Origin of the sequence: Dactylosporangium darangshiense (genome assembly GCF_039537565.1) — a bacterium.
Lineage (GTDB): Bacteria > Actinomycetota > Actinomycetes > Mycobacteriales > Micromonosporaceae > Dactylosporangium > Dactylosporangium darangshiense.
Genome location: NZ_BAABAT010000061.1, coordinates 1 through 51,902 on the forward strand (window position 1 = coordinate 1; position 51,902 = coordinate 51,902).

Genomic DNA, 51,902 nt, shown 5'->3' on the forward strand with positions numbered 1-51,902 from the left:
GGGGGGGGGGGGGCGCGGCGGGACCCCGGCCGTTTCCCGGCCCGGCGGGACAGGCGGCTCTGCCGCCCGGGACGCGGTGACGGCGAACCTGGTCGGCAGGAAGCCACCGACCGGGGAAGGAACGCCATGGACATCCGCACGATCTCGCGCTTCGGCGCCGTCGCGACGCTCGCCGTCGCCGGCGTCGCCGCCGCGATCCCGCTCGTCGTCACCGAGAACGACGATGCGCCCGCCGCGCAGCAGTTCGACGCCTACGCCGCCCACTCGGGCGTCGCCGCCGCCTCCAACACCATGCTCGTCGCGCTCATCGCGCTCGTGCCCGCGATGGTCTTCGCCGGCCGGGTCGCCCGCCGCGGCGCGCCGAGGCTCGGCTACATCGGCGGCGCGTTGAGCGCCCTGGCGTGGCTGGCCGGGCTGATGAGCCTCGGGGGGCAGGGCATCGGCCTCTACGAGGGGTCCCGGCTGCCGGACCGGGCCGGCGCCGCCGCGCTGCTGGACGCGATGGCCGCGAACCCGGTGTACAACACCCTGCTTCTGATCTTCGTCCTCGGACACGTCGTGGGGATGGTCGTGCTCGGCATCGGCCTGTGGCGCTCGGGCGCGGTCGGCTGGTGGGTGGGTGCGCTGTTCATCCTGTACGTCGTGCTGCACACCGTCGGGCACGCGCTCGCCGCCGCCGTGGACGTGGCGTCCGGCTTCGTCCTCGCGTTGGCGCTGCTCGCCGTGGCCGTGCGGGTGGCCCGCACCCCGGACGCGGAGTGGGACCTCCCGGCGGGGCCGAGCCGAACGGCCGCCCGCGAAGCGCTCCCAGTGTGATGTCGCTCGGGGCCGGCGGTGGCGCACAATCGGGCGTGATGCGTCCGACGGTGCGCCCCGCCATCCGGACCGCGGTCGGTGTGGCCGCGGCCGCCGCCGTCGTGGGCGTCGCACTCATCGGCACCGGCGACCTCGGCTGGCTGTCGGTGATGCTGGTGCTCACCGGCGTCGTGTACCTCGCCGTGGCGTTCGTCGGCGCCGCGATCCTGCGCGCGAACCCCGGCAGCCGCACCGGCCTGATCTTCCTCGTCTCCGGGGTCGGCGCGCCGGTCGCCGGCTGCCTGCAGGCGGCCGCCGACGCCGCCGTGCACCGCGGGCACACCGAGCTCGCCGGCTGGGTGTACGCGGCGACGACGCCGTTCGCGCTCGTGGCCGTGCCGCTCGTCGCGACGTACGGCATCCTGCTCTTCCCCGACCGCGGCCTGGGCACGCGCCGCCGCCGCGCCCTGGCGTGGGCCTACGCGGCCGAGCTCGCGGTGCTGGCCGTGTGGGCGCTGCTGGCCACCGACGCGACCGACGTGCCCGGCGTGTCCAACCCGATCGGCGTGCCGGCCGCCAACGGCCTCGTGGTCAGCATCCTGGTCCTCGGCCCGCTGAGCCTGCTCGCGTGCGTCTCGCTGCGGCGGCACGCCCGCCGCGACACCGGCCCCTACGCGCCGGCGCTGCGCACCGCGGCCCGGGTCGCGTTCGTCGTGCCGGGCAGCTACATCGCCTGCGTCGTGGCCGGCATGACGACCGGCGCGACCGCGCCCGTTGCGATCCTCGAGAACTGCGCGGCGCTCGCCCTCGGCGTCGCCGCGTGGGCCGGGATCGCGCGCTACGGGCTGTTCGACACCCGGGCCGTGCTCAGCCGCGCCCTCGTGTACGGCGCGCTCAGCGTCGCGCTCGTCGCCGTGTACCTGCTCGTGGTCGTCGCGCTCGGCCTCGCCTTCGACGGGCTCGTGCCGCAGGTCGCCGCCGCCGTCGCCGCGGCGCTCGCCGTCCTGCCGCTGCGCGACCTCGCCCAGCGGCGGATCAACCAGCTCGTGTACGGGCTGCGCGACGACCCGGCCGCGGCGTTCGCGAGGCTCGGCGAGCGCCTCGACGCCGTCGGCGCGCCGGAGGAGATCCTGCCGGCCGCCGCGCGCACCGTCGCCGAGGCGTTGCGGCTGCGGTACGTCGGGATCGAGGCCGGCGGCGAGGTCCTCTGCCGGCACGGCCGCCTCGTGCCCGGCCCCACCGAACGCCTCCCGCTGCCGTTCGCCGGGGAGACCGTCGGCCACCTGGTCCTGCAGACCCGCGACGACGCCGGCCCGACCCCCGACGAGCGGCGGCTGCTGTCCGGCCTGACGCGCCAGGTCGCCGTCGCGGCCCGCGCCGTGGCGCTCACCCAGGCGCTGCAGGCCTCCCGGCAGCGGCTCGTCGCCGCCCGCGAGGAGGAGCGCCGCCGGCTGCGCCGCGACCTGCACGACGGCCTCGGCCCGACGCTGGCCGGCATCGCGCTGGGCATCGACACGGCGCGCCGGGCGGCCGGCGAGGGCCCGTCCGCGGACCTGCTCGCCACGCTGCGCACCGCCACCGAGGAGGCGGTCGGCGACGTGCGGCGCATCGTGTACGACCTGCGCCCGCCCATCCTCGACGAGCTCGGCCTCGCCGGCGCCGTGCGCGAGCAGGCGATCCGCCTCGGCGCCGCGGACATCGACGTGCCGGACACGCTCCCGGCGCTGCCCGCCGCGGTGGAGGTGGCCGCGTACCGCATCGCGGTCGAGGCGCTGACGAACGCCGCCCGCCACGCCCCCGGCAGCGCTGTCTCGGTCTCCCTGCGCGTCGACGGCCGCCTCGAGCTGTCCGTCGCCGACGGCGGCGCCGGCCTGCCCGACGGCTACCGCGCCGGCGTCGGCCTGCACTCCATGCGCGAGCGCGCCGCGGAGCTCGGCGGCCGCTGCGACGTGACCCGCCGCAGCCCGACCGGCACCCTCGTGACCGCCCGCATCCCACTGCCGTCCCCGGAGGGCTCGCCGTGACCGTCCGCGTGCTCGTCGCCGACGACCACCCGCTGTTCCGCCAGGGCCTGCGCTCCCTCATCGACGACTCGCCCGAGACGGAGCTGGCCGGGGTGGCCGCCGACGGCGCCGAGGCCGTCGCGGCCGCCCTGGCCGAGCGCCCGGACGTGGTCATCATGGACCTGCGGATGCCCGGCCTCGACGGCGTGGAGGCGACCCGGCGGATCGTCGCCGCCCTCCCGGACGTGGCGGTCCTGGTGCTCACGATGGTCGAGGAGGACGCGTCCATCTTCGCCGCGATGCGCGCCGGCGCCCGCGGCTACGTGCTCAAGGGCGCCGGCCCGGACACGATCCTGCGCTCCATCCTCGTCGTCGCCGCGGGCGAGGCCATCTTCGGCTCGGCGGTCGCGGCCCGCCTGACCCAGTTCTTCGCCGCCGGCCCGTCCGCGGGCGTCGCACCGTTCCCGGAGCTGACCGCCCGCGAGCGCGAGGTCCTGACCCTGATGGCGTCGGGCGCGAACAACGCCGCGATCGCGGCCCGCCTCGGCCTGACGGAGAAGACGGTCCGCAACAACGTCTCGAACGTCTTCGCGAAGCTCCGCGTCGCCGACCGCGCCGCCGCGGTGGCCCGCGCCCGCGACGCCGGCCTCGGCGCTGTTTCATAGCTCGCTGCGCTCGCCCGGGGGAGCTTCGCTCCACCCGAACCCCCTCAACAGCCTGCGGCGGCGCGTCCGGACGGCGAGCAGGTTCGCGGCCTAATACTCCAGCCCGGGTTCCTGCGTAGACGATCTGCGATGGTGGGAGAGTTCCCATGAGCAAGTGGGTTGAGGGGATGGCAAGGTGATGGTGTGTCTGGGTACCCGAAGGTGGCGCTGCTCGGCTATGTCGACGACGAAGTAATGCCGGACACGGTGGCGGGGCTGGAGCGTTTGGCCGCTCAGTTGCTTCAGTCGCGGGAGTGGGCCGGCGCGCCACCTGAGTTCGTCGACAACATCGACTCCGCTGGGGTGCGCACGTGTGGAGTGCTCTTGTGGTTGACGGACGTGCGCGCGTCTGGGGAGGTGACGGTGTCGGCTGAGTTGGACCGGCGCGAGCTGGCGGATGCGAAGTCTGTGGTCGATGCCTTGGCCGCGTTCTCTGGTCGTACGGGCGTGACTGTGGGTATCGAGTATGGGGGCGATTCGGTCGGGTGGATCGAGGCCGGTCGGCCGGATGAGGGGATCCGTGAGGGTCTGATCGGCGAGTGGGAGCGGGGGGTCGCTGGCTGAGCCGACAGTCACAGCTGCTGAGCCGTGTTTCGTAAGTGGCGTGGGCGGGGGTTGGTGGTGGTTGCCGTTGGGTCCATAAAGTGCCGTTCGTGGCAGTAGTGGCCGGTGTTCGTCGGCGTGGTCCGAACCGGGCTGCCGCGTGGAGCTATGACGGTCCGGTGTCGGTGTTGCGGCTGCCGCTTGATGTACATGATCCGTAGACGCGGCGGCATGTGGAGCGGGGTGTTTTCGGCGGCGTTCGCGGTCCGTCGGGCGGTGCAGCGCGACGCCCAGGCGCGGCTGGCCGCCTATCGTGCCGCGCATCACGAACGCGCCGTAGCGGGCCCGGCGGCGGTCCGGGACCGGCTGGGGTTGACCCTGCCCGGGCTGGAGCGTGCGGCGCGGCGTGCCGCGGCCGCCGGGTTGTCGCGGCGGGGCGGGGTGGACGTCAACGTGTCCAACCTCGCCGTCGTCTCCATCCCCACCACCGGCGTAGCCGCCGACGGGTTGCGTGCCACGTGTGTGGCGAGGTCCGGCCCGGACGCTGATCGGCTGGCCGCCGAGCGGTTGCGGCAGCGGCGGCGGAACCGGGCGTTGCAGCGTTCCCGGCGGGCCGCCAACCCACACCAGTACCAGCTCTCGGCCCGGCAACAGCACAGGGCCGACCGCCGCCGCGCAGCAGGCCCGCCCCCGGTCACCGTGACCACACCGACCGGCCCGCGCATCGCCACCGCGGCGGGTGTGCCGGTGCAGGCCTACCGCCGCGACCAGCTGTCCGCCGGCTACCGGCGGCTGCGAGCCCAGACGGCCGCCGACGGCGCGGCCCGGACCCGGGCCGGCCGGACCCGCGCCCAGATCGTCGCCGCTACCATCGTCGCCACCCACGGCGCGGAGCTGGTTATCGAAGCCGCGGACCTGCGCGCATGGGCGGCGCGGTGGGGCCGCGGCCTGCACGCCTTCACCCCCGGCATGTTGGTGGCCGCGCTGCGCCACGAGACCAGCAAGGTCGCCGCGCTCGGCGGCGGAGCCGGCCTGGTCCGGGCCGGGACCCGGCACACCGCCTGGACCCAGCACTGCCTCTGCGGCACCCGGACCCCCAAACAGCTGCGCCACCGCCGGCACCACTGCACCACCTGCGGGCTGGCCGGGGGCCGCGACCTCATGGCCGCCCTCGTATGCCGCGTTGGCCTCACCGCGAACCTCGATGATGCCGTGAACAGGGCGCAGACATAGCGCTCGTTCGAGCGTTCCGTCCGCACCCAGACCGCGAAGCCGAGGAAGTCCGAGACGCCCGGCCAGGCACTATGCCGCGTTGCCTGCTGGGAGCGTCATCAGCAGGGTGCGGGCCCGTCGCCGCCTGCGACGCAGAGCGACGATCAGCGCAGCAGGGAACGCCAGGAAGAACCCGGCCAACAGCCAGCACCACGGGTTGTAGACGATGGCGAGGAACACCGACATGAGCGTGGACAAGCCGGCGACGACGGCGACCCGCCACGGGTTGGTTCTTCGGCCGAGCTGGTTGCGGGCGAACGCGAGGGCGACATCTCGTTTCCGTGGCTCGCTCGGCAGTTGCCCGGATCGCAGCGCCGCCAAGGCCGCCGTTCGCTCGTCATCGCTGGCCGGCCGGCCACCGGCCACGAAGGCCCGCCGGAACTGGTTCCTGCCCCACGCCGCCATGAAGGCGCCCATCAAGATGCCCTGGATCATCCCAGGCAGGACGGACCAGATGGCACGAGTGTGGAGGTACCAGAAGACCGACCAGACGACGCACCAGACCGACATGTTGACGACGGCCCGCGCCAGTTCCCGTCGGCGGATGTCCATGGCCCGAAGGTAGCCCGACGTCGCTCATCCACGCCGTGAACTTTCCGCGAACCATCGGCCGGCTGACGTGTCCCCCGTGCGAGCTACACGGGACTGTCCACCGTGCGGGGACGTTCGTGGTGGGGGTTCGGTCATAGCGTTCATGCATGACTTTCGTTGGATCGCCGTGGCGAGTCGGGACGCGGCTGCTCGTGATGGTTCCGGTGTTCTTCGTGGTGCTGATCGCCTCGGCGGGGCTGGCCTCGGTGGCGGGCTCGAACGCGCTCGCCGCGCTCCTCGTCGGGGTGGCTACGGCGGCGGGTGGGCTCATGGTGTACCGCATGATGGTCCGCCGGCTCGAGAAGCGCGACGCCGCCGAGGCCGACTGGGGCGGGCTCGTGCCGGGGGTGCTGCGCGGCGCCGGGCTCGGCGTCGGGCTGTTCGCGGTCACCATCGGGATCATCGCGCTGTTCGGGGGCTACCGGATCGACGGGTGGGGATCGTTCCTCGGTGCGCTCGCCACGCTCGGGACGATGACCGGGGCGGCCGTTGCCGAAGAGCTGCTGTTCCGCGGGGTGCTGTTCCGGCTGCTGCAGGAGTGGGCCGGCACCGCGGTCGCGCTCGTGCTCTCCGGCGCGCTGTTCGGGGCGCTGCATCTGCTCAATCCGGGTGCGACGCTGTGGGGGGCGCTCGCGATCGCGGCCGAGGCGGGGGTGCTGCTCGGCGCCGCGTATACCGTCACCCGGACGCTGTGGGTGCCGATCGGGCTGCATCTGGGGTGGAACTTCGCCGAGTCCGGTCTCTTCGGTACCGCGGTGTCGGGCTCCGGCGCCGAACCGCACGGGCTGCTGCGCGGGGCGAGCGAAGGGGCGGCGGCGATCAGCGGCGGGGCGTTCGGGCCCGAAGGGAGCGTGTTCGCCATCCTCGTCGGCGGGGTCGCGGCGGCGCTGCTGCTGCGGGTCGCGCAGCGGCGGGGGCGCATCGTGCGCTTCAGCGGCCGGTGACCGGCTACGCTGCGGGCGTGCTGCGGCTGCCGGTTCTCTCGTCGCGGGGCGCGATGGTCCGCGACGGGCTGCTCGGCGCCGCGCTCGCCGGCCTCGCGTTCCTGCCGCCGCTGGCCGGCAACGGCACGCGGCTCGGGGAGCTGCCGCACCGGCCCGCCGACGCGCTCGCCGTGCTCGCCGCGCTCGCGCAGACGCTGCCGCTGGTCTGGCGGCGGCGGTGGCCGGCCGCGTGCCTCGCTATCGTGGCGGGCGGGTTCGCGGTGCAGGAGCTGCGCGGGTACGCCACGTTCGCGAGTGTCGGGGTGCTCGTCGCGCTGTACAGCGCCGGCGCGCACCAGCGCGACCATCGGCGGGCGGTCGGTGCCGGTGCCGTAGTCGCCTACGCCGGTCTGGCGGTCGCGCTGCACGCCGCCGGGTCCGGCGCGCAGGTGGTCGACTTCGTCGTCTTCGGGCTGTGCCTGGCCGCGTGCTGGCTCGCCGGGGCGTGGATGCGCGGCTGGCGGGCCGCCGCCGCCGAGCGGCAGCGGGACGCCGCCGCGCATGAGCGGGCCCGGATCGCCCGGGAGCTGCACGACGTCATCACCCACCACGTCACCGCGATGGTGGTGCAGGCCGACGCCGCGCCCTACCTTGCGGCCGACCCCGAGCGGCTCGGCGAGAGCCTCACCGCGATCAGCGACACCGGGCGGCGGGCCCTCGGTGAGCTGCGCGACCTGCTCGGCGTCCTCGACCCGGACCGGGTCGCGCCCGAGGGAGACCGGCCCACCCTCGGCTCGCTCGGCGAGCTCGTCGCCCGGACCCGGGCCGCCGGCCAGCCGGTCGAGCTCGTCGAGCGGGGGCGGCCGCGCGGGCTCGGCTCCGGCCGCGAGCTGGCCGCCTACCGGGTGGTGCAGGAGGCGCTGACCAACGCGATGAAGTACGCCGCGGGCCGCCCCACCGTCGTCCGGCTCGAGCATCGCGACGACGGCGTGCACATCGACGTCACCTCCGCCGGCGGCGGGGGCACGGCCGCCGCGGTCGGCGGGTCCGGGCGCGGGCTGGCCGGGTTGCGCAACCGGGTCGAGGTCTTCGGCGGCGAGCTGTCCGCCGGGCCGGCGCCCGGCGGCGGGTTCACCGTCGCCGCGCGCATCCCGGCGGGAGACCCGGCGTGATCCGGGTGCTCGTCTGCGACGACCAGGCCCTGGTGCGCACCGGGTTCGTCACGATCCTCGACGCCCAGCCCGGCATCGAGGTCGCCGGCGAGGCGAGCGACGGGCGGGCCGCCGTCGACCTGGCCCGCCGGATACGGCCCGACGTCGTCGTCATGGACATCCGCATGCCTGTGCTCGACGGGATCGAGGCCACCCGCCTGCTGGCCGGGCCCGGCGTGCCCGACCCGGTGAAGACCCTCGTGGTCACCACGTTCAACCTCGACGAGTACGTGTACCGGGCCCTGCGCGCCGGTGCGAGCGGCTTCCTGCTCAAGGACGCCACCCCGGCCCAGCTCATCGCCGGCGTGCGCACCGTGGCCGCGGGCGAGGCGCTGCTCGCCCCCGAGGTCACGCGCCGGCTCATCGGCCGCTACGCCGCCCGCGTCCGCCCCGCCGCCGCACCGCCCGGCGCCGCGCCCCAGCTGGCGCCTCGAGAGCTGGAGGTGCTGCGGCTGATCGCCACCGGGCAGTCCAACGCCGAGATCGCCGCCACCCTCGTCATCAGCGCCGAGACCGTGAAGACGTACGTCTCGCGGATCCTCACCAAGCTGGACCTGCGCGACCGGGTGCAGGCGGTCGTGTACGCGTACCGAAACGGCCTCGCCGACCCCAACTGACCTGGTGAAACGGGTCACCAAACGAGCTCGCGCGCGGCCCGGCGGCTATTCTTGGGGCGGCGGCGCGATCCGTGCCCGCCCCGGACGAGGGTGTGTCGTACCCGGCCTGTCAAGACGACCGCACGAAGGTGGTGCCGTCGTCATGGCGTGGCTCGTTCTGGTTGTCTCCGGTCTGTTCGAAGCGGTGTGGGCGATCGCGCTCGGCCGTTCGGCCGGCTTCACGCGCCCGGTCCCCACGACCGTCTTCGCCGTCGCCCTGGTCGCCAGCATGATCGGCCTGGGGTACGCACTGCGCACGCTCCCGGTCGCCACCGGCTACGCGGTGTGGGTCGGCATCGGCGCGACGGGCACCGCCCTCGCGGGCATGCTGCTGCTCGGCGAGACCGCGAGCCTCCTGCGCATGCTGTCCCTGCTGCTCGTGGTGGCCGGCGTCATCGGCCTGAAGGTCTTCCACTAAGGCCTGTTTCGTAGTCCGTTGTGTTCGTATTGAAACAGTCCGGGTGTGCGTCTCGTCGCTCCAGCGCGGTCCCTGTGTGGGTCTCGTCCGGGGTTGTCGGGGGCACCGTTGCGGTAGTTCGCCGAGTACGCCGGCCCCGGCCATCATGGCCGGGGCTGCGCGGCGGCCGCCGCGCACCTACGCATGTGCGTTGGTGGGGGCGGTGGTGTCCGGTTGACTCGGTCACGGCTCCTTGCAGCCGTTCATTGATGACATCCACGCCGTAGACGGCGAGGGTGGTTCGGGCAGCGGGCCAGTCGATACGGGCCGGTCGAGCGGCTCAGTCTGGACGTTCAGTGCATGCGCACGGAAGGACAGGCGGTCGCGGGTCAGGGTCAGGCGACCACCGATGGCCTCTGCACCGCGCCACAGATTGGCTCTGGCACCCACCAGGACACCGCTGTCGTCTGTCATGTGACCATCGTCGGGCTTGCCGGTCCCACAAGCTAGTGCGACGGTGGAGCCCGGTCCCGACGACGGTCCAATCCGAGTCAATGACGACCAGACGGCCGTCGAGGTGCGGGATTCCGCGTGGATTCCTCGCCGCCCGACGCCAGCGTGGTCCTGCACCGCTACAGGCGATACTGGCTCAAGAAGAGCAGACCACGAACACCCAATGATCGTCTAGCGGGAGCTGTCACGCATCATGTGACACTGATCCGTAACGACACACCGGTTGACGCGCGACACTCCTGCGAGTGTTGGTGGAGTAGACCCTGACGCAACGGCGGTATCGCACCGTAATCGGCGGAACCTAGTTGACCGCGATCTGTACTGGTTCCCGCTCGCGATACTTTACGGCGACCACTCGGCCACCATCGGCCCGGAACTGGGCGGAGAAGAACACCCCTTCCGCGAGCCTCTTCGGCTTGCTGCAATCCGTATCCGGGCCGTTCGAGCACAGCCACAGGCCTTCTTTTCCCCGTGCCGGGCGCTCACCGCTATGGCGCCGGAGTCGGTCAGCGCCAACGCATGCGGCGAGCTGAATCCGCCGGGCAGCACCCGGACGGTTTGCCGGACGAGATCGTGGACCACGACGAACCACTCACCGTCGAACTCCGGCACACCGGTACACCACCCGTCGCAACGGTGTGCGAAGAACGCTAGGTGCTGCCCGTTGGGGATGATCGCGATTCGGCTGGCCAGCGCATGGGCGGCGCAGCCGGACCCGCCGGGTGGCGGCAGCTCGGAGGCCAGCGACACCGACCCGCCAGGCATCGGCACCGTGAGCGCCAACGGTTGCACGTTCCCATCGCTGTCCAGCCGGCCGATGCCGGGACATCCGCTCGCGTACCCCACAAATGCCGCCCCAGCGGGCTCGGACCAGACACCGTCCTCGATCGAAACGGCGGCTTCGCCAGGATCGGCAACGATGGCGGCCAGCTGCTCCACGCGGCCGGTTGACCACTCCAGCGAGACGAACCGCACGGCGCGCGGAGCAGACAATCCGTTACGCTCTGCCTCCAGCTGGACCTCACCCCACTCGCCGCAGACGACGGTCAGGCCCACCCGGCCGCTCGAAAGCGGGAAGGTCGACAAAATCCTGTCAGGCTGGCAGTACTCGAACGGCACCCGCCGAAGCTTCCCCCCGGCCGCACCCGAGTACAGCGTGGCCGGGCGTTCGCTGAGCTCCGTCGCCGCCACGACGCTGCCGTCAGGTGCCCAACCGGCAACCGTCAGGACCTCACCGAAGCCCGGCTTCGAGCAGGCCGCCAGGCATGTCACCACAGCCGCCAGCGCCACCACGGGCGCCCACCCGCCAGCACGGGCCGCGTGAGTCGTCACGGGCGGATCATCTCAGGGACTCCCCGCACCAACCGCAACCCATACGACACCAGGCTCCGCGATTGTGGCGTTACGGATCAAATGGAGCCCGACACACCGGTTGACGCGCCGTGCCCGGATGCTGTCAGCGGTCGAAGATCCAGACACCGCCCGGACCGGAGCGCGGTGCCCGCCCGCTTCCCTGGCTGCGCCCGCCGAGCACGGACAGGATCGTGGTGAGGGCCAGGCCGGTCAGAGCCGCAATCCACAGAGGTCGCGCAGCCCCGACCTCGCCGGATGTCTCCGGGTCGACCCAGTTGTGACGGTCCACAACGACGGTCACCCTCTCGCCGCGGTCGAACTCTGGATCGTCTTCCGACAGATGCCCGGGTATCGGACGCTGCTGATCGTCCACCAGGACATAGTGGTACGTCGTCGAGCCGTGGGAGCCGCGCGTCACCGAGACACCTGTCACGACCGCCTCGATCCGATCGCCGTGCCAGGACAGGACGGAAGAGTGTGCCGCCAGGCCGGTACAAATCACGAACACCGCGGCGGCGAGCACGCCACCTATCTGGATCCAGCCGTTGTACCAGACAAGTTGCTGGCCCACGACGAACGCGGCCACCAGGAGCACCACCACCGCAATCGCCGGCAATTCGCCCGGCAGGCGAGCAAATGGCATCGCGGCGGCCCCGAGCCCCGCAACGACGTACAGCCCCAGGATCACAGCCGCCTTGGTGACAGCAGTACGCGGACGGTGCAGCACACGAGCCACGGTACGAGTCCGGATCAACCGCGTTGGCCCGAAGGAGGGCGCCCGCCTTGTCGGATGTCCGAGGTACGTCATCCTGGTCTTACGTGCGGGCGGGGACCTGGGAGGCGCTACGTCGGCGGCTGTGCGCGGTGCCCGGCCCGGAGCAGCGGCACGGCCTGACCGAGCAGGTTTGGAGCGAACGCCGATTCGGCGGTTGTTGCACCGTTCCACCGCGACGCCCTCGATGGCAGGGTAGGCGCCATGTCGCGCATCGTGTCCCGTGTCATCACCGCCACCATCCCGGGCCGGCCGGCGGCGGTCCGCGCCTGGTACCTGGACCTGACGAACCTGCGCCGGGTCCACCCGCTCATCGTCGCAGTGCGCCAGGTCGGCACGGCCCTCGCCGCGGACGGTACGGCGATCACCGATTACCTTGTCACCGACCGGATGGTCGTGGCGGGCCTGCGGATCCGCTTCACCTACCGGGTACAGATCTCCGCGCCACCCGAAGGTCCGATCGCCACGCTCGCGCGTCAGGCGCCGCGAATCCGCCTGGTCGGGCAGGTGACGTTCACCCCGACCGGCGACGCGACCACCATCCAGGAAACGCTGACCATCCACGCGCCATGGCCGCTGCGGCGGCTCGTTGCCACCGAAGCCGAACAGGCACACAGCCGCATGTTCGCCGCCATGGCCGCGTTGTTCGCCACCGGAGCGGACTTGTAGGCCCTGTCATCCGGCCTCGCACGGCGCCGCCGACACCGACGGTCGACGCGAGCCCCTGGCCGGCGCTGCCGCCGGCCAGGGGGCTCCCCGACGAAGTCAGGCGGGCGGGACCACCGCGCCGGTTCGAACCCTGTGGGAGCACCCAGGAGAAGTGGTTCAGCCGGCCGGGATGCCGAGTTGGTCGAGGCGGCTGGTTTCGAGGTGGGCGACGTCGCCGCCCGTGCAGCCCCGCCGCGGGGAGGCGGCTCGGCGGTCAGGGCGTCGGGAGCAGGCGGATGGTGAGCGGGGCGGCCTTGGGGCCGACGACGGGGCCGACGTAGCTGGGGCCGAAGCGGTCGTACTTCGCGTGGTAGGCGGCGTCGATCGCGGCGTTGGCCTCGGGGGTGGACTCGGCGAAGGTGACGTCGCGCTCCGAGCCGCCGGCGCGGATGCGGCCGGTGCCGCTGGCCTTCGCGCGGCGGTACCACGGGTTGTCCGGGCCGTTCGCCGAGCGTACGTACAGGTCGTCGCCGACGCGGACCACCCAGATGGTGACGTACGGGCGGAGGGTCGCGTCGGGGCGGCGGGAGGACAGCTGCAGCTCCTCGGCGTCACCCACGCGGTTGAGGTCTTCGTCGGTCCACGTTGGCATGTCGCACCTGCTCTCGTCGCGCGGTCCGTGGTGGCTACCCCGGCGGCGGCGGTCCAATCTCCGCGGCGCGAACGTCGAGGCGGTGGCGGCCGCCGGCGCCGCTGGGAACAGCGACGTGCACATGAGCACGACGACGAGGAGACGTCGCATCATGCGGCGTACGCTACGAATCCTTTCGATGCTCCTGAAGCGTTTTCGAAAGGCCGCCCCGTCAGGAGGCGGAGCCGGGCGGGCGCTGCTTCAGCTTCACCGTCACTTCGACGGTGGCCTCGCCGGTTGCGGTCAGCAGCGCCTCGACGGCCTTGCCGGCGCCGAGGACCGCCTTCACGCCGAACTTCAGCTCGACGTCGCCGATGTCGAACGAGCCGGCCCGCACCGTCGCGCCGTCCGCGGCGTCCGCGCCGGCCCGGCGTACGATGCCCGCCACGACGCCGGTCAGGACGGTCGCAACCTCCAGGCCGACCGCCGTCGCCGCGGTGCGCAGGGCCTGGTCGCCCAGGACCGCGATGCGGCGGGCGGTGCCGGCGCGGTGCTCCCCGCGGTACCCCGAAGCCGGCACGTGCCCCGTCTCGTCCAGCTCGTCCAGGTCGTCGCCGACCGGCGTGGCCTCCTCGAGCAGCACGCCCACCCGCACCTCGTCGATCTCGAACCCGTCCTCCATCGAACCCCTCCCACGCGCGGCCACCGGCCGCACCCTAACCAAGGCCGGGCATTGAGCGACTCCACCGTCCGGCCGACCCGGTTCCGCCGGTGATTGCGGAACACGGCTGTCCGTGACTCGGGGCATGATCGATGGTCATGAGAACTCAGGTGACGTTCGACTGCGCCGACCCGCACTCGCAGGCAGCGTTCTGGGCACAGGTGTTCGGCACCGTCGTCGAGGACCACTCCGCGCTCGTCGACCGGCTGGTCGCCGAAGGGCGCATCCCGGCGGAGGATCGGGTCGAGGTCGGCGGGCGATCCGCGTTTCGTGACGTGGCCGCGTGCGCCGACCCGCAGGGGGTCGAGCCGCGGCTGTTCTTCCAGCGGGTGCCCGAGGGCAAGCTCGTCAAGAACCGGGTGCACCTGGACATCGACGTCGAGGAGGAGCGCAAGCTCGCCGAGGTCGACCGCCTCACCGGCCTCGGCGCCCGCCTGGTCGCCACGGCGGCGGACCGCGGGCCGATCGCCTACGTGATGCAGGACCCGGAGGGCAACGAGTTCTGCCTGCACTAGATTGCGGCGGCGAGGGCCGCCCGCAGCGCCCGCACGGCCGGGTGGCCGGCGCGGCCGCGGCGCACCGCGGTCAGGATGCGCCGGTGCGCCTGGGTCTTCGGCAGCGGGCGCGTGGCGACGGTGGGGCGGCGGCCGTTCCAGGCGAGGTCGGGCACGAACGCGGCGGCGTGCCCGGCTTCGACCAGGCAGATGTGCAGCAGCAGGTCGCTGGTCTCGTACCGGACGTCCGGTTCGAAACCCGCCTTCCGGCACACGGTGACGGCCCAGGCGCGGGCCGCGGTGCCGGCCGGCTCCATCACCCACGGGTGCTCGGCGAGCTCGCGCAGGGCGGCCTGGCTGCGCGTGGTGCGCAGCCCGGTCGGGTGCGCGAGGCGGATCGGGTCGGCGAGCAGGTCCTCGACGTCGAGCTCGGCAGGGCGGGGCTGGGGGCTGTCCGGGTACTCCTCGGCGATGACCAGGTCGAAGTCCCGCGCCAGCAGGGCGGGCAGGGCGTGCTCGGGCTCGGCCTCGGTGAGGTGCACCCGCAGCCCGGGGTGGCGCCCGGCCAGGGTGGTGATCGCCGGGGGCAGCAGCGCCAGGGCCGCGGTCTGGAACGCGGCGACGCGCACCACGCCGGCCACGCGGGCGGTGGATGCGGCGACGTCGGCCTGTGCCCGCTCGAGCTGCTCGAGGATCCGCTCGGTGTGCGCGACGAGGATCTCGGCCTGCGGGGTGAGCCGCACCCGCCGCCCGGCCGGCTCCAGCAGCGCGACGCCGGCCTCCGCCTCGAGCTGCGACAGCTGCTGGGAGACCGTCGACGGGCTGTAGGACAGCGCCTCGGCCACCGCCGCGAGCGTGCCGCGGTGTGCGAGCTCGCGCAGCAGGCGCAGGCGGCGAAGGTCCAGCATCCGGCCTCTTTCCGATCATTCGGTACACCCGAACGGTACCCCTCGGAAACATTCGCTGGACAGACGGATGTGCCTGGCCCGAGGCTGTGCGGCATGAGCGACCAGGTGCGCCAATGGCGCCACGACCTGCACCGCATCCCCGAGGTCGGCTTCGCGGAGCACCGCACCGGCGACTACCTCGCCGCCGCGCTGGCCGGCCTGGGTCTCGACGTCGTGCGCGGCGTCGGCGGCACCGGCCTCGTCGCCACGCTGCGCGGCGGTGACGGCCCCGCGATCGGCCTGCGCGCCGACATGGACGGCCTGCCGCTGACCGAGCGCGGCGACCGCGCGTACCGCTCGAGCCACGACGGCGTCATGCACGCCTGCGGCCACGACGGGCACATGGCGATGCTGCTCGGCGCCGCGAGCGTCCTCGCTGCCGAGGGTGGCTTCGGCGGTTCCGTGCACCTGATCTTCCAGCCCGCGGAGGAGCACGGCCGCGGCGCGCGGGCGATGATCGCCGACGGCCTGTTCGAGCGCTTCCCCGTCGAGGCGATCCACGGCGTGCACAACATGCCCGGCCACGCGGCGGGCGCGCTCGCCACGCGCACCGGCGCCATCATGGCCGGCGAGGACAACTTCGAGATCCGCATCGCCGGCCGCGGCGGCCACGCGGCCCGCCCGCAGATGGTCGTCGACCCGATCGTGATCGCCGCCGAACTGGTCCTCGCGCTGCAGACGATCGTGTCGCGCTCGCTGGACCCCGCCGCCCCCGCGGTCGTCTCCTGCACCGAGATCACCACCGACGGCGCCCGCAACGCCATACCCGGCGAGGCCGTGATCCGCGGCGACACCCGCAGCTTCGACCCCGAGGTGTCGGCGCTGATCGAGCAGCGCATGCGCGAGCTGGCCACCGGCATCGGCTCGGCGCACGCAGCGACGGCCACGGTGACGTACACGCGCGAGTTCGAGCCCACCGTCAACGCACCCGCCGCCGTGGCCGCGGGCTTGGCCGCCGCCCGTGCGACCGTGCCGGACGACCGGGTCGACCCCGACGTTCCACAGTGGACGGCCAGCGAGGACTTCGGCGTGTTCGCGCGGGAGGTGCCCGGCTGCTTCGTCCTGCTCGGCACCGGCGAGTCGGCGACACCGCTGCACAGCCCGGACTACGACTTCAACGACGAGGTCCTCGACGTCGGCGTCCGCTACTACGTCAACCTGGTCCGGTCCGCGTGACCTCCGCGGCGGTGAACCCGTCGCGCGACCCCGCCTGGTCGTGCCGGCCGGCTCCGGCCGAGGTCCGCGCGTTCCACCGCGCCCTGCCCGGCTACGCGCCGACCCGACTGGCCGACCTGCCGGCCCTCGCCCGTTCGCTGGGCGTGGCCCGCCTGCTCGCCAAGGACGAGTCGAACCGCCTCGGCCTGCCGGCGTTCAAGGCGCTGGGCGCGTCCTGGGCCGTGCACCGCGCCGTCGAACGCGCCCAGGGCCAGGGCCCCCTGACGATCGTCACCGCGACCGACGGCAACCACGGCCGCGCGGTGGCCCGCTTCGCCCGCCACCTCGGCCACCGGGCCGAGATCTTCGTCCCGCAGACCATCCCGCCGGCGGCGGTGCACGCGATCGCCGCCGAGGGCGCCGCCGTCACCCGGATCGCGGGGGACTACGACGCAGCGGTACACGCCGCAGCCCGCGAGTCCGGCCGCTGCGGCGCCCTGCTCGTCCAGGACACCGCGTGGCCCGGCTACGAGGAGGTCCCCGGCTGGATCGTCGACGGCTACTCGACCCTGTTCGCCGAGCTGGACGAGCAGCTGCGCGCGGCCGGCGCCCGCCCCGACGTGGTCCTCGTCCCCACCGGCGTCGGCTCCCTGCTGCAGGCCGCCCTGACCCACTACCGCGCCGGCCCGTCGGCGTCGCCGACCGCGGTGGTCAGCGTGGAGCCCGGCTCGGCCGCCTGCGTCCTGGCGAGCGTCACGGCCGGCCACCCGGTCACCGTCCCCACGTCGGCGACGAACATGGCCGGCCTGAACTGCGGCACCGTGTCGTCCCTGGCCTGGCCGCACATCGAGCGCGGCCTGGACGCCTGCGTCGCGGTCGACGACTCCGCCGCGGCGCGGGCGGCCCATGACCTGTCCGCATACGGCGTCGACGCCGGCCCGTGCGGCGCCGCACCCCAGGCCGCACTGCGCCACCCGGCCTTCCCGCTGCCCCTGACCCCGGCCACGACGGTCGTCCTGCTGATCACGGAGGGCAGCGCGGCGGCGTGAGGAGGGAGGCGGGCGTGACGCGGGCCCGTGCGGTGCCAGGGTGGTGATCCGTCCAGCCTCGGTGTGGAGCGCATCGAACCCGCAGCGGCACGCGGTGAACCGGGCAGCGCAGCGCAGGCCGGTGCCCGCGCAGCGGGCATGGGGGGTGTGGGGTGGGAACCCCCCCACCGTAGTTGGGGGAACTGTCAAGTATTGACAGAATTTCGTGTTCGCGGGAATCTTCATGAGCGTCGATTTCGGCGGTCGGCGGCCGTTCACCGTTGATCGCTAGGAGCGACGTGAAAAGGCTGCTCTGCTCTGCCCTCGGCGCGGTCTGTGCCGCCGCCATCGCCGTCACCGCCGTCGGCGCGCCCGCTCGCGCCGCCGTGCCCGCCGACCTGACCACGCTGGTCAATCCCATGATCGGCACGCAGAAGGAAGGGAACACCTTTCCCGGTGCGGCGCTGCCGTTCGGGATGGTGCAGGTCAGCCCGGACACGGGGTGGGGGACCGGGTACAACTACGACCAGACCAAGATCTGGGGGTTCTCCCAGACGCACCTGTCGGGCGTCGGGTGTCCCGTCGCCGGCGAGGTGCCGCTCATGCCGACCGTCGGGGCCGTGAGCACCAGCGACCCCAACACCTACGGGCAGACGCTCAACCACGCCCAGGAGCAGGCGACGCCCGGCTACTACCGGATCGGGCTGCCCAACGGGGTCACCACCGAGCTGACCGCGACGCTGCGCAGCGGCTGGCAGCGGTACACCTTCCCGTCCGGCACCCAGTCCAACGTGCTGTTCAATACGGCGCAGGCGCGCGGGCAGACGACCGGCGCGAGCACCACCTCGGTGTCCATTGTGGGCAGTGACACGGTCGAAGGGTCGACGACCGTCTCCGGGTTCTGCGGGCCGTCGCCGACGTCGCACACCGTGTACTTCACGGCACAGTTCAGCCGGGCGTTCGCCTCGTTCGGCACGTGGTCGGGCTCGACGTTCACGAGCGGGTCGCGCGCCTCCAGCGGCAGCGGTGCCAAGGGCGGCTGGGTGCGCTTCGACACCACGTCCAACGCGGCCGTGACGGTGAAGGTGGGCATTTCCTACACCGGGCTGGCGGGGGCGCGGGCCAACCTGTCCGCGGAGACGTCCGCCGCCGGGTTCAACTTCGACACGGTACGCCAGGCCGCACACGACACCTGGAACACCAAGCTGCACAAGGTCGAGGTCGACGGCGGCACCACGGACCGCCAGGTCGCCTTCTACACGTCGCTGTACCACTCCCTGCTGCACCCCAACCTCGCCGGCGACGTCGACGGCAGCTACCGCGGCTTCGACAACGCCGTGCACACCGCGTCGGGGTACACGCCGTACCAGACGTTCTCGCTGTGGGACACCTACCGGGCCCAGAACCAGCTTGTGGCGATGCTCGAGCCGCAGGTGGCGCGGGACTCCGCGCTGTCGCTGCTCGCCGTGGACCGCGAGCTCGGGTGGCTGCCGCGCTGGGCGCTGGACAACACCGAGACCAACACCATGACCGGGGACCCGGTGACGCCGTTCCTGGTGGACCTGTGGGCGCGCGGGCTGCTCAACGGATACGAGGAGCAGTTCTACACGGCGCTGCGCAAGAACGCGTTCGGCACGCCGCCGGCGAGCACCGGGCTCAACGGGCGCAACGGCAACCCGTACTACACCGCGCTCGGGTACGTGCCGACCGGCGTCACGTGCAACCCGGTCAACCAGTTCGACCACGACTGCCAGTACCCGAGCTCGGCGACGCTGGAGTACGCGGCGGCGGACTCGAGCCTGGCCATCATGGCGCGGGCGCTCGGGCACACCGCCGACGCCGACCAGCTGGCCGCGCGCGGGCAGAACTACCGCAACCTCTTCGACCCGTCGATCGGGTTCTTCCGGCCGCGTAACGCCAACGGGGTCTTCGCCCCGACGTACTCGCCGACCGACGGCGCGCACACGTTCCACGAGGCCGGCGCGTACCAGTACCAGTGGCTCGTACCGCAGGACCCCGACGGCCTGGTGACGCTGCTGGGCGGCAAGAGCGCGGCCAACACCCGGCTCGACCAGTTCTTCGCCTACAGCGACCTGCTCGCCGACCCGTCGGGCACGGCGCACAACAAGTGGGTCAACGGCGCCTACGACTACTACAGCTTCACGACGTACAACCCGAACAACGAGCCGGACCTGCTGGCGCCCTACACCTACCTGTGGACGGGCCAGCCCTACAAGACCGCGACGGTACTGCGGGCCGCCTACACCCTGTTCGCCAACGGCCCCAACGGCGTGACCGGCAACGACGACCTCGGCACGATGTCGGCGTGGTACGTGTTCAGCTCGCTCGGCCTGTACCCGCTGATGAACGGCGCGAACTTCTACGGGGTGAGCACGCCGCAGTTCCCCTCGGCGAAGCTCACGGTGGGATCGTACGGCTCGCAGCAGGGCGGTACCGTCACCATCACCGCTGCCGGGGTGAGCGACGCGAACCGGTACATCGGCTCGGCCACCCTCGGCGGCACGGCCTTCACCCGCACCTGGCTCTCCCAGGCCGACCTGGCACACGGCGCCTCCCTCGCCTACACGGTGACGGGCACGCCGGGCTCCTGGGGCACCGGCGCGGGTGACACCCCGCCGTCGTCGAACCACACGACGCCGCCGGCGGCCCAGCCGAACCTGGCGCAGGGCCGCGCGGCGACGGGCTCGGCCGCCTGCGCGACGAACGAGGGACCGGACAAGGCGGTCAACGGCAGCGTCACCGGCGGCAACACCGACAAGTTCTGCTCCGCCGCCGGGCCGTCGTGGCTGCAGGTCGACCTCGGCTCGGCGCAGACGCTGACCCGCCTGGTCGTCAAGCACGCCGGTGCCGGCGGCGAGCAGGCCGCGTTCAACACCAAGGCGTTCACCATCCAGCTGTCCACGGACGGCAGCACCTGGCAGACGCCGGTCACGGTCACCAACAACGCCGACCCGGTGACCACGCACCAGATCGCGGCGACGAGCGCACGCTACGTGCGGCTCAACGTCACCACGCCCACGCAGAACAGCGACACCGCGACCCGCATCTACGAGCTGGAGGCGTACGGCAGCGGCGGCACCGGGCCGACGAACCTGGCCCTGAACCGCCCGGCCACCGGCACGACCGCGTGCGCGGCGAGCGAGGGTCCGGACAAGGCGGTCAACGGCAGCGTCAGCGGCGGCAACGCCGACAAGTTCTGCTCGCTGGTCGCCGGCGCCTGGCTGCGCGTCGACCTCGGCTCGTCGCGGGCGATCAGCCGCTTCGAGGTGGCGCACGCGCAGGCCGGCGGGGAGCCGGCGACGTACAACACCAAGGCGTTCAACATCGAGGTGTCCAATGACGGCACGACCTGGACCCGGGTCGTCGACGTCACGGGCAACACGGCGGCGAGCACCACCCACCCCGTCAGCGGCGTTTCGGGGCGTTATGTCCGGCTCAACGTCGTGACGCCGACGCAGAACACCGATACCGCGACCCGGATTTACGAACTGCGCGTATACGGGTGAGTCACAGGGTGATTCGTCTGCTCACCCGTTCGACAGGGGATCGGCAGGCACTGATGCGGCTTACGGTCACATCATGCCTCCGGTCCTCGTCCGCCCGTACGTGCGGGTCATCCCGATCACCCATGTCGCGCCCGCCTACCCCCGGCGCTCGCCCATCACGCCGCGGCCCGTAGCCCCCGAGTACCGCCCGCGTCACCTCTCGCCCGCCGTCACGGCGAAGGCGGAGCCGAAAGTGATCATGCCGAGCAAGAACCCGCCGAAGAAGACCCCGCCGAGCCGGCGGCGACCCACCCGGGGTCGCCGCCGGACCCCCACCCTCGCGTGGGGCGCGCTGCTGCTCGCCCTCACCACGGCCGGAGTGACGCTGCGGGTCGCCGACGCCGATCAGGGCGTCGCCCCGGTCCCGGCATCCGAGTCCGGGGAGCAGCAGCCCGCCGTCGGCCTGGGCCAGCTGCAGTCGGCGGGCGTCCCGGCGAAGGACCAGGTGACCAGGGCGAAGCCGGACGCGCCGGACCGGGCGACGATCCAGCTCAAGCACTGACCCGCCTCGCGGCGCTGCAGCACGCCGTTCGGAACTCCCGAGGACGTATGCTGCGCGGACCGGCCGCACCGCGCCGGACAGCCCGGCGTGAGGCGGTCCGATGGAGCAGCAAGAGCGCGAAGTGCTCGACTGGCAGACGTTCGGCACCGCCGCCCGCGAGCTGGCGCAGGCCATCGCCGACGACGGCTTCCGGCCCGACCTCGTCCTCAGCGTCGCGCGCGGCGGGCTGCTGGTGGCCGGCGCGCTGAGCTACGCGCTGGACGTCAAGAGCATCCACATGATGAACGTCCTGTACTACACGGGCGTCGACCAGCGCCTGGACGCCCCGGTCATCCTGCCGCCCCTGCCCGACCTCAGCGAGCTGCCCTCGGCCCGGGTGCTCATCGCCGACGACGTCGCCGACACCGGCGCGACCCTCGAGGTGGTGCGCGACTTCTGTGCCGGGCGGGTCGCGGAGGTGCGCTGCGCGGTGCTGTACGAGAAGCCGCAGTCGACGGTGGCCTGCCAGTACGTGTGGCGGCGCACCGAGCGCTGGATCACCTTCCCGTGGTCGAGCCTGCCGCCGGTGACCGACCCGCAGGCCGCCGTCACGGGTTGACGGGCGGGGCCCCGGTGCTGCGGCGCGGCACCAGCGTGGGGGACAGCGACATGAGCACCGAGCGGCGGCGCTTGCCCTCGACCCGCTCCAGCAGCAGCCGCGCGGCGTTCGAGCCCATCAGCCGGCCGTCCTGGTCGACGCTGGTCAGCGAGATCGGGCCCATCGCGGCGATGCTCGTGTTGTCGTAGCCGGCGACCGAGATGTCCTCGGGGATGCGCAGCCCCGCCTCGTGCACCGCGTTGAGCACCCCGATCGCGGCCACGTCCGCGCCGGCGAAGATCGCGGTCGGGCGGCGCGGGCGGGCCAGCAGCTCCCGGGCCGCAGCGTAGCCGCCTGCCTCGCTGTACGTCGAGGGGACCACGTCGATCTCGTCGGTCAGGCCGCGGCGGGCCATCGCCTGCCGGTAGCCGTCGGCGCGCACCGTCTGCGGCATTGTGGTGGGGATGCCGCGCGTGGTGTCGCGGTGCTCGATGTGCGCGATGCGGCGGTGGCCGAGGTCGGCGAGGTGGTCCACGATCAGCCCGGCGCCGGTCACGTCGTCGTCGACGACGGCGTCGAACTCCGCCGAGCGGCCGTGCCGGCCGATGACGACCGTCGGGACCGTGCGTGCGGTCGCCTCGAGCTGGGCCCGCGGCACCACCGGCGCGATCATGATGAGGCCGTCCATCCGGCGGTCGATCATCGCCTCGGTGATGCGCGCCTGCGACTCCGGCGTGCTGCCGCCGGGGCCGAGCAGCGCCTGGTAGTCGGTGGCGGCCAGGTGCTCGCCGATGCCCTCGATCAGCTCCGGGAAGAACGGGTTGCGCAGGTCGGGGATGAGCACGCCGATTGTGTACGTCTGGCCGCGCATCCCGCGCGCCGCCGCGTGCGGGCGGTAGCCGAGCTCGGCGATCGCCGCGCGGACCCGCTCCTGCATCGCCGGGCTCACCCCGTAGGCGTTGCGCAGCACCTTCGACACCGCCGCCGTCGAGACGTTGGCGCGGCTGGCGACGTCGGCGATGGTCGTGCGGCGGGCCGCCGGTTCCGCTTCGGGCTCGACTGCCATCCGCCGTCTCCTTCGGTGCTGAATGTAGAACGAACTACACGCCTACCGCAGTGTAGTCACGGGCGATCGGCGGTGCGATCGTGGATATTGGTCTACGGAAACGGGCAGAGACGCGTGCTTGACACTCGTGGTGACCGTCATAACAATGGAGAACGCTCTACGAAATCCGCCGCAACGCCCACACCCCTTCCGGCCGTCGCCGGGGCGTTGAATCGTTTCATGAAGGCAGGCACCATGCGTGTTGTCGATCTGCGGGCCGAGCATCATCGCGAGCCGCTCGGGCTCGGCACCAACCGGCCCCGGCTGTCCTGGCGCATCTCGACCTCCCTGCCGGACGCCATGCAGACCGCTTACGAGATCGAGGTGCGCTCCGCGGACGGCGCCTTGTGGACCACCGGCGTCGTCCCGTCCCCCGACCAGGTTCTGGTCGCCTGGCCCGCGACGCCGCTGGCATCCCGCGAGGCGCGCGAGGTCCGGGTTCGGGTGTGGATGAACGATGACATGTCCGAACTATCCGAACCGTTGACGGTCGAGGCCGGCCTGCTGGAACCGGCGGACTGGCAGGCCGCGATGATAGGCGCGGATACATCAGAAATATCCGATACCGACGGCCCGGCCATGATGCTCCGGCGCGAGTTCGTGCTGCCGGCCCAGCCGGTCAGGGCGCGGTTGTATGCGACGGCGCACGGGCTGTACGAGATCGAAATCAACGGACGCACGGTCGGCGACCACGTCCTCGCCCCCGGCTGGACCAGCTACCACCACCGGCTGCGCTACCAGGCGTTCGACGTGACCGGGCACCTCGCCGCCGGCGGCAACGCGATCGGCGCGTGGCTCGCCGAGGGCTGGTACGCCGGGCGCCTCGGCTTCCGCGGAGGCCGCCGCGGCGTCTACGGCACCCGCACCGGCCTGCTCGCGCAGCTCGAGGTCGAGTGCGCCGACGGATCCGTGCACGTCGTCGGCACCGACGGCGCCTGGCGGTCCGCGCCCGGCCCGATCACGGCGACCGGGCTGTACGACGGCGAGCGCCACGACGCCCGCCTGGAGCGCCCCGGCTGGTCGCGCCCCGGCTTCGCCGGCGGCGACTGGGCCGGCGTCGACGAGCTGCCCTTCGACGCGACCCGCCTCGTCGCGCCCGACGGGCCGCCGGTGCGCCGCACCGAGGTCCTGCACCCGGTCACCGTCACCGTGTCGCGCGACGGCCGCGCCATCCTCGACTTCGGCCAGAACATCACCGGGCGGCTGCGCATCCGCGTGCGCGGCCGGGCCGGCGACACCGTTGTCCTGCGCCACGCCGAGGTGCTGCAGGACGGCGAGCTGTACGTGCGGCCGCTGCGCGAGGCGGCGGCGCGCGACGAGTACGTGCTGCGAGGCGGGGACGTCGAGGAGTGGGAGCCGCGCTTCACCGTCCACGGCTTCCGCTACGCGGAGGTGAGCGGCTGGCCCGGCGAGGCCGGCGCCGCCGACGTGCGGGCCGTCGTGTGCCACACCGACATGACCCGCACCGGCTGGTTCGCCTGCTCCGACCCGTTGCTCGAGCGGCTGCACGACAACGTGGTGTGGAGCATGCGCGGCAACTTCCTCGACGTGCCGACCGACTGCCCGCAGCGCGACGAGCGGCTCGGCTGGACCGGCGACCTCGCCGTCTTCGCCCCCACCGCCGCGTTCCTCTACGACTGCGCCGGCCTGCTCACCTCGTGGCTCGCCGACCTCGCCGCCGAGCAGGAGGAGCTCGGCACCGTGCCGTTCTACGTCCCGTGGGTGGAGCTGCTCGGGCCCCCGCAGCCGGCCGCCGTGTGGGGCGACGTCGCGGTCGTCGCGCCGTCGGTCCTGCACGAGCGCTACGGCGACGCCGGGGTGCTGCGGGCGCAGTACCCGAGCATGCGGGCCTGGGTCGACCAGGTCGCGGCGCTGTCCGGCGAGCACCACCTGTGGGACTCCGGCTTCCAGTTCGGCGACTGGCTCGACCCGGCCGCGCCGCCCGAGCAGCCGGCGGCGGCCCGCACCGACCCGCACCTCGTCGCCACGGCCGCACACGCCGACAGCGCGCGCCGGCTCGCCGAGATCGCCGCGGTGCTGGGCGAGGACGGCGACCACGCGCGGTACGGCGCACAGGCCAACGCCGTCGTCGAGGCCTTCAACGACGAGTTCGTGACGCCGAGCGGCCGGCTGGCCAGCGACGCGCAGACCGCCTACGCCATGGCGCTCACCGCCGGGCTGCTGGTGAAGCAGGAGCAGCGGGAGCGGGCCGGGCGGCGCCTCGTCGAGCTGGTGCGCACCGAGGGCTTCCACGTCGGCACCGGGTTCGCCGGCACGCCGCTGATCTGCGACGCCCTGAGCGGCGTCGGCGAGCACGACACCGCCTACCACCTGCTGCTGCAGCGGGAGTGCCCGTCGTGGCTGTACCCGATCACGATGGGCGCCACCACGATGTGGGAGCGCTGGGACAGCATGCTGCCCGACGGCACCGTCAACCCCGGCGAGATGACCTCGTTCAACCACTATGCCTTCGGCGCCGTCGCCGACTGGCTGCACCGCACCGTGGCCGGCCTCGCACCGGCCGCGCCCGGCTACCGCCGCGTCGCCGTGCGGCCCCGCCCCGGCGGCGGCCTCGAGCACGCCGAGGCCGTCCACGACAGCCCGTACGGGCGGATCCGGGTGGCCTGGCGCCGCACCGGCGGCCGCCTCGACGTCGAGGTCAGCCTGCCGCCGGGCGTCACCGCCCGCGTCGAGCTGCCCGCCGACGGCTGGGCGCCGGTCGAGGCCGGCCCCGGCGAGCACCACTACACCTGCACCTTCCGCGACCCCGCCGGCGATCCGCCGCCCGTCGAGGTCAACCACCCCTTCAACGCATAAGGAGCGAAGCCATGCAAGGACGACACCCCCACCTGCGCCCAGTCTGGCTCGACGGCGCTTCGCAATGGTCGACCCAGACCAGGCGCGTCCTCGCCACCCTCGCCGCCACCGCGCTGGCGCTGGCCGGATGCAGCGCCGGCGACCTCGGTTCCAGCGACGACAGCGGCTCCGGCACCACCATCTCGTTCCTCGCCGACAACTCCGACGCGAGCCTCAAGACCGCGCAGGGCGTCGCCGACGCCTTCAACGCCAAGCACGCCGGCGTGACGGTCAAGGTCGAGACCCGCCCGCAGGGCACCGAGGGCGACAACGTCGTCAAGACCCGGCTGTCCACCGGCGACATGACCGACGTGTTCATGTACAACTCCGGCTCGCTCTTCCAGGCCCTCAAGCCGGAGCAGAACCTCGCACCGATCTCCGACCAGCCCTACGTCGGCGACCTCGACAACACCTTCAAGTCCACGGTCTCCGCCGGCGGCAAGGTCTACGGTGTCCCCTTCGGCGGCGCGACCGGCGGCGGCATCCTCTACAACAAGGCCGTGTACACCAAGCTCGGCCTGCAGGTGCCCAAGACCTGGGCCGACTTCATGGCCAACAACGCCAAGATCAAGGCGGCCGGGATCGCGCCGGTCGTGCAGACCTACCAGGACACCTGGACCTCGCAGCTCATCGTGCTCGCCGACTTCCACAACGTCGCCGCCGCGGCGCCCGACTTCGCCGAGCAGTACACCGCCGGCAAGGCCAAGTACGCCACCACCCCGGCGGCGCTGAAGAGCTTCCAGCGGCTGCAGGAGGTGCACGACGCCGGGTACCTCACCACGGACTTCGCCTCCACCAAGCTCGAGGCCGGCATCAAGCACCTCGCCGACGGCACCGGCGCGCACTACCCGATGCTGACCTTCGCGGTCGGCACGCTCGTGTCGCAGTCCCCGGACAAGGTGGGCGACATCGGCTTCTTCGCCCTGCCCGGCGACGACGCCGCCAAGAACGGCCTCACGGTGTGGGAGCCCGCCGGGGTGTACATCCCGAAGACCACGTCCGGCCCGAAGCTCGACGCCGCCCGGAAGTTCCTGCAGTTCGTGGCCAGCAAGGACGGCTGCGACGCCATGGCCAAGGCGACCACCCCGTTCGGGCCGTTCCTCGTCAAGGGCTGCACCCTGCCCGCCGACGTGGCCGCCCCGATCAAGGACATGCAGCCGTACTTCGACAACGGCGCCAACAGCCCGGCCCTGGAGTTCCTGTCCCCGGTGAAGGGCCCGTCGCTGGAGCAGATCACCGTCGAGGTCGGCTCCGGCATCCGCAAGGCCCCCGACGGCGCCGCCCTCTACGACCAGGACGTCAAGAAGCAGGCCCAGCAGCTCGGCCTCCCCGGCTGGTGACCCGAACATGACCCGAGCCCGAAGCCCCTACCCGTACTGGTTCTACGTGCCGGCCGCGCTCGTCTACGGCACCCTGTTCCTGCTGCCGACGTTCGCGTCGTTCTACTTCAGCCTGACCCGCTGGTCGCTGTTCGACTCGCACTTCATCGGGCTGGACAACTTCCGGCAGTTCTTCGAAGAGCCCGCGCTGGTCAAGGGCTTCACCAACACCATCATCTACGCGGTCGTCACCTCCGGCCTGAAGGTGGTGCTGGGCCTGCTGCTCGCGCTGCTGCTCACCTCGCAGCTGTCCGCCCGCGGCTATCTGCGCTCGGTCGTGTTCTTCCCGGTCCTCGTCAGCACCATCGGCGTCGGCCTGACCTTCACCGTGCTCATGGACCCGCAGCGCGGGCTGATCAACGGTGCGCTCGGGGCCGTCGGCATCGACGGCCCCGGGTGGCTCACCAACCCGCACTACGCGCTGCTGTCCGTCGCCCTCGTCGACGTGTGGAAGGGCGTGGGCCTCGCCACGCTCATCTACATCGCCGGCATCGTGTCGATACCGCAGGAGTACTTCGAGGCCGCCCGCGTCGACGGCGCGGGCGCCCTCGCGAACTTCCGCCACATCGTGCTCCCGCTGGCCCGCCCGGCCACGGTCACCGTCGTCATCCTGTCGCTCATCGGCGGCCTGCGCTCCTTCGACCTCATCTGGTCGATGACCCGCGGCGGCCCCGGCTTCACCTCCGACGTCATCGCGTCGGTCATCTACAAGCAGTACCAGGCCGGCTTCTATGGCTTGTCCACCGCCGGCAACGTCGTGCTCTTCCTCGTCGTCACCGCGGTCGTGCTGCCGCTCTACTGGTTCCTCAACCGCCGGGAGGTCGAACAGTGAGGAGGCATCTGTACGGCGCCGCCGCCATCGTCGTGTCCGGCGTCGTGTTCGTCGTGCCGTTCCTGTTCATCGTGCTCAACGCGATCAAGGACCGGCAGGACGCGGCGCTGCCGGCGTTCAGCTGGCCGAAGCGCGCCCAGCCGTGGACCAACCTCGTCGACGTCATCGAGGCGCGCGACTACATGCTGGTCATCGCGTTCATCAACAGCACGATCCTGACCGTCGTCAGCGTCGCCTGCATGGTCGTGCTGGCCGCGATGGTCGCGTTCGTGCTGCAGCGCCGCCGCAGCCGGTGGAACCGCGCGATCGACCTGCTGGTCCTGTCCGGCCTCATCATTCCCCCGGCGGTGGTACCCACGATCTGGGTCCTGCAGCGCCTGGGGCTGTTCAAGACCATGTCCGGCCTGATCCTCGTCGAGATCGCCTTCGGGCTCTCGTTCAGCATCCTGCTGTTCCGCGCCTTCATCGCCACGATCCCGAGGGAGCTCGACGAGGCGGCGACCATCGACGGCGCCGGCCCGCTGCGGCTGTTCTTCCGGGTGGTCCTGCCGCTGCTGCGCCCGGTCGCGATCACCACGGTCGTCGTGCAGTCGGTGGCGGTGTTCAACGACTTCACCAACCCGCTGTACTTCCTGCCCGGCGACCAGAACGCCACCGTCCAGCTCACCCTCTACAACTTCTCCAGCCAGTACAACACGCAGTACAACCTGCTGTTCATGAACATCCTGCTCATCACCGTCCCTCCCTTGATCATGTTCATGTTCTTCAACCGCCAGATCGTCGCCGGCATGACCTCCGGCGCGGTGAAGGGCTGACCATGCGCAGAGTCGTCATGCGGGGAGCCCGGAATGCCATCGACCAACGGCCGGAAAGCCGAGCCCGCACGGAGGGTGCCGCGGACGGTTAAGCTGCAGACCCCATACAGGAGGTCCGATGCAGAGGGCGTCAACGCGCAAGACGTGGCAGGCCTTCCTCACCTGGCTGCTGGGCGGCGTCGCGCTCGCCGTGCTCGCCGTGGTGATCTACTCCAGCCAGAGCGCGCACGCGTGGACGACCGCGGCGGTCGGGCTGATCGTCACCGCGGCCACGGCGCTGGCCGGCGGGGCGATCGGGTTCGTCTTCGGCGTGCCCAGGCTCGCCGCCGCCAACGGGACCGGGCAGGGGCAGTCGCCGATCGTCGGCAACACCAACCTCGAGCAGATCAGCGACTGGCTGACGAAGATCCTCGTCGGGGTCGGGCTGACCCAGTTCGGCGCCATCGCCGACCGGGCGGGGCGCATGATCTCCTCGATCGCGCCGGCCATGGGCGACGGGCCCGCCGCCACCGTCTTCACCGGCGGGCTGGCGCTCTACTCCGCCGGGTTCGGGTTCATCACCGGGTGGCTGTACACCCGGCTGCTGCTCGGCAGCGCGATGGCCGACGCCGACCGCCGGGCCCGGGTGAAGGGCCTCATGCACGCCGCGCGCAACGCGGAGCAGGCCGGCGAGGTCGGCGCCGCGCAGGAGCTGCGCGACAAGGCGCTCAAGGTGCTCGAGGACGCCGACGAACCGCCCGCCGTCAAGGACGAGGACGAGGCCGCGAAATAGCCGCCTACTGCCGGTCGGGGTCCAGGGCGTCGCCGAGCGGGACGATGCCGTGCTGCAGGCCGAAGATCGCGGCCTGGGTGCGGTCCTGCAGGTCGAGCTTCGTGAGGATGCTCGACACGTAGGACTTGACCGTCTGCTCGCCCAGCGACAGCAGCCGGGCGATCTCGCGGTTGGAGCGGCCGCGGGAGAGCTCGGCGAGCACGTCGCGCTCGCGGGTCGAGAGGCGGTTGAGCGGGCTCTCGCCGGCGGCTCTGCGCACGCGGTGGACCAGGGCGGCGGTCACGCCGGGGTCGAGGATGCTGCCGCCGGCCGCCGCGGCGCGCACCGCCTCGACGACCCGGTCCGTCGACGCGGTCTTCGGCAGATAGGACAGAGCGCCGGCGCGGACCGCGTCCAGCGCGCGGCCCTCGTCGGCGTAGGAGGTCAGGACCACCACGGCCGGGCGCACGTCCATCGTGGACAGCTGCAGCAGGACGCCGAGGCCGTCGAGGCCGGGCATGCGCATGTCCAGCAGCAGCACGTCGGGGCGGTGGCGCAGCGTCTCGGCGACCGCGGCCACGCCGTCGGCGGCCTCGCCGGCGACCTCGATGCCGGGCTCCTGCTCCAGCACGAAGCGCAGGCCCTGGCGCACCACGGCGTGGTCGTCGGCGATGACGACCCGCACGACGCGGTCCATGTCAAAACCTCCCATCGGCCTCAAACCCCTATCGGCAGTCGAACCCGCACCGTCGTTCCCTCGCCCGGCGCGCTGTGCACCTCCACGATGCCACCGAGCTCGGCGGCCCGTTCGCGCATGAGGCGCAGGCCCATGCCGTGGCGCTCGCCGGCGCTCGCCGGGTCGAAGCCGAGGCCGTCGTCGCGCACGGTCACCGCGACGCCGGGCCCGCCGCCGTCGCGGGCGGGCTCGGGCTCGACCCGCACGTCCACGGTGCTCGGGTCGCCGTGGCGGACGGCGTTGGCGAGGGCCTCCTGGGCCATGCGCAGTACCGCATGCTCCACGGCCGGATCGTCGGGCAGGTCGGCGACCTCGGCGCTGATGCGGACCCCGACCCGCGCCTCGTAGGCGCGGCACAGCTCGCCGATCGCCTCGGCGAGGCCGGCGTCCTCCAGCGCGATCGGGCGCAGCTCCAGCAGCATGGCCCGCATCTCGCGCATGGTGCGAGCCAGCGACTCCTCCATCGCGGTCGCCTGGTGCCGCAGCTGCGTGCCCTCCGGCAGGGCCTTGCGCAGCCCGCCGGCGAGGAGGCTGGCCGAGAACAGGTCCTGCGAGATGGCGTCGTGCAGCTCCCGGGCGATGCGGGCCCGCTCGGCCTGCCGGGCCTTCGCGCCGGCCGCGACCCGCTGCGCGTCCTGCGCCTCGGCGAGGCGCCCGGCCATCGTGTTGAACGCGTCCTCGAGCCGGCCGACCTCGTCGCGGCCGGAGGCGGGGATGCGCACGGCGAGGTCGCCGCCGGCCATCGCCGTGGTCCCGGCGGCCAGGCGGCGGATGCGCCGGATGAGCCGGCCGGTGCTCAGCAGGCCGAACAGCGCGCCGACCGGTAGCAGCAGCACGAGGGCGACCGCGGCCGGCGTGATCAGCGGCACGAGCGAGGTGCCGTCGGCCGTGGCCGTCCTGTCCGCGATGGGGTGGTCGACGACCTCCGGCTTATCGCCGAGGGCTTTCGTGTCGCCGGTCTTGCTCTGGGCGATCTTGTCCGAGTTCGCGATGGCCACGTAGGCGAGGCCGATGCGGCGCGACCCGCCCGTGGTCTCGGTGATCTGGATCGGTGCCGTGGCCCAGACGCCCGGCACACCGTCGATGACCAGCGTGCCGATGGTGTCGCGCAACGCCTCGGCCGGCAGGCGCTGCCCCATCGGGGGGTCGCCGGCCACCAGGCGGCCGTCGGGATCGGCCACCGCTCTGCGCATCCGGGCCTGCTGCCCCAGCTGCTCGACGCCGAACCACTTCTTGTCGCCCTGCACGGTCTTCAGGGCCATGGTGAGGACATCCCCGTCGGCGCGCTCCGGATCCCGCGCGGCGATCACCGCGGCGCCCTGCCCGACCATGGCCGCCAGCTCGACGGCCGCGAGGCTGGCCTTGGACTTCTGGTCCTGCGTCACCGCCGCGGCCGCCGCCCGCCGCGCCTGGTCGGCCTGCCGTTCGGAGGCGAGGATGCGCGGCACGGCGAGCCCGAGGACGACGGCCTCGACGAGCAGCACCGCGGCCGCGGAGACCAGCACGTAGGAGGCGGCCATGCGCGTGCGCAGGCCGAACCGCGACCACAGGCCCGTCCACATCACTGCCGCCCTCCCCAAATGGTGGTCGCACCGGGGCAACCTTTGGGGGCAGCGCCGCCGCGGATCGATGCGCCACCGTGAGGACCATGTCGAAGCCGAAGTACGTCGCCGCGCTGGCCACGGTCGCGATCGCGCTCGCCGGCTGCAACGGCGGATCGCACCCGTCGCCGGGCCCGTCGCCGAGCGCCGGCGCGCAGGAGGCGCGCATCGCCTGGCTGCGGGTCTCCGAGTGCATGCGAGCCAACGGATACCCCGACTTTCCGGACCCGGCCCTCGACGACCGCGGTGTCTGGACCGTCTCCTACCCGACCCAGGGCTCGCCGGCCGAATGCGACGAGCTGGTGCGCCAGGCGAAGGTGAACAGCCGTGCCCTCAGTGCGATCTCCCCGTCGGAGATGGCGTCGCTGCAGGCGTACGCCAAGTGCATGCGCGGTCACGGCATCGCCGCCTTCCCGGACCCCGACGAGGACGGCAACTTCGGCCCCGGGGTCGAGCCGTTGCAGGCCGACCCGAAGTTCCCGGCGGCCTTCGACGCCTGCAAGGCGCTGCGCCCGCCGCAACGCCCCAAGTGACCGACCCATCCCGACACCATCGCAGGTCGGGCCGGTCGTTCGCCTCCCCCAAAGGTAACCGGCGCCGCCCCACCATCGGCGGTACGGGCCGGTCGTCGTAATTTTGCCATCCATACTGTTGAAAGTGACGGTTGACGGCCGCAAGTTCGGAGCGTTGGATGCAAATACTTGCGACATTCGCGTTCCGAACCGCACGTCGGCGGTGCGCTGCCGGACCGCGAGGTACGCCGCTACGTACCCGCACCGCAGGTCCGAGGAGGACTCCGCATGAACCGATCAACCATGCGCATCACGCGCCGCCTGGTGGGGCCGGCGGCCGCCGCCGTGCTGGTGGGCGCGATGCTCGCCGCCGCACCGCCCGCGCCGGCCGCCACCGTCGCCGGCGCGACCACGCCGTTCGCCAGCCTCGAGGCCGAGGCCGGCACGCCCGGCGGCGGCGCCGGCACGGTGGCGCTGACCGCGGCGCCGACGACGCAGTACTCCAGCCCGGCCCTGGAGGCGTCCGGGCACGCGTACGTGCACCTGGCCGCCACCGGGCACCGCGTGCAGTGGACGAACACGACCGGCAAGCCGATCAGCGCGATCGTGGTGCGCGAGAGCATCCCCGACGCACCGGGCGGCGGCGGGCAGTCGGCCACGCTCAACCTCTACGTCGACGGAGCGTTCCGCCAGGCGCTCAACCTCACGTCGAAGCAGACGTGGGTGTACGAGGGCAACAACCACTACAACGACAGCAGCGACCAGAACCCGGCCGACGGCAACCCCCGGGTCTTCTTCGACGAGGCCCGCGCCTTCGTCACCGGCGCGCCGATCGCGCCCGGCGCCACGTTCGCCCTGCAGAAGGACGCCGCGAACGCCGCCGCCTACTACGACATCGACGTTGTCGACGTGGAGAACCCGGCGCCGATCGCCCAGCCGGCGAACTCGATCTCCATCACCTCGTGCGGCGCCGTCGCCGACAACGCCGGCGTGGACAGCACCGGCGCGATCCAGAGCTGCATCGACCAGGCGCAGTCGCAGGGCCGCACGCTGTGGATCCCGTCCGGGACCTTCTACCTGAAGGGCACGAACGGCCTGCACGCGCAGGGCATCACCATCGCCGGTGCCGGGCCCTGGTACAGCACCGTCTATCGCGCGGTACCGCTGCCGAACCCGACGCCGCTGGGTGCGGTGTTCCAGCTGACGTCCACGACGGTGCGCGACTTCCACGTCGACTCCAACGCCACCAGCCGGGCCAGCGCCGACGGCGCCGGCGGCGCGATGGACACCACCGGCACGAACTGGGTCGCCGACAACATCTGGACCCAGCACACGCTGTCCGGCTTCTGGGCCTCCGGCACCGGCGGCACCGTGCGCAACAGCCGGCTGACTACGATCTGGGCCGACGGCATCAACGTCAACAACGTGTCGATGGGCAACTCCGTCGGCAACAACCTGACCGCGACGAACAACTTCGTGCGCGGCACCGGCGACGACGGCATGGCGATCAACTCCGTCAACTACAACACCGACGGCAACGGCAACCGCACGTACTACACGGCGATGTCCAACGCGTCGTTCACGCACAACACGATCGTCGCACCGTGGGGCGGCAAGGGCATCGGGATCTACGGCGGCTCCGGGCACGACGTTGAGTACAACGCCATCAGCGACACGGCCCGGTACATCGGCCTCGGCGCGGGCCGCTTCGGCGTCAACGGCAACGACCTGCTCGGCGCGACGGTGTCCAACAACGTGGTCACCCGCTCCGGCGGCAACGGCTACAGCCAGGGCCAGCCGGCCCTGCACGTGGGCAACGGCGGCGACGGGCAGAACGTCGGCGTCGTGGACCGGGTCGTCGTGGCGAACAACACCGTCGCGGACTCCCTCTACGACGGCATCGGCTTCTCCACGTCGACCAACACCCAGCTGCAGAACAACACGGTGACGTCGCCGTGGCGCAACGGCATCGTCGTCGCCCCGCCGTTCTACCCGGCGCCGAGCGGCTCCGCGGCCATCACCGGCAACACGGTGACCGGCCTGCGCTCGGGCACGTCGGCGTACCTCAACAACTCCGGCGGCTTCGCCGCGACGCTGAGCGGCAACAGCTGGCAGGGCGGCACCGGCCCCGTCGAGGCCCCGTTCGGCGGGACCCCCGCCGCGGTCCCCGGCACCGTGCAGGCCGAGAACTACGACACCGGCGGCCAGGGCCTCGCCTACAACGTGACCTCGGTCAACGGCACCGGCAACGCCTACCGCGCCGACGGCGTCGACCTCGAGCCCACATCGGACACCGGCGGCGGGTACAACCTGGGCTGGACCGGCTCCGGCCAGTGGTTCCGCTACACCGTCGACGTCGCAACCGCCGGCCAGTACACGCTCACCGCCCGCGTGGCGGCCCCGAGCGCCGTCACCGGCGCGCTGCACCTGGCGAGCGCCACCGGCGCCAACCTCACCGGCGCGGTGAACATCCCGGCAACGGGCGACTGGCAGGCGTGGACGAACGTCACCGCGACGCTCACCCTGCCGGCCGGCCGCCAGGTGCTCACGCTGGCCGAGGACACCGGCGGCTGGAACCTCAACAGCCTGCAGTTCGCCCCGGGCGGCACGACCCCGCCCCCGACCCCGACGAACATCGCCGCGGGCCGGCCGACGTCTGAGTCGTCGCACACCCAGGTGTACGCCTCGTCGAACACCACCGACGGCAACCAGGGCAGCTACTGGGAGAGCGCCAACAACGCCTTCCCGCAGTGGGTCCAGGTCGACCTGGGCTCGTCCCGCGCGGCGAACAAGGTCGTGCTGCAGCTCCCGGCGTCGTGGGGCGCCCGCAACCAGACCCTGACCCTGACCGCGTCGGCGGACGGCTCCACGTTCACGACGGTGACGGCGTCGTCGGCGTACACGTTCTCCCCGTCGTCGAACAACACCGTCACCATCACGTTCGCCGCCACGACCCAGCGCTACTGGCGCGCCACGTTCACCGCGAACACGGGCTGGCCCGCCGGCCAGCTCTCCGAGTTCCAGGTGTGGAGCGCCTAGTCTCCTGAGCCGAAGGGGTACAGCACCGTCGCGCCGTCCGGGGTGCGGATCGTGACCGGGAGGCGGCCGGGGGTGCCGGCCCGGCCCGTGAGGGCGTCGGCCAGGGCCAGCAGCGAGACCGGCTGGTAGCCGTAGGCGGCGAGGAACGCCGGGGTCGGCGGGAGGTACGCGATGTCGTACGGCCCGCCGACCGCCGCCGCGGTCACCGGCCGGCCCGTGGCCGCGAGGGCCTGCACGAGCGCCACCTGGGTCGGGTCGGACCAGACGTTGTTCGTGGTGACGACCGTGGCGTCGGCCGCCTGCGCCGCCGCCACGGCCTGTGCGATCACCGCGGGGGAGGGCGAGCCCGTCCACAGGCGGGTGGCCGTGACGCCGCGGGCGTTGAGGGCGTCGGTGAGGGTCTGTGTGGTGCCGACGCCCCAGCCGGTGACGAGGACGCGGGCGCCGGCCGGCAGCGGCAGGCCCGCGCCGCGCAGCTTCGTGATCGAGCGGGCCGCGATCGCCGACATCGCCTGCAGGTGCTCCGGGGTGCCGACGACCGGTGAGGCGGGTGCGTCGGCGCCGTCGAAGAGGCCGAGTGCGCGCTTCATGCGCAGGATCCGGCGTACCGACTGGTCGATCCTCGCCTCGGCGAGCGTCCCGGCGGCGACCGCGTCCAGGACCGCGCGGATCGCCAGGGGCGGGTCGGCGGGCATGAGCAGCTGGTCGATGCCGGCGGCGATCGCGTCGAGCACGATCTGCGCCGGCGGGATGGCGGCCAGGGCGGCCGCGTCGAGGGCGTCGGTGATGACGACGCCGTCGAAGTGCAGCCGCTCGCGCAGCAGGCCGGTGACGATCGGGCGGGACAGGCTGGCCGGGGCGCCGGACGGGTCGAGGGCCGGCGCGACGATGTGTGCGGCCATGATGCTCGGCACCCCGGCCGCGATCGCGGCCTGGAAGGGCGGGACGTGGGTGGCCAGGATCTGCGCGCGGGTCTCGTCGGTGACGGCGACGCCGTTGTCGGTGTTGACGGTCGTGTCGCCGAGGCCGGGGAAGTGCTTGGCCTGCGCGCCGATGCCGGCCGAGCGGTAGCCGGCCACCGCGGCCGCGGCGAGCAGCGACACCTGTGCGGTGCGGTCGCCGAAGGAGCGCGGGCCGTCGGCGGCGTTGCGCGGGTTGGTGTTGACGTCGACGACCGGGGCGTCGACGACGTTGATGCCGAGCTCGCGCAGCTCCTGGCCGCTGATCCGGGCGGCGCGCAGCGCGGCGGCCGGGTCGAAGGTGGCGCCGACGGCCATGTTGCCCGGCGACACCGCGAGGGGCGCGCCGATGCGGGTGACGATCCCGCCCTCCTGGTCGGTGCTGATCTGCAGCGGGATGCCGGTGTCGGCGCTGGCCGCGGCCTGCAGGCCGTTGGACAGCGCGGCGATCTGGGCGGGCCCTCCGCCGAGGTTGTGGCTCCACGTGAAGTAGATGACCCCGCCCAGGTGGTGCCGGGCGATGACCTCCGCCGCCGTCGCGACGCCGTATCGGGCGGTGTTCGCCGCCGCGTCGGGCGCGGCGGGCGCCGTGGCGCTGTCGCCGTAGACGTAGCCGACGAACATCTGGCCGACCTTCTGCTCCAGCGTGAGGCCCTTGAGGAGCCGCTCGACCGGGTCGGCGGGGGAGGCCGAGGCCTCATCGGGCAGCCCCGCGACGACGAGCGCGCCAAGGCCGCCGGCAAGCACCGAACGTCTCAACATATGTAAATCTCTATGCCGATCGATGGCTTCCGTCAACCAGGGCGGCGATGCCGTCCAGCACCCGGGTGAGGCCGAACGTGAACTCGGCCTCGGCGTCGTAGGTGGCGTCGTCGTCGATCGCACCGCCGGCGATCGCGGCGGCGACGGCCGGGAACCGGGCCGGGTCGGCCAGGCGGGTCAGCGCCCGGCCGTAGTCGATCGGCGGCCGCTCGCCCGGGCCTCGCATCGCGGCCGCGGCGGTGCCGGCCCAGCTGCGCACGAACCCGGACAGCAGCATGACGACGGAGAGCTTCTCGCGCTCGGCGAGCGCGGTGCCGGCCAGCGCCGCCAGGCAGCGCTCCAGCCAGGCGATCTGGTTCGGGGTGATCGGCGGTGCGCCCACGGGGACCTGCAGCGTCCACGGCGCACCCAGCAGCGCATCCAGGTAGGCGCGGGCCCAGCGCTGCAGGCCGGGGCGCCAGCCGGGCTCGGCGCCGGGCGGCTCGCCGGGCGGTGCGCCCACGCCGGCGTCGAGCATGAGGTCCAGCAGTTCGTCCTTGGCGGCGACGTAGCGGTACAGCGCCATCGCCGACGTGCCGAGCTCCTTGCCCAGCCGGACCATCGACACCGCCGCGAGGCCCTCGGCGGCCGCCACCCGGACCCCGGCCTCCACGATCCGCTCGAGGCTCAGCCCCGGCCGCGGGCCGTAGCCCGCCCGCTCGCGCAGGCCCCACGCCGCCGCGATGCTCGCCGGAACCCCGGCGTCGTCAACGTCACTCACCCCTTGTTTATACCATAAGCAGTGGTGTTTAATCCTTAAACAGTCGAGCGGGGAGGAGACCCTCATGCACGTGCTGATCTCGGGCGCCGGCGTCGCCGGGCAGGCCCTGGCCTACTGGCTCAACCGCGGCGGAGCCGCCGTCACCGTCGTGGAGCGCGCGCCCGCGCTGCGCGAGGGCGGGCACGCCGTGGACTTCCGCGGCGCCGCGCACCTGGACGTCCTGCGCCGCATGGGCGCGCTGGAGGAGATCGAGCGGCGGCGAACCGGCATGGGCGCCATGTACTACGTCAACGCGGCCGGCCGGCGGGTCAGCCGCATGCCGGCCGACCTGTTCGCCGGCGACGTGGAGATCCTGCGCAGCGACCTGGCCAAGGTGTTCTACGAGCTGACCGCGCCTGCCGGGGTCGAGTACCGCTTCGGCGACTCGGTCCGGGCGCTGCGGGAGGAGCCGGGCGGGGTCGCCGTCGCCTTCGAGCACGCCCCGCAGGCCCGCTACGACCTCGTCATCGGCGCCGACGGGCTGCACTCCGCGGTGCGCGCGCTCGCGTTCGGCCCGGAGGAGGACTACGTGCACCACCTCGGGCTGCACTGCGCGATCTTCCCGGTGGAGAACTTCCTCGGCCTCGATCACACCGCGGAGGCCTACCGCACCACGAGCCGGGTCGTCATCGTCACCAGCGCCAACCACAACGCCGAGGCGCGGGCGCAGCTGTTCTTCCCATCGCCGAAGGTGTACGACCGGCGCGACCTCGACGCGCAGCGCCGCGCCGTCGCCGAGGCGTTCGCCGGGGTCGGCTGGCACACGCCGCGCCTGCTGGACGCGTTGCGCGCCACGCCGGAGCTGTACCTCGACTCCGTCGCGCAGGTCCGGATGCCGCGCTGGTCGGCCGGGCGGGTCGCGCTGCTCGGCGACGCCGCCTACTCGCCGTGCCTGCTGTCCGGCATGGGCTCCGGCCTCGCCGTCGTCGGCGCCTACGTGCTCGCCGGCGAGCTGCTGCGCGCCGGTGCCGACCACGCGGCCGGGTTCTCCGCGTACGAACGCATCATGCGCCCGTACGCGGAGGGTGCCCAGCGCGGCGCCGAGGGCAACGCCGCGATGATGGTGCCGCAGGGGCGGCTGCTCACCGCGTTCCTGAACCAGTACATCAAGCTGGTGCCGTACCTGCCCGGCAAGCAGATGATCGCCAACGCCGCCCGCCGCACCGCCGAGGCCGTCGAGCTGCCGGCCTACGCCTGGGCCGGCTCGTGACGCCCGCTCATGCGTTCGCCCCCTCCGTCACCAGCACGGCGCGGAAGCGTGCCGCGCCGGAGATCATCAGCTCGTACGCCTTCTCGGCCTCGGCCAGCGGGAACGTCTCGAGCATGGGCCGGATGCCCCGCTGCGCGGCGAACGCCAGGTTGTCCTCGTTCTCGATCGCGGTGCCGGTGAGGCTGCCGGCGATCGACCGCGTGCCGAAGATGAGTGCGAGGGTGTCGACCTGCACCGGGTCCGCGGCCGCGCCGACCACGACGAGGCGGCCCCGCGGCGCCAGGCCGTGCACGAGCGGCGACATCGAGGACCCGCTGGCGGCGGTGGCGACGATGGCCGCGGCCCCGCCGAGCGCCTGCAGCGCCTCGCCCGGGTCCTGCGCGGTGCTGTCGACGTAGTGCTCGGCGCCGAGCCGCTCGGCGAGGGCCCGCTTGTCCTCGCCGCGGGCGACGACGGCGACGCGGTAGCCGAGCCGGGCCGCGTACTGCACGCCGAGGTGCCCGAGCCCGCCGAGCCCCTGGATCGCGACCAGGGCGCCGGGCCTGGCGCCGCCCTGCTGCAGCGCCTGAAACGTGGTGAGCCCGGCGCACAGCAGCGGCGCGGCCTCGACCGCGCTCAGCTCGTCCGGGATGCGCACGAGGCCGCTGGAGCGGGCATAGAGCACCTCGGCGTAGCCGCCGTCCGCGGTGAGGCCGAGGCGCGGCTGGTCGGCGCAGTTCACGAAGTCCCCGCGCCGGCAGGGCGTGCAGCGCCCGCAGTGCCCGCCGAGGAAGCCGACGCCGACCCGCTCGCCCACGCGCCAGTCCTGTGCCGGCGCCGGCCCGATCGCCTCGATGACGCCGACGACCTCGTGCCCCGGCACGATCGCCGCGCCGCCGCCGGCCTCGACGGCGACCGCGTCGGTGTGGCAGATGCCGCAGGCGTGCACGCGGATGCGCACCTCGTCCCATCCCGGCTCGCGCAGGGCCCGCTCGACGGCGGCGAACCGCCGCCCGCCGGTCGTCTCGATTGCTAGGTAGTTCGCCATGCCGCCAATATGACCGGTCGTCTTAGTTCGCCGCCAGGTCGCCTGCGTCACGTTGACGACAGGGAGACGACCGGTCATATTGTGGGGTTGTGGCACGCAGGAGCATGCGCGAGGAGATCGTCGGCGCCGGGCTGCGCCGTTTTCACGAGCTGGGCTACAACGCCGCGGGCGTCAAGGACATCACCGACGAGGCGGGCGTGCCGAAGGGGTCGTTCTACAACCACTTCGAGAGCAAGGAGGCCCTGGCCGTCGAGGCGCTGGAGCGGTACGGCGCGGGCCTGCGCCTGACCGACCTGGCCGACGGCTCGGTGGCGCCCCTGGCCCGCATCCGCGGCCACTTCGAGTTCATGCGCGACCGGATCGTGGCCCTGGAGGGCCGGCAGGGCTGCCTGCTGGGCAACCTCGGCGCCGAGGTCGCCGACCACAGCGAGGTGATCCGCTCCGCGGTGGCCGGCGGCTGGCGCTCGTGGGTGGCGCTGCTGTCGGCGGCGATCGCGCAGGCACAGGCGGCGGGCGAGGTCGGCCCGACGGACCCGGAGGCGACGGCCCGCTTCCTCATCAACGCGTGGGAAGGCACCCTGCTCGAGGTCCGCGTGACCGCCTCCGTCGAGGCGTTCGAGCCCTTCTTCGCGCTCGCCTTCGGCCGCCTGCTGGCCCCCTGAGCCTAGGCGACCTCGCGGCGCGCGGTGCGGATCGCGCCCAGCAGCACCGGCAGCGCCGCCCACAGCAGCGCCGAGGCGCCGAAGTGCGCCCAGTCCTGCGGGGTAACGCCGGCACCGGCCAGCGGAACCCGGGTGCGGCTCATGTCCAGCCACCGCGCCGCCGGCTCGAGGGCGGGCACGAGGCGCCCGGCGGCCGCCCAGCCGACCGGCACCGCGTAGTACGCCGCGACGGCCGCCGCCGAACCGCCCATCAGCAGCCCGAACCCGAACCCGCACAGCATGGTCGCGACGTCCACGAGCGTGAGCCGCGCGGCGAGCCCGGCCGGCAGGTCCCACACGCCGTCGGCGCGCCCGGCGGCGCTCGCGGCCGCGAACGCCGCCGCGCCGGCCCCGAGCGCGACCACCGCGGCGCCCAGCCCGAGCGCGACGACGGCGAGCAGCTTCGCCGCCACGACCCGCCACCGGCCCGGCACCAGCGCGAACGTCGTCAGGGCCGTGCGCTGCGACCACTCGCTCGTCACGGACAGCACGGCGAGGACGGGCAGCAGTACCGACACCGGAATGTGCCCTGTCGCGGCGAGCGCGGACAGGGTCCTCCCGCCCGGCCCACCGAACGCCGCCTGCAGCCCCGGCGCCGCGGCGGTCAGCGCGACCACGGCCGCGAGCAGCCATCGGGCCGCCCGCGTGTCGGTCGCCTTGCGCAGCTCCACCCCGGCGAGCGCGACCGCGCTCATGACCGTGCCCCGTCCGTGAGCCGCAGGAACTCCTCCTCGAGGTCGCCGGCGCCGGCCAGCTGCGCCCGGGTGCCCTGCGCGACGACCCGCCCGCCCGCGATGACGACGAGCCGGTCCGCGACCCGCTCCACCTCGGCGAGCAGGTGCGAGGACAGCAGCACGGTGCCGCCGCCGTCGGCGTGCGCGCGCAGCAGCCGGCGCATCCACCGGATGCCCTCCGGGTCGAGCCCGTTGGCCGGCTCGTCGAGCACCAGCACCTCCGGCTCGCCCAGCAGCGCGTGCGCGACGCCGAGGCGCTGGCGCATGCCCAGCGAGTACGCGCCCACGCGCCGCCGCGCGGCCGGGCCGGCGAGGCCGACGAGCTCGAGCAGCTCGTCGACCCGGCCCGGCGGCGCGCCCACGATCCGGGCCGACAGCGCGAGGGCCTCCCGCCCGGTCCGCCCGGCGTGCTGCGCCGCCGCGTCCAGCAGCACGCCGCACCGCCGGCCCGGGTTCGCCAGGGCCCGGAACGGCGCGCCGCACACCAGGGCCCGCCCCCTCGTCGGGCGCGTCAGCCCGCAGATCATCCGCAGCGTGGTGGACTTGCCGGCGCCGTTCGGGCCCAGGAAACCGGTCACGGTGCCCCGTTCGCAGCGGAAGGAGACCCCGTCCACCGCGGCGCGGCGGCCGTAGGACTTCGACAGCTCGTCGACCTCGATCACGCCCGCCAGCCTGTCGCCGGATCGGGCATCCCGGCATCCACCCGCGGTCGGGGACCACCCCCGACTTTGGTCGGTCCCCGGGCGACCCGCCCCGGCGTACCCTTCGCCCATGGCACGCACCCGGAGAGGCAGGATCGTCGATCTCGCCTGCGTCGTGGCGTGCCTGGCCCTCGGCGCGCTGCTGCTGCGCTTCGGCGACGCCGGCTGGTCCCGCCCCGCCGCGCCGGCGACCCCGCCGTGGCCCGTCGACGCCGCGGTGGGAGCCGCGTGCGGCCTGCTGATGTGGTACCGCGACAGATGGCCCCTGCCCGTCGCCCTCGCCGTCGTCCCGGCCGGCGCGTTCGCGGGCTCGGCGACCCCGGCGCTGGCACTGGCCGTGTTCACCGTCGCCGTGCACCGCCCGGCGCGCGAGGCGATCCTCGTGGCGCTCGCCGACGTGGCGAGCGTGGTGGTGTACTTCGCGCTGCAGGCCGACCCGCGCCACCCCCTCGCCGTCGACCTGGCCGTCCGCGGCGCCGTCGTGGCCGGCGCGCTCGGCTGGGGCATGTTCGCGGGAGCGCAGCGCCGCCTGGTCGCCTCCCTGCGCGAGCGCGCCGCCCGCCTGGAGGCCGAGCAGGCGCTGCGGGTCGAGCAGGCGCGCCTGACCGAGCGGACCCGGATCGCCCGCGAGATGCACGACACGCTCGCGCACCGCCTGTCACTGGTGAGCCTGCACGCTGGCGCGCTGGAGGTGCGCACCGACGCCTCGAACGAGGAGGTCTCGGCCGCGGCCGCCGTCATACGCACCAACACCCACGCGGCGCTGCAGGAGCTGCGCCAGGTGATCGGCGTGCTGCGCGCACCGCCGGACGCACCGCCCGACGCGGACGCCGTCGCCGACCTCGTCGCCGCGGCCCGCGCCGCCGGCACGCCGGTCGACTACGCCGAGCGCCTGCCGCCGGGGGCGCTGGACGGGGTGCTGGGCCGCACCGTGTACCGCATCGTGCAGGAGGGCCTGACCAACGCCCGCAAGCACGCGCCCGGCGAGACCGCCACGGTGCTCGTCGAGGCGGCCCCGGACGGCGGCGTCCAGGTGAGCGTCACGAACCCGCTGCCCCGGCCCGCCGCCGCGGTCGTGCCGGGCGCCGGTGCCGGGCTGATCGGCCTGGCCGAGCGGGTCGAGCTGGCCGGCGGCCGCATCGAGCACGGCCGGCACGAGGGCGGGTTCCGGCTTCGCGCCCGGCTGCCGTGGCCCGGCCGGTGCGGCGAGGGCGTCGCCGAGGCGGCACGGCCGGGGCGGGCCGGATGAGCGGCGGGCGGCCGATCCGCCTGGCCATCGTGGACGATGACCCGTTCGTGCGCTCCGGACTGGCCATGCTGCTGCGCGGCGCCGAGGACATCGAGGTGGTCGCGGAGGCGGCGGACGGCTTCGAGGCGGTCGCGGTCGTCGACGCGCACGCGCCGGACGTGCTGCTCATGGACATCCGGATGCCGCGCATGGACGGGCTGGTGGCCACCGAGCGGCTGCGCCGGCGGGCGCGGGCGCCGCAGATCATCGTGCTGACCACGTTCGATGCCGACGACGACGTGTTGCGGGCGCTGCGAGCCGGTGCCGGCGGGTTTCTGCTCAAGGACACGCCGCCGCGGGACATCCTGCAGGCTGTGCGCACCGTTGCCGCCGGTGAGGCGATGCTCTCGCCCGCCGTCACCCGGCGGCTGATCGAGCGCGTTGCCGATCCGGTCGCCGCCGCTCGCCGGGCCGGCGCGCGGTCGCGGCTGGAGCGGCTCACCGAGCGGGAGCGTGCGGTTGCCGACGCGGTCGGGCGGGGGCGCTCCAACGCGGAGATCGGCGCCGACCTGGGCATGGGCGTGCCGACCGTGAAGGCGCACGTGTCGCGCCTGCTGGCCAAGCTGGGCCTGAACAACCGGGTGCAGGTGGCCCTGCTGGTGCACGACGCCGACGACTGACCTCGTCAGCTGCCGAGCTGCGCTCTCGGGGTCAGCTGCCGAGCTGGGCGAAGAAGTCCCCGAAGCCGTTGGCGATGTCCAGCAGGCTGCCGCCGATGGTGCTCACCACGTTGGCCGCGGACTGCGGCCGATACGCGATGAAGAACACCAAAAACGCCAGGCCGCCCCATCTGAGGATCTTCTTGACCATGGTCGCCGTTTCCTCCCCATCCGGACGCCGGGCATTCAGAGTAGCCGTTGAATGACGCTGCGTGAAGTTGCTCTACGCGGTACCGCACTGTCGATCGGAACACACTGAGGACATTCACGGTGGTTTCACTCAGTTCCCAGGCGTGGCACGGGATGGAACGCCCTTCCGGCGTGCGGCGCGCACCGGATCGCGCGCCGCGCTGACGCCATCGTCTCGACAGGGAGCCATCACGTGTCGTACCCCGCATACCAGCCCGTGCCCGCGTTCGCGCCCGCACCGCCGCCGTCGCGCCCGGCCACGCTCGGGCTCGCCTTCCTCGGTGCCCTGCTCTCCGGGGTGCTCGCCCTGGCCGGCTCGATCCTGCTGTACACCGGCGCGCACGACGTCGCCGTCAAGCAGGGCATCGGCGCCGACAACGCCGACGCGCTCGGCCAGGAGCTCACCGACTCGATCGTGAGCGACGCCGTGCACACCCTGCAGCTGCGCGGCATCTCCGGCATCGTCTCCGCCGTGCTGATCCTCGCCGTTGCGCTGGCCGCGCGCAACGCCGCCACGTGGGCCCGGGTCGTGCTCACCGTGCTGCTCGTCGGCGGGCTGTGCGCCGGCGGCGTCCAGGTCGCCGACATCGCCCCGGCCGCGACGAAAGCCCTGGACGTGGCCGCGATCGTGCTGAACCTCGCGGTCGTGGTGCTGCTGTTCCTGCCCGCCACGAACGCCTACGCGAAGGCACGCAAGCAGCGCGTTGCCTGATCTTGTTGGTAAGTTTTGGCGATGGGGCACGTGCGGGCGGCGTTCTTCCTCGACTTCGACAACGTGTTCAGCGGGCTGTTCAAGCTCGACCCGGAGGTGGCGGTGCTGTTCGCCACCGAGCCGGGCGACTGGTTGCGCCGCCTGGCCACGACGTTGACCGCCGACGCGCCCCGCCGCTGGCTCATCCTGCGGTGCTACCTCAACCCGGCGGGGTGGGTGAACCACCGCGACGCCGCGGGGGAGCCCACCCGGCTGTACTTCTCGCGGTTCCGCCCGTCGTTCGTGCGCGCCGGGTTCGAGGTGATCGACTGCCCGCGGTACAACGCCACGAAGAACGCCGCCGACATCCGCATCGTCGTCGATGCCGTGGACGCGCTGGCCGACGACACCCGCTACGACGAGTTCGTCATCGCCTCTGGCGACTCCGACATGACGCCGCTGCTGCATCGGCTGCGCCGGGCCGACCGGCGCACGATGGTGGTGTCGCCGGCCGACGCGGCCGAGGCTTTCACCGCGATCGCCGACCAGCTGCTCGACAGCCAGCAGCTGCTGGCGCTCGTGCAGGGCGAGCCGGTCGACCTCGACGACGACGCCGACGAGGTGAGCGCGACCTTCTCCGACGCGGCGAGCGTCGACGAGGCCTATGCGCAGTTCCGCGCCATCGTCACCGCCGACTACGAGGCCGCCGACACGCCGCTGAACATGGCGGCGCTGGCGTACCGGCTGCGGGGCGAGCTCGGCCCGGTCGTCGGGGTGAGCAACTGGTTCGGCTTCGGCAGCTTCGCCCGGGCCCTCGAGGCGCTGGAGCTGCCCAACCTGCGCTTGTCCCAGCACCTGCTGTGGGATGAGGACCGGCACGAGGCGCCGGAGCTCGCCGCGCCCGGCGCGCCCCGCGCCGTGCTGCCCGAGCCCGTCGAGCGCCTCGCCGACCAGCTCAGCCTGCCGCGGCTGCCGCAGGCGTGGTGGCCGTCGATCTACGAGACGCTGTCGGCGTACGCCCGCTCGTACCGCTTCAACCTCACCCAGTGCACGAGCTGGTCGCGCGACCAGCTGCGCGACGCCGGCGTGCCCGTCAGCCGGGGCGCGGTGGCGTTCGTGGTGCGTGGGACGTCGTTCGGCGGATACCCGCTGCACCGCCAGCCGCCGCCCACCCCGGCCGAGATCGGCACCGCCTTCGTCAACAACGTGCTCAGCCGCGCCGAGGCCGCCCAGATCCCCTTCAGCGAGGACGAGGCGGCCACGGTGCGCGCCTGGCTCAACCCGGAGGTCAGCCCCGAGCCGTGAGTCCGGCGACCGCGGGCTCGATGGCGACCGGGGCCGCCGCGGTGCGCCGGGCCGCGGCCGCGTCGAGAGCGCCCTGATCCCTCACCTTGCGCCGGCTCACCGTCAACCGCGCGGCCTGCGTCAGGTCATCGGCCCAGAATCCTTGGAGGCGAGTGACGGCGATGGAACCAGCGTTTCAGACGGCACGGGCGATCGGCTCATCGGCTCTGTGCGTGTACCGAGGCGTTCGACCGCTGCTGCCGGAGTTTCCTTGCGAGGACAGCCGCGTCGGCACGCGTACCTCAGAGGTCTTGTTCGGCCTTCAGCGTCGCCAGTGGCGTGCCGTGAGCCAGGCTCCGGTGCTCAGGACGGTGGCCCCGACTCCCATCCCGATGAAGACCAGCACCGCCCCGACCGCCCACAGCCCGGTCTCATCCCGCGCCGCATCTGCGGACCAGACGGCCGTGAAGGTGACGGTCATAGTGGGCGCGACGAGCCACGGGCTCAGCAACCACCCACCCACGGCTGCGATGGCCCCCAGACAGAGCACACAGCCGATCACCTGCCACCCTTGGTAGGGTCCGCTCATCGCCCCGGTCACCGGGTCGACCTGGTACCCGGTATCCCAGCCGAGCCACAGCCACCACGTAGCCGCTGTCGCCGCGGCGACGGCGAGCACACCCGCACCGCGCCTGCCCCACCCGGTCGTCAATGCCATGCACCGAGTGTGCCGACGGGTTGATCGTTCGGGATGAGTACGGATACTCAGTGTCGGTTGGTGTCGCACCCGATGTCGCAGCCCGGCGCCGGGCGCTGTTGGCCTACACCGCATACGTCGGCCAGGCGCAACTCGTCGCGCACCTACCTGAACTGCTCCCGCAACACACCGACGAGCAGGCCACCCACCTCGACGACATGCTCAGCACACTCCTTCGGAGCCGCCGAGCCCACGCGGCCTAACTCTGGACCGAACGGTCACTCGCGGAACACGGTTACAGCAGTCGATGAGCCGGCTGACCGGGTGATCAGCTCGTCGGGTGGCCGTCGCGGCGTACCGATGACGTCATTCTGACGCTTTTGCGCGTCCCGGGCATTTCTGTGCCGGTCCGGGACGGTCGGGTGGTGGCCTTGAACCCTTTCCCCCGTAGGGCAGCCGCGACCCACCCGGGGGTGGTCCGGCCCAGTCGTCCCAGGCCGGTCCACCCCCACTTCCTACTTCCCGGCCCGGCTCCTTATTTCGGCCGGCCTACTCGCGGAGTTCCACACCATGACGACGACCACGGCCACCACGAGGCGGTCAGTGCATCTCCGAGCGCAGCTCACGCGTGTGATTTCACGCTGGCGGCGACGCCGCTCGCCCGATGACGTCGAGTGCGCGGTCCGATGCCACTGGACGACTGCGTCGCGGGACACGGTGTGTCACGACTTCATGCGGTTCACCACGAGCCGGCAGCGGGCGACTCGCGGCGGCGTTCCTCGTGATCACCCGAGACGCCGCCCAAAGGGGGAGCCGCTGCCGGCGGCAGCGAACCCTGATTCCCTTGTCCGTCAACGAGATCCGACGGTTGTTCAATCGGATCACGGCCCCGTTGACGCGCGTCATCGAACACGTTGTGCACTGGTCGACCTGGCGGCGAACAAGCCAGACCCGGGAATTTCGTCGATGGATGGCGAGCTGTCGCCAGGGCGACAACAGCCGTCACTGCCGGCGATCCCGTGGCGCCCCGGTTCGATCCGCTGCCGTGCATCTTGTGGGTGGTGCTCGGCGTGACCAGGACGGTGGGCAGTTCGGCGACGCGTGGTGCCGGGCCTCAGCCGCTGCTCGCCGTACCGCTGGTGGGCCCGGCCTCGGCTTGGACGAGTTCGATGAGATTGCCTTCAGGGTCTCGGATGTAGGCGAAGCGGATCCCTGGTCGTTGTGCGTTCGCGGGCGCGGAGACGCGTTCGGCACCCGCCGCGGTGGCTGTTGCGATGGCGTCTTCGAGATCGGCCACGGCGAGCGCCCAGTGGAAGTAGGTCTGCAATCCGGCTCCCTTGAGGGCGTCGGTGACCCGGTGTGGTGCGGACCCGGCGCGTTCGACCAGTTCGATCTGTAGCCCGGTGGCGGCCCGCAGGAAGGCGATCCGGGTCCGCGGCTGCGGTATCTCGGCGTAGCTGTGCTCCTCGAGTCCGAACGCCTCTGCGTAGAAGCGGCGCTGGGCGTCGAGGTCGGCGACTGACAGGCCGACGTGGTCGTAGTTGAACGTGGTCATGGTGGTGGCGTTCAACGGGCGACGTAGCCGCCGTCGACCGGCATCGTTACGCCGGTGACGAAGGTGGACCGGGACGAGAGCAGGTAAAGCACCGCGTCGGCGATTTCCTCCGGCCGGGCGATCCGCCCCAGCGGGTGCGCGGCGATCCGGGCGGCCTGGATCTCGGGTGACCGGCCCTCGGCGATCAACGGGGTCTCCACCAGACCGGCGGCGATCGCGTTGACCCGGATGTGCTGGGCGCCGTAGTCGAGGGCGGCGACCTTGGTCAGGCCGGCCACGCCGTGCTTGGCGGCCACGTAACCGGCGAAGCCGGGCACGCCGACCAGCGACGTACCGGAGGCGATGTTGGCGATCGCGCCGAAGCCCTGTGTCGCCATCTGCCGCAGCTCGTGCTTCATCGCAAGGAACGTGCCGCGCAGGTCGACCGCGATCATCCGATCGAACATCTCGGTGGAGTACTCGGCGAACGGCTTCAGGTTGTCCCCGCCGCTGATGCCCGCGCTGTTGACGCCGAAGTCGAGCCGGCCGGAATCGCCGATGGCGATCCGCACCGCACGCTGGATGGCTTCCTCGTCGGAGACGTCGGCGACTGCGTAACGGGCCTTGCCGCCGGCCGCCTCGATCTGCTCGACCGTCTCGACGAGTGTCTGCTCGGTGCGGCCGGAGACGGTGACCGTGCAGCCCCCGGCCGCCAGGGCCAGCGCGGCCGCCCGGCCGATGCCGGTACCGCCGCCGGTGATCAGCGCCGTCGTGTCCGCGAATTCGGGATACATCAAATCCACACCCTTCCTCAACGGATCGTGGTGGCGATCATGTCGGTGGAGACCTGCCAGAGTCGGGCGGCGGCTTCGGGGTCGAGCGCGTAGCTGGCCACCCCGCGGCGCACGCCCGGCTGGTGCGGGCCGGCCTCGTTGCAGTCCTCGAAGTAGCGTCCGGTGACGCCCTCCACCAGCGGTGACCCGGCGAGCAGGACCGAGGTCGCGGCGCCCTGCTCGATGTTCTTCCAGGACACATCGGTGCTGGTCGGATCGAACGACGCCGGTGCGTTCACGATGTCGCCGATGTGCCGGCCCAGGTTCGTGCCGGTTATGCGGCCCGGGTTCAGCGCGTTCGCCGTGATCCCGTCGGCAGCCCACCGTTTCGCGGCCTCGACCGCGAACAGGATGTTGGCCGTCTTCGACTGCCCGTACGCCAACCACGGGTCGTACGGCCGGTGGTCGAAGTTGACGTCGTCGAAGTCGACGTCGCCGTTGATGTGCCCGACCGAGCTGACCGCCACGATCCGGGCACCGCCGGCGGCGGCCAGGGCATCGTGTAGGCCGGTCGCCAGGGCGAAGTGGCCGAGGTGGTTGGTGGCGAACTGCATCTCCCACCCCTGCGGCGTCCGCGACAGTGGGGTGGCCATGATCCCGGCGTTGTCGACCAGCATGTGCAGCGGCTCGGACCAGGCCGACACGAACGCGGCCACCGACCCCTGGTCCGACAGGTCCAACGGCGCAACCAGGACCTGCCTGTTGCCCGTCGTCGCGATCAGGTCCTGGGCGACCCGCTCGCCGGCCGCGAGGTCACGCACCGCGAGGGTGACCGCCGCACCGGCGCCGGCCAGTGCCCGGGCGGTCTCGACGCCGAGGCCGGATGACCCGCCGGTCACGATCGCGCGGTGCCCGCTCAGGTCGACGCCGGCGATGACCTCGGCGGCCGTCGAGGTGGCCCCGAACGGTGTAGTGATGCGTCCACTCATGGTTCTTACTCCTTGCTGGATGGGCGGCTGGTCGGCTACTAAGCTGGTAACCGGACCCGGCTCCGCTAAGCCGACAGTAAGCGGACCCGGCTCCGCTTAACAAGAGATCCGGGTCACACGCACCGTACGATGAGGAGATTCGTGACTGATCGACCGCTTCGGGCCGACGCCCAAACCAACCACGAGCGCCTGCTGGTCGTGGCTGCGGAGGCCTTCGCCCGCGAGGGCACTCAGACATCACTGAAGGCGATCGCCCGGGAGGCCGGTGTCGGGATCGGCACGCTGTACCGGCGCTTCCCCACCCGGGAGACCCTCGTCGAGGCGGTCTACCGCAACGAGGTCACCCGGCTCTGCGCGGCCGCCCCCGAACTGCTCGAGACGCTACAGCCGGCGGCGGCGCTGCCCGCCTGGATGGAGAAGTTCGTCGACTTCATGGCGGCGAAACACGGCATGGCGGACGTCCTGCGCGCGGTGCTGCTGTCGGAGGAGGACCGCATGCACACCCGCGACCTGCTCCGGACCGCGATCGCGACGCTGCTCGACGCGGGCACGGCCACCGGCACCGTGCGCCCCGGCATCGACCCGAACGACGTGCTCATGGGTCTCGGCGGCGTCACCATGATCGCCGGCGAGGAGAACCAGCGGGACCTGGCAACCCGCCTCATCGACCTGCTGTTGTACGGCGTCACTACTATCGACGCCCGCACCTGACCAGCCGCCATCACCCCGGTCGCCAGGCGCCTCCGACAGCAGCGCGGCCCTGGCCCGAGGGTCGCCGGCCCGGCCTGCCTCGGCGATCAGGGACTGGAACCTGCCGGCGTCGGTATTGCCGTTCAACCTGGTAGCCGCGGAATGGTGCACTACCAACCCCGGCCACCCGGCTCGGCGTCCTGCATCTCCCAGCTCAGCTGCAAGACCTTCGCCGACAAGGCGCCTGCTGGGGTTGCTGGGCGGTCGTCTCCGGCCGACTCCTGTGCACCAGAAGGTCAGCCAACAGGGCGCGGACCTTCAGCCCGGCACCACAACCGGTGTGCCGCGGGTCGTCCACACCATCAACGGACCGAGCACCCCAAACCGTACGACGGCCACCACAGCCGTGTGCCGGCGCCGGTCATGTCCACGTACGCGGTGCGTGAGCTGCGCCGTAAGCCGGCGAGCAAGAAGCCGTAAACGGCCTGCGACACAGTGGGTCACGTCGAGCCGGAGACGACCGCGACGGAGGTCAGGACATGTCGGAGCACGACCGGCTACGGCTGGCGGTCATCATCGGCAGCACT

At 72.7% G+C, this 51,902-nt stretch carries 50 protein-coding genes, 1 pseudogene and 1 riboswitch; of the genes and pseudogenes, 31 read left to right on the forward strand and 20 right to left on the reverse strand.

Going from position 1 to position 51,902, the window contains the following annotated elements; genetic code table 11:
- The first annotated feature begins 126 nt into the window (after positions 1 to 126).
- The 5 genes from ABD901_RS51970 to ABD901_RS51990 all read left to right on the forward strand — a co-directional run bounded on the left by ABD901_RS51970 (position 127) and on the right by ABD901_RS51990 (position 5,278).
- A complete protein-coding gene (locus tag ABD901_RS51970) occupies positions 127 to 816 on the forward strand; it encodes a hypothetical protein (RefSeq protein WP_345141737.1) in 690 nt (229 codons plus the stop codon).
- Between the two features lie 38 nt (positions 817 to 854).
- On the forward strand, positions 855 to 2,819 hold the full coding sequence (locus tag ABD901_RS51975; protein WP_345141740.1) for a sensor histidine kinase: 1,965 nt from the start codon (positions 855 to 857) through the stop codon (positions 2,817 to 2,819).
- Positions 2,816 to 3,463, forward strand: coding sequence for a response regulator transcription factor (locus ABD901_RS51980; RefSeq protein WP_345141742.1), 648 nt, complete (start codon positions 2,816 to 2,818; stop codon positions 3,461 to 3,463). The genes ABD901_RS51975 and ABD901_RS51980 overlap by 4 nt, the downstream gene beginning before the upstream one ends.
- A 183-nt stretch (positions 3,464 to 3,646) precedes the next feature.
- Positions 3,647 to 4,066 carry a hypothetical protein gene (locus ABD901_RS51985; RefSeq protein ID WP_345141745.1) on the forward strand — a complete coding sequence of 140 codons (420 nt, stop codon included), beginning with the start codon at positions 3,647 to 3,649 and terminating at the stop codon, positions 4,064 to 4,066.
- A 189-nt stretch (positions 4,067 to 4,255) separates the two neighbouring features.
- Positions 4,256 to 5,278, forward strand: a complete 1,023-nt coding sequence (locus tag ABD901_RS51990) for a hypothetical protein (protein WP_345141747.1) — start codon at positions 4,256 to 4,258, stop codon at positions 5,276 to 5,278.
- Between the two features lie 69 nt (positions 5,279 to 5,347).
- On the opposite strand, the gene ABD901_RS51995 is transcribed toward ABD901_RS51990, so the two are convergent.
- Positions 5,348 to 5,869 (reverse strand): hypothetical protein, encoded by a 522-nt coding sequence (locus ABD901_RS51995; RefSeq protein WP_345141750.1) that lies wholly within the window; start codon positions 5,867 to 5,869, stop codon positions 5,348 to 5,350.
- A gap of 194 nt (positions 5,870 to 6,063) precedes the next feature.
- Here ABD901_RS51995 and ABD901_RS52000 point away from each other — a divergent pair, with 194 nt between their 5' ends.
- The 4 genes from ABD901_RS52000 to ABD901_RS52015 all read left to right on the forward strand — a co-directional run bounded on the left by ABD901_RS52000 (position 6,064) and on the right by ABD901_RS52015 (position 9,116).
- Complete coding sequence (locus tag ABD901_RS52000; RefSeq protein WP_345141881.1) at positions 6,064 to 6,852, forward strand: CPBP family intramembrane glutamic endopeptidase; 789 nt, start codon at positions 6,064 to 6,066, stop codon at positions 6,850 to 6,852.
- A gap of 53 nt (positions 6,853 to 6,905) precedes the next feature.
- Positions 6,906 to 8,003 carry a sensor histidine kinase gene (locus tag ABD901_RS52005; RefSeq protein WP_425556848.1) on the forward strand — a complete coding sequence of 366 codons (1,098 nt, stop codon included), beginning with the start codon at positions 6,906 to 6,908 and terminating at the stop codon, positions 8,001 to 8,003.
- Positions 8,000 to 8,659: a response regulator transcription factor gene (locus tag ABD901_RS52010; RefSeq protein ID WP_345141756.1), complete on the forward strand. Its 660-nt coding sequence runs from the start codon at positions 8,000 to 8,002 to the stop codon at positions 8,657 to 8,659. The genes ABD901_RS52005 and ABD901_RS52010 overlap by 4 nt, the downstream gene beginning before the upstream one ends.
- A gap of 56 nt (positions 8,660 to 8,715) precedes the next feature.
- Positions 8,716 to 8,784: riboswitch (guanidine-III (ykkC-III) riboswitch) on the forward strand.
- Positions 8,785 to 8,801: 17 nt separating this feature from the next.
- Positions 8,802 to 9,116: a DMT family transporter gene (locus ABD901_RS52015; RefSeq protein WP_345141759.1), complete on the forward strand. Its 315-nt coding sequence runs from the start codon at positions 8,802 to 8,804 to the stop codon at positions 9,114 to 9,116.
- Positions 9,117 to 9,338: 222 nt separating this feature from the next.
- Here the strand turns inward: ABD901_RS52015 and ABD901_RS52020 are convergent, their stop codons facing one another.
- The 3 genes from ABD901_RS52020 to ABD901_RS52030 form a co-directional block, all read right to left on the reverse strand.
- A complete protein-coding gene (locus ABD901_RS52020) occupies positions 9,339 to 9,569 on the reverse strand; it encodes a hypothetical protein (RefSeq protein ID WP_345141762.1) in 231 nt (76 codons plus the stop codon).
- A gap of 381 nt (positions 9,570 to 9,950) precedes the next feature.
- Positions 9,951 to 10,901 (reverse strand): hypothetical protein, encoded by a 951-nt coding sequence (locus tag ABD901_RS52025; protein WP_345141765.1) that lies wholly within the window; start codon positions 10,899 to 10,901, stop codon positions 9,951 to 9,953.
- Positions 10,902 to 11,064: 163 nt separating this feature from the next.
- A complete protein-coding gene (locus ABD901_RS52030; RefSeq protein WP_345141768.1) occupies positions 11,065 to 11,688 on the reverse strand; it encodes a hypothetical protein in 624 nt (207 codons plus the stop codon).
- 249 nt (positions 11,689 to 11,937) lie between these two features.
- On the opposite strand from ABD901_RS52030, the gene ABD901_RS52035 reads away from it, so the two are divergent.
- Positions 11,938 to 12,402 (forward strand): SRPBCC family protein, encoded by a 465-nt coding sequence (locus ABD901_RS52035; RefSeq protein WP_345141770.1) that lies wholly within the window; start codon positions 11,938 to 11,940, stop codon positions 12,400 to 12,402.
- A gap of 253 nt (positions 12,403 to 12,655) precedes the next feature.
- Here ABD901_RS52035 and ABD901_RS52040 read toward each other — a convergent pair whose 3' ends face one another.
- Positions 12,656 to 13,186: a DUF2255 family protein gene (locus ABD901_RS52040; RefSeq protein ID WP_345141773.1), complete on the reverse strand. Its 531-nt coding sequence runs from the start codon at positions 13,184 to 13,186 to the stop codon at positions 12,656 to 12,658.
- Positions 13,187 to 13,244: 58 nt separating this feature from the next.
- Complete coding sequence (locus tag ABD901_RS52045) at positions 13,245 to 13,694, reverse strand: hypothetical protein (RefSeq protein ID WP_345141776.1); 450 nt, start codon at positions 13,692 to 13,694, stop codon at positions 13,245 to 13,247.
- A gap of 131 nt (positions 13,695 to 13,825) precedes the next feature.
- Here ABD901_RS52045 and ABD901_RS52050 point away from each other — a divergent pair, with 131 nt between their 5' ends.
- Positions 13,826 to 14,248 (forward strand): VOC family protein, encoded by a 423-nt coding sequence (locus ABD901_RS52050; protein ID WP_380135489.1) that lies wholly within the window; start codon positions 13,826 to 13,828, stop codon positions 14,246 to 14,248.
- Here the strand turns inward: ABD901_RS52050 and ABD901_RS52055 are convergent.
- Positions 14,245 to 15,135, reverse strand: a complete 891-nt coding sequence (locus ABD901_RS52055; RefSeq protein ID WP_345141782.1) for a LysR substrate-binding domain-containing protein — start codon at positions 15,133 to 15,135, stop codon at positions 14,245 to 14,247. The two genes, ABD901_RS52050 and ABD901_RS52055, sit on opposite strands and share 4 nt — an antisense overlap.
- A gap of 93 nt (positions 15,136 to 15,228) precedes the next feature.
- On the opposite strand from ABD901_RS52055, the gene ABD901_RS52060 reads away from it, so the two are divergent.
- The 5 genes from ABD901_RS52060 to ABD901_RS52080 all read left to right on the forward strand — a co-directional run bounded on the left by ABD901_RS52060 (position 15,229) and on the right by ABD901_RS52080 (position 22,023).
- Positions 15,229 to 16,350 carry an amidohydrolase gene (locus tag ABD901_RS52060; protein WP_345141785.1) on the forward strand — a complete coding sequence of 374 codons (1,122 nt, stop codon included), beginning with the start codon at positions 15,229 to 15,231 and terminating at the stop codon, positions 16,348 to 16,350.
- Positions 16,347 to 17,378, forward strand: coding sequence for a pyridoxal-phosphate dependent enzyme (locus ABD901_RS52065; RefSeq protein WP_345141788.1), 1,032 nt, complete (start codon positions 16,347 to 16,349; stop codon positions 17,376 to 17,378). The genes ABD901_RS52060 and ABD901_RS52065 overlap by 4 nt, the downstream gene beginning before the upstream one ends.
- Before the next feature lie 278 nt (positions 17,379 to 17,656).
- Positions 17,657 to 20,884 carry a GH92 family glycosyl hydrolase gene (locus ABD901_RS52070; protein WP_345141791.1) on the forward strand — a complete coding sequence of 1,076 codons (3,228 nt, stop codon included), beginning with the start codon at positions 17,657 to 17,659 and terminating at the stop codon, positions 20,882 to 20,884.
- Positions 20,885 to 20,957: 73 nt separating this feature from the next.
- Entirely contained in the window at positions 20,958 to 21,425 is a 468-nt protein-coding gene (locus ABD901_RS52075) for a hypothetical protein (protein ID WP_345141794.1), read from the forward strand.
- 100 nt (positions 21,426 to 21,525) lie between these two features.
- Positions 21,526 to 22,023, forward strand: a complete 498-nt coding sequence (locus tag ABD901_RS52080; RefSeq protein ID WP_345141797.1) for a phosphoribosyltransferase — start codon at positions 21,526 to 21,528, stop codon at positions 22,021 to 22,023.
- Here ABD901_RS52080 and ABD901_RS52085 read toward each other — a convergent pair.
- Positions 22,013 to 23,068, reverse strand: coding sequence for a LacI family DNA-binding transcriptional regulator (locus ABD901_RS52085; RefSeq protein WP_345141800.1), 1,056 nt, complete (start codon positions 23,066 to 23,068; stop codon positions 22,013 to 22,015). The two genes, ABD901_RS52080 and ABD901_RS52085, sit on opposite strands and share 11 nt — an antisense overlap.
- A 234-nt stretch (positions 23,069 to 23,302) precedes the next feature.
- Here ABD901_RS52085 and ABD901_RS52090 point away from each other — a divergent pair, with 234 nt between their 5' ends.
- The 5 genes from ABD901_RS52090 to ABD901_RS52110 all read left to right on the forward strand — a co-directional run bounded on the left by ABD901_RS52090 (position 23,303) and on the right by ABD901_RS52110 (position 29,761).
- Positions 23,303 to 25,924, forward strand: coding sequence for a family 78 glycoside hydrolase catalytic domain (locus ABD901_RS52090; RefSeq protein ID WP_345141802.1), 2,622 nt, complete (start codon positions 23,303 to 23,305; stop codon positions 25,922 to 25,924).
- 11 nt (positions 25,925 to 25,935) lie between these two features.
- Positions 25,936 to 27,303: an ABC transporter substrate-binding protein gene (locus tag ABD901_RS52095; RefSeq protein ID WP_345141805.1), complete on the forward strand. Its 1,368-nt coding sequence runs from the start codon at positions 25,936 to 25,938 to the stop codon at positions 27,301 to 27,303.
- 7 nt (positions 27,304 to 27,310) lie between these two features.
- Positions 27,311 to 28,174 (forward strand): carbohydrate ABC transporter permease, encoded by an 864-nt coding sequence (locus ABD901_RS52100; RefSeq protein ID WP_345141808.1) that lies wholly within the window; start codon positions 27,311 to 27,313, stop codon positions 28,172 to 28,174.
- Positions 28,171 to 28,989, forward strand: coding sequence for a carbohydrate ABC transporter permease (locus tag ABD901_RS52105; protein WP_345141810.1), 819 nt, complete (start codon positions 28,171 to 28,173; stop codon positions 28,987 to 28,989). The genes ABD901_RS52100 and ABD901_RS52105 overlap by 4 nt, the downstream gene beginning before the upstream one ends.
- Positions 28,990 to 29,107: 118 nt before the next feature.
- Positions 29,108 to 29,761 (forward strand): hypothetical protein, encoded by a 654-nt coding sequence (locus ABD901_RS52110; protein WP_345141813.1) that lies wholly within the window; start codon positions 29,108 to 29,110, stop codon positions 29,759 to 29,761.
- 4 nt (positions 29,762 to 29,765) lie between these two features.
- On the opposite strand, the gene ABD901_RS52115 is transcribed toward ABD901_RS52110, so the two are convergent.
- Positions 29,766 to 30,437, reverse strand: coding sequence for a response regulator (locus ABD901_RS52115; protein WP_345141816.1), 672 nt, complete (start codon positions 30,435 to 30,437; stop codon positions 29,766 to 29,768).
- Between the two features lie 20 nt (positions 30,438 to 30,457).
- Positions 30,458 to 32,038: a sensor histidine kinase gene (locus ABD901_RS52120; RefSeq protein ID WP_345141884.1), complete on the reverse strand. Its 1,581-nt coding sequence runs from the start codon at positions 32,036 to 32,038 to the stop codon at positions 30,458 to 30,460.
- Positions 32,039 to 32,124: 86 nt separating this feature from the next.
- Here ABD901_RS52120 and ABD901_RS52125 point away from each other — a divergent pair, with 86 nt between their 5' ends.
- Together ABD901_RS52125 and ABD901_RS52130 are read left to right on the forward strand one after the other, a co-directional pair.
- The gene (locus ABD901_RS52125) at positions 32,125 to 32,610 is read left to right on the forward strand and encodes a hypothetical protein (RefSeq protein ID WP_345141818.1); all 486 of its coding nucleotides are present in this window, start codon (positions 32,125 to 32,127) and stop codon (positions 32,608 to 32,610) included.
- A gap of 267 nt (positions 32,611 to 32,877) precedes the next feature.
- Positions 32,878 to 35,628 carry a carbohydrate-binding protein gene (locus tag ABD901_RS52130; RefSeq protein ID WP_345141821.1) on the forward strand — a complete coding sequence of 917 codons (2,751 nt, stop codon included), beginning with the start codon at positions 32,878 to 32,880 and terminating at the stop codon, positions 35,626 to 35,628.
- On the opposite strand, the gene ABD901_RS52135 is transcribed toward ABD901_RS52130, so the two are convergent.
- Positions 35,625 to 37,349, reverse strand: coding sequence for a glycoside hydrolase family 3 protein (locus ABD901_RS52135; RefSeq protein ID WP_345141826.1), 1,725 nt, complete (start codon positions 37,347 to 37,349; stop codon positions 35,625 to 35,627). The genes ABD901_RS52130 and ABD901_RS52135 overlap by 4 nt on opposite strands.
- Before the next feature lie 10 nt (positions 37,350 to 37,359).
- Positions 37,360 to 38,109, reverse strand: coding sequence for a TetR/AcrR family transcriptional regulator (locus ABD901_RS52140; RefSeq protein WP_345141829.1), 750 nt, complete (start codon positions 38,107 to 38,109; stop codon positions 37,360 to 37,362).
- Positions 38,110 to 38,173: 64 nt separating this feature from the next.
- Between ABD901_RS52140 and ABD901_RS52145 the strand changes: the two genes are divergently transcribed.
- Entirely contained in the window at positions 38,174 to 39,358 is a 1,185-nt protein-coding gene (locus ABD901_RS52145) for an FAD-dependent monooxygenase (RefSeq protein ID WP_345141832.1), read from the forward strand.
- 7 nt (positions 39,359 to 39,365) lie between these two features.
- Here ABD901_RS52145 and ABD901_RS52150 read toward each other — a convergent pair whose 3' ends face one another.
- On the reverse strand, positions 39,366 to 40,385 hold the full coding sequence (locus tag ABD901_RS52150) for a zinc-binding dehydrogenase (RefSeq protein ID WP_345141835.1): 1,020 nt from the start codon (positions 40,383 to 40,385) through the stop codon (positions 39,366 to 39,368).
- A gap of 89 nt (positions 40,386 to 40,474) precedes the next feature.
- Here ABD901_RS52150 and ABD901_RS52155 point away from each other — a divergent pair, with 89 nt between their 5' ends.
- Positions 40,475 to 41,047, forward strand: a complete 573-nt coding sequence (locus ABD901_RS52155; RefSeq protein ID WP_345141838.1) for a TetR/AcrR family transcriptional regulator — start codon at positions 40,475 to 40,477, stop codon at positions 41,045 to 41,047.
- A 2-nt stretch (positions 41,048 to 41,049) separates the two neighbouring features.
- On the opposite strand, the gene ABD901_RS52160 is transcribed toward ABD901_RS52155, so the two are convergent.
- Entirely contained in the window at positions 41,050 to 41,781 is a 732-nt protein-coding gene (locus ABD901_RS52160; protein WP_345141841.1) for an ABC transporter permease, read from the reverse strand.
- A 14-nt stretch (positions 41,782 to 41,795) separates the two neighbouring features.
- Positions 41,796 to 42,482: pseudogene (locus tag ABD901_RS52165) on the reverse strand (ABC transporter ATP-binding protein); the annotation flags it as partial.
- Between the two features lie 109 nt (positions 42,483 to 42,591).
- Here ABD901_RS52165 and ABD901_RS52170 point away from each other — a divergent pair.
- Positions 42,592 to 43,770: a sensor histidine kinase gene (locus ABD901_RS52170; RefSeq protein WP_345141844.1), complete on the forward strand. Its 1,179-nt coding sequence runs from the start codon at positions 42,592 to 42,594 to the stop codon at positions 43,768 to 43,770.
- Positions 43,767 to 44,429: a response regulator gene (locus ABD901_RS52175; protein ID WP_345141847.1), complete on the forward strand. Its 663-nt coding sequence runs from the start codon at positions 43,767 to 43,769 to the stop codon at positions 44,427 to 44,429. Before ABD901_RS52170 ends, ABD901_RS52175 begins: the two co-directional genes overlap by 4 nt.
- A gap of 31 nt (positions 44,430 to 44,460) precedes the next feature.
- On the opposite strand, the gene ABD901_RS52180 is transcribed toward ABD901_RS52175, so the two are convergent.
- Positions 44,461 to 44,619, reverse strand: coding sequence for a hypothetical protein (locus tag ABD901_RS52180; RefSeq protein ID WP_345141853.1), 159 nt, complete (start codon positions 44,617 to 44,619; stop codon positions 44,461 to 44,463).
- Positions 44,620 to 44,850: 231 nt separating this feature from the next.
- Here ABD901_RS52180 and ABD901_RS52185 point away from each other — a divergent pair, with 231 nt between their 5' ends.
- Together ABD901_RS52185 and ABD901_RS52190 are read left to right on the forward strand one after the other, a co-directional pair.
- Positions 44,851 to 45,369: a hypothetical protein gene (locus ABD901_RS52185; RefSeq protein WP_345141856.1), complete on the forward strand. Its 519-nt coding sequence runs from the start codon at positions 44,851 to 44,853 to the stop codon at positions 45,367 to 45,369.
- A 21-nt stretch (positions 45,370 to 45,390) separates the two neighbouring features.
- A complete protein-coding gene (locus ABD901_RS52190) occupies positions 45,391 to 46,653 on the forward strand; it encodes an NYN domain-containing protein (RefSeq protein ID WP_345141859.1) in 1,263 nt (420 codons plus the stop codon).
- A gap of 301 nt (positions 46,654 to 46,954) precedes the next feature.
- Here ABD901_RS52190 and ABD901_RS52195 read toward each other — a convergent pair whose 3' ends face one another.
- Positions 46,955 to 47,350: a hypothetical protein gene (locus tag ABD901_RS52195; RefSeq protein ID WP_345141864.1), complete on the reverse strand. Its 396-nt coding sequence runs from the start codon at positions 47,348 to 47,350 to the stop codon at positions 46,955 to 46,957.
- A gap of 50 nt (positions 47,351 to 47,400) precedes the next feature.
- On the opposite strand from ABD901_RS52195, the gene ABD901_RS52200 reads away from it, so the two are divergent.
- The gene (locus tag ABD901_RS52200; RefSeq protein WP_345141867.1) at positions 47,401 to 47,592 is read left to right on the forward strand and encodes a hypothetical protein; all 192 of its coding nucleotides are present in this window, start codon (positions 47,401 to 47,403) and stop codon (positions 47,590 to 47,592) included.
- An 851-nt stretch (positions 47,593 to 48,443) separates the two neighbouring features.
- Here the strand turns inward: ABD901_RS52200 and ABD901_RS52205 are convergent.
- The 3 genes from ABD901_RS52205 to ABD901_RS52215 are packed head-to-tail and all read right to left on the reverse strand — an operon-like array spanning position 48,444 to position 50,625.
- Positions 48,444 to 48,899, reverse strand: a complete 456-nt coding sequence (locus tag ABD901_RS52205; protein ID WP_345141871.1) for a VOC family protein — start codon at positions 48,897 to 48,899, stop codon at positions 48,444 to 48,446.
- Positions 48,896 to 49,657 carry an SDR family NAD(P)-dependent oxidoreductase gene (locus ABD901_RS52210; RefSeq protein ID WP_345141873.1) on the reverse strand — a complete coding sequence of 254 codons (762 nt, stop codon included), beginning with the start codon at positions 49,655 to 49,657 and terminating at the stop codon, positions 48,896 to 48,898. The genes ABD901_RS52205 and ABD901_RS52210 overlap by 4 nt, the downstream gene beginning before the upstream one ends.
- A 17-nt stretch (positions 49,658 to 49,674) precedes the next feature.
- Positions 49,675 to 50,625: an SDR family NAD(P)-dependent oxidoreductase gene (locus tag ABD901_RS52215; protein ID WP_345141876.1), complete on the reverse strand. Its 951-nt coding sequence runs from the start codon at positions 50,623 to 50,625 to the stop codon at positions 49,675 to 49,677.
- Between the two features lie 141 nt (positions 50,626 to 50,766).
- Here ABD901_RS52215 and ABD901_RS52220 point away from each other — a divergent pair, with 141 nt between their 5' ends.
- Positions 50,767 to 51,336: a TetR/AcrR family transcriptional regulator gene (locus ABD901_RS52220; protein WP_345141879.1), complete on the forward strand. Its 570-nt coding sequence runs from the start codon at positions 50,767 to 50,769 to the stop codon at positions 51,334 to 51,336.
- The last annotated feature ends 566 nt before the right edge of the window (positions 51,337 to 51,902 follow it).

What these genes read in the sequence shown, in the direction of transcription:
- ABD901_RS51970 (WP_345141737.1), top strand. Translation starts at nt 127, where the DNA reads ATGGACATCCGCACGATCTCGCGCTTCGGCGCCGTCGCGACGCTCGCC.
- ABD901_RS51975 (WP_345141740.1), top strand. Translation starts at nt 855, where the DNA reads ATGCGTCCGACGGTGCGCCCCGCCATCCGGACCGCGGTCGGTGTGGCC.
- ABD901_RS51990 (WP_345141747.1), top strand. Translation starts at nt 4,256, where the DNA reads ATGATCCGTAGACGCGGCGGCATGTGGAGCGGGGTGTTTTCGGCGGCG.
- ABD901_RS51995 (WP_345141750.1), bottom strand. Translation starts at nt 5,869, where the DNA reads ATGGACATCCGCCGACGGGAACTGGCGCGGGCCGTCGTCAACATGTCG.
- ABD901_RS52000 (WP_345141881.1), top strand. Translation starts at nt 6,064, where the DNA reads ATGGTTCCGGTGTTCTTCGTGGTGCTGATCGCCTCGGCGGGGCTGGCC.
- ABD901_RS52005 (WP_425556848.1), top strand. Translation starts at nt 6,906, where the DNA reads ATGGTCCGCGACGGGCTGCTCGGCGCCGCGCTCGCCGGCCTCGCGTTC.
- ABD901_RS52015 (WP_345141759.1), top strand. Translation starts at nt 8,802, where the DNA reads ATGGCGTGGCTCGTTCTGGTTGTCTCCGGTCTGTTCGAAGCGGTGTGG.
- ABD901_RS52020 (WP_345141762.1), bottom strand. Translation starts at nt 9,569, where the DNA reads ATGACAGACGACAGCGGTGTCCTGGTGGGTGCCAGAGCCAATCTGTGG.
- ABD901_RS52035 (WP_345141770.1), top strand. Translation starts at nt 11,938, where the DNA reads ATGTCGCGCATCGTGTCCCGTGTCATCACCGCCACCATCCCGGGCCGG.
- ABD901_RS52040 (WP_345141773.1), bottom strand. Translation starts at nt 13,186, where the DNA reads ATGATGCGACGTCTCCTCGTCGTCGTGCTCATGTGCACGTCGCTGTTC.
- ABD901_RS52045 (WP_345141776.1), bottom strand. Translation starts at nt 13,694, where the DNA reads ATGGAGGACGGGTTCGAGATCGACGAGGTGCGGGTGGGCGTGCTGCTC.
- ABD901_RS52050 (WP_380135489.1), top strand. Translation starts at nt 13,826, where the DNA reads ATGGTCATGAGAACTCAGGTGACGTTCGACTGCGCCGACCCGCACTCG.
- ABD901_RS52055 (WP_345141782.1), bottom strand. Translation starts at nt 15,135, where the DNA reads ATGCTGGACCTTCGCCGCCTGCGCCTGCTGCGCGAGCTCGCACACCGC.
- ABD901_RS52060 (WP_345141785.1), top strand. Translation starts at nt 15,229, where the DNA reads ATGAGCGACCAGGTGCGCCAATGGCGCCACGACCTGCACCGCATCCCC.
- ABD901_RS52075 (WP_345141794.1), top strand. Translation starts at nt 20,958, where the DNA reads ATGCCTCCGGTCCTCGTCCGCCCGTACGTGCGGGTCATCCCGATCACC.
- ABD901_RS52080 (WP_345141797.1), top strand. Translation starts at nt 21,526, where the DNA reads ATGGAGCAGCAAGAGCGCGAAGTGCTCGACTGGCAGACGTTCGGCACC.
- ABD901_RS52085 (WP_345141800.1), bottom strand. Translation starts at nt 23,068, where the DNA reads ATGGCAGTCGAGCCCGAAGCGGAACCGGCGGCCCGCCGCACGACCATC.
- ABD901_RS52090 (WP_345141802.1), top strand. Translation starts at nt 23,303, where the DNA reads ATGCGTGTTGTCGATCTGCGGGCCGAGCATCATCGCGAGCCGCTCGGG.
- ABD901_RS52095 (WP_345141805.1), top strand. Translation starts at nt 25,936, where the DNA reads ATGCAAGGACGACACCCCCACCTGCGCCCAGTCTGGCTCGACGGCGCT.
- ABD901_RS52100 (WP_345141808.1), top strand. Translation starts at nt 27,311, where the DNA reads ATGACCCGAGCCCGAAGCCCCTACCCGTACTGGTTCTACGTGCCGGCC.
- ABD901_RS52110 (WP_345141813.1), top strand. Translation starts at nt 29,108, where the DNA reads ATGCAGAGGGCGTCAACGCGCAAGACGTGGCAGGCCTTCCTCACCTGG.
- ABD901_RS52115 (WP_345141816.1), bottom strand. Translation starts at nt 30,437, where the DNA reads ATGGACCGCGTCGTGCGGGTCGTCATCGCCGACGACCACGCCGTGGTG.
- ABD901_RS52120 (WP_345141884.1), bottom strand. Translation starts at nt 32,038, where the DNA reads ATGTGGACGGGCCTGTGGTCGCGGTTCGGCCTGCGCACGCGCATGGCC.
- ABD901_RS52125 (WP_345141818.1), top strand. Translation starts at nt 32,125, where the DNA reads ATGTCGAAGCCGAAGTACGTCGCCGCGCTGGCCACGGTCGCGATCGCG.
- ABD901_RS52130 (WP_345141821.1), top strand. Translation starts at nt 32,878, where the DNA reads ATGAACCGATCAACCATGCGCATCACGCGCCGCCTGGTGGGGCCGGCG.
- ABD901_RS52135 (WP_345141826.1), bottom strand. Translation starts at nt 37,349, where the DNA reads ATGTTGAGACGTTCGGTGCTTGCCGGCGGCCTTGGCGCGCTCGTCGTC.
- ABD901_RS52145 (WP_345141832.1), top strand. Translation starts at nt 38,174, where the DNA reads ATGCACGTGCTGATCTCGGGCGCCGGCGTCGCCGGGCAGGCCCTGGCC.
- ABD901_RS52150 (WP_345141835.1), bottom strand. Translation starts at nt 40,385, where the DNA reads ATGGCGAACTACCTAGCAATCGAGACGACCGGCGGGCGGCGGTTCGCC.
- ABD901_RS52160 (WP_345141841.1), bottom strand. Translation starts at nt 41,781, where the DNA reads ATGAGCGCGGTCGCGCTCGCCGGGGTGGAGCTGCGCAAGGCGACCGAC.
- ABD901_RS52170 (WP_345141844.1), top strand. Translation starts at nt 42,592, where the DNA reads ATGGCACGCACCCGGAGAGGCAGGATCGTCGATCTCGCCTGCGTCGTG.
- ABD901_RS52175 (WP_345141847.1), top strand. Translation starts at nt 43,767, where the DNA reads ATGAGCGGCGGGCGGCCGATCCGCCTGGCCATCGTGGACGATGACCCG.
- ABD901_RS52180 (WP_345141853.1), bottom strand. Translation starts at nt 44,619, where the DNA reads ATGGTCAAGAAGATCCTCAGATGGGGCGGCCTGGCGTTTTTGGTGTTC.
- ABD901_RS52190 (WP_345141859.1), top strand. Translation starts at nt 45,391, where the DNA reads ATGGGGCACGTGCGGGCGGCGTTCTTCCTCGACTTCGACAACGTGTTC.
- ABD901_RS52195 (WP_345141864.1), bottom strand. Translation starts at nt 47,350, where the DNA reads ATGGCATTGACGACCGGGTGGGGCAGGCGCGGTGCGGGTGTGCTCGCC.
- ABD901_RS52210 (WP_345141873.1), bottom strand. Translation starts at nt 49,657, where the DNA reads ATGTATCCCGAATTCGCGGACACGACGGCGCTGATCACCGGCGGCGGT.
- ABD901_RS52215 (WP_345141876.1), bottom strand. Translation starts at nt 50,625, where the DNA reads ATGAGTGGACGCATCACTACACCGTTCGGGGCCACCTCGACGGCCGCC.